The following is a 55315-nucleotide window of genomic DNA, read 5'->3' on the forward strand; positions in this document are numbered from 1 at the left end:
GTGCTCACCGAGGGCGGACTCGTCGCGGTGAACTCCGACTGGGGTCTCGACGACATTCTCCTCCCTGGGACCGGCCCGGCCGAACTCGATGCCCGGCTGCGGTTGCTCGTCGGTCGCAGCGGCGGTGACGCGAGCCAGGAGGCGTCGGGGAAGATCACCCTCGGTGAGCTGACGATCGACGAGGGCACCTACACGGCCCGGCTGCGGGGCAGGCCACTCGACCTGACCTACAAGGAATTCGAACTGCTCAAGTACCTCGCGCAGCACGCGGGCCGGGTGTTCACCCGAGCGCAGCTGCTGCAGGAGGTGTGGGGGTACGACTTCTTCGGCGGCACCCGGACCGTGGACGTGCACGTGCGGCGGCTGCGCGCGAAGCTCGGCCCGGAGTACGAGTCGCTGATCGGCACCGTTCGCAACGTCGGCTACAAGGCGGTCCGGCCGACCAGGAAGGCGGGCGCCGGTGCGGCCCGTCCCGACGACGAGGACGACCTCGGTGACGATCCCGACGACAGCGAGCTCAGCACGACGAACGGGTCGGTTCGATAGATGACAGACGAGGCGCCGCGCGGATTCGACCACCTGGATTCGCTGCAGGAGAAGCAGATACGCGGCCTGATCGACCGGGCGGCCGGGGTGGACGGCACCGAGCCGGTCTCCGAGCAGGCCGTGCACCGGCTGTCCGGGCGATCGGACACCGAGCACCTGCTGTGGACCGCCGACGGCGCGGTCGTCGGGTACGCGGGCGTGGAACCCGCCCACGGTGAGCATCCCGCGATGGTGGAGGCCGTGGTGGATCCCGGTCACCGCGGGCGCGGCATCGGTCGGGCGCTGGTGTCCGCGGCCCTGCGCCGTGGCGGCCCCGGCGCCCGGGTCTGGGCGCACGGGGACCTGCCCGCCGCCCGTGCGGTGGCCAGCCGGCTCGGGTTGACCCCGGCGCGTGAGCTGCTGCAGCTGCGTCGGCGGCTCGACACGCCGCCGCTGCCGGACGTCCCGGTCCCCGACGGGGTCACCCTGCGCACCTATGCCGGACCCGGGGACGATGCGGGGCTGCTGCGCGTCAACGCGGCCGCGTTCGACTGGCACCCGGAGCAGGGCTCCTGGACGCAGCGGGAGATCGACGAGCGGGTCGCCGAACCCTGGTTCGATCCGGCCGGACTGTTCGTCGCCGCGGACTCCGTGACGGGCGAGATGCTCGGCTTCCACTGGACGAAGGTGCACGACGCGTCGGGTGCCGACCCGGCGATCGGGGAGGTCTACGTCGTCGCGATCGCGCCGTCCGCGCAGGGACGCGGGCTCGGCCGCCTGCTGACGGTCGCGGGTCTGCGATACCTGCGGGACCGGGGCCTCGGCTCGGTGCTCCTCTACACCGAGGCGGACAACACGTCGGCGCTGCACACGTACGACCGGCTCGCCTTCGAGCGGTTCCACGTCGACGTCGCATACGCAGGGTACGAAGGGTAAGCATGTTCTATTGGCTGTTGAAGTACGTGTTCGTCGGTCCGTTCATCCGGCTGTACAACCGTCCCAAGGTCGAGGGGCTGGAGAACATCCCGACCTCCGGGCCCGCGATTCTCGCGGGTAACCACCTGTCGATCGCGGACTGGCTGTTCGCCCCGCTGTCCTCCCCGCGGCGGATCACCTACCTGGCGAAGAGCGAATACTTCACCACCCCCGGCTTCCGGGGTGCGCTGCAGAAGGCGTTCTACGCGGGGGCAGGCCAGGTGCCGATCGACCGCAGCGGCGCGAACGCCGCGAACGCCGCGCTGGACACCGCCCGCCGCCTGCTCGACGAGGGCAAGCTGGTCGGCCTGTTCCCGGAGGGCACCCGCTCGCCCGACGGCAGGCTCTACAAGGGCAAGACGGGTGCCGCGCGGCTCGCGTTGGCCACCGGGATCCCGGTGATCCCGGTCGCGGTGGTCGGCACCGACGAGATCTGCCCGCCCGGGCCGTTCCGCTGGCGTCGGAAGCGGGTGCAGGTCACGTACGGCGCGCCGCTGGACTTCTCCCGCTTCGAGGGGATGGCGGGCAATCGGTGGGTTGAGCGGACCGTCACCGACGAGATCATGTACGAGCTGATGCGCATGTCCGGGCAGGAGTATGTCGACGTGTATGCCGCGTCGCTGAAGAATGCCTCCGCGGACGCCGACGTCGTCCGCGACTTCCGTACCCCGGAGTCCAAGGCGGGCTGACCCGAACTGTGCGTGATGTGCACCACCACTGGGGTGCAGATCACGCACCGGCGGCGACGCCATCAGCAGCTGTTCACCTTCCGTTCATCTCCTCGGGACCGGCTGTCCACCCCCCGCCCCTACCTTTCAACGGCAGGGCGGCGCGGTGCTGCCCGACTGACGAGTCTCCCGGAGGGATCCAGCGTGAACTTCAAGCGCAATGCTGCCGTGCTCGGTGTGGCTGCGGTCGGGGCGATGACCCTGGTCGCGTGCGGCAGCGACGACAACTCGTCGTCGTCCGGCACCACGGTCAACAGCGCCGCATCGAATGCGACCTGCGAGGGCAAGGAATCGCTGTCCGCGGCCGGGTCGTCCGCGCAGAAGAACGCGATGGACGAGTTCGTCGCCACCTACATCGCGGTGTGCCGGGACAAGGGCAAGGACGTCAAGGTCGCCTACAACCCGACCGGCTCCGGTGACGGCCGCACCCAGTTCATCGCGGAGCAGATCGACTTCGCCGGCTCCGACTCGGCGATCAAGGGCGATCAGGCCGCCGCAGCGAAGGACCGCTGCGCGGGCGGCGACGCGTGGAACCTGCCGCTGGTGTTCGGGCCGGTCGCGATCGCGTACAACCTGGATGGCGTGACGGACCTGACGCTGAGCGGTGAGGTGCTCGCGAAGATCTTCAGCGGCGCGATCACCAACTGGAACGACCCGGCGATCGCGGCACTCAACGCCGACGCCGCCCTGCCGGACCAGAAGATCACCCCGATCGTGCGGTCGGATTCCTCCGGCACCACCGACAACTTCCAGCAGTACCTGACCGCCGCCTCGAACGGCGTCTGGACCAAGGGCGCCGGGTCCGACTTCGTCGGCGGCGTCGGTGAGGGCGCGAAGGGGTCGGCTGGCGTGTCCCAGGCCGTCGCCGGGTCGTCGGGGTCGATCACCTACGTCGAGAAGTCCTTCGCCGACCAGAACAAGCTGGCCATGGCGAAGATCGACTCCGGCGCCGGTGCGGTCGAGCTGACCGAGGCGTCCGCGGGCAAGGCCATCGAGGGCGCGACCTTCAAGGCCGAGGGTGTCGGCGACCTGACCCTGGACCTGAACTCGATCTACGGGACCACCGAGGCCGGGGCGTACCCGATCGTTCTCGCCACCTACTCGATCGTATGCTCCACCGGGTACGACGCGGACACCTCGGCCGCGGTCAAGTCGTTCCTCACGAGCGCCGCGAACGAGGGGCAGGCGAATCTGGCGGAGCAGGGTTACGTGCCGCTGCCCGGCACGGTGCAGGACAAGCTGAACGCGTCGATCGCCGCGATCGCCTGAGTGCGGTCCACCGCCGCACCGCTCTATATTCGGACCTAGCAGATTGCGAGCGCAGATGAGCGACGCGCCAACCCAGTCGGCGCTGCCCGCACCCGGCCCCGGTGACCCCGGGGCCGGGGCGGGTGGTCCGCTCGGAGCATCGGAGGACCCGATCCGTACCCCGTCCGCGACACCTGGCAAGGCGGTGGTCCGTCCGGGCGACCGGATCTTCACTACCCTGGCGAAGGGGTCGGCGGTCTTCATCTCGGTGCTGATCGGTGCGATCGGCGTCTTCCTGATCTGGCGTGCGGTCCCCGCGCTCTCGCGCAACGAGGTCAACTTCCTGACCAGCCGGTCCTGGGTCACGACCGACATCGACCACCTGGCGTTCGGTGTGCTCGACCTGCTGCAGGTGACGGTCCTGGTGTCGCTGTTCGCGTTGGCACTGGCGATGCCGGTCGCGCTGGGCATCGCGATCTTCCTCACCCAGTACGCGCCGACGCGGCTCGCCCGCCCGCTGGCGTACGTGATCGACCTGCTGGCCGCGGTCCCGTCGATCGTCTACGGCCTGTGGGGTCTGCTGATCTTCGCGCCGGCGATCCGGCCGCTTGCGATGTGGCTGAACGAGAATCTGGCCTGGATCCCGCTGTTCTCCGACGGGTCCGGGTCCATCCAGGGCGGCGGCACGATCTTCACCGCGGGCATCGTGCTCGCGGTGATGATCCTGCCGATGATCACCGCCGTCACCCGCGAGGTCTTCAACCAGACGCCGGTCGCGCATGTGGAGGCGGCGCTGGCGCTCGGCGCAACCAAGTGGGAGGTCGTCAAGACCGCGGTCCTGCCGTTCGGTAAGTCCGGCTACATCAGCGGGTCCATGCTCGGCCTCGGCCGGGCGCTTGGCGAGACGATGGCCCTGTACATGATCCTGCGGACCACCGCGGCCAGCGCCACCTGGTCGCTGTTCGACGGCGGCTCGACGATCGCGTCGAAGATCGCCCTCGGATACGCCGAATTCAACAACGACATCCAGGCCGGCGCCTACATCGCCGCCGGGCTGGTGCTGTTCGTGCTGACCTTCGTGGTCAACGCCGCGGCCCGCGCCGCGGTTGCCGGGAAGAAGGACTGACATGACGACCACGATGGATCGACCGGTCAAGGCGCCGACCTTCCAGGGCGTCAGCGCGCGGCGACGCACCAGCGACCTCGTCGCCAGGGTGCTGGTCACCGGGTCGGTGCTGCTGGCGCTGGTGCCGCTGGTGTGGGTGCTGTTCACGGTGATCCAGAAGGGCTTCGCGGCGATCACCAGCCCCACCTGGTTCACGCATTCGCTCAACGGCCTGTCCGCGTCCTCGTCGGGCGGCGGCATCTACCACGCCCTGATCGGTACCATCCTGCAGGGACTGGTGTGCGCGGCGATCTCGATCCCGCTCGGCCTGTTCGTCGCCATCTACCTTGTCGAGTACGCGGGCCGCTCGAAGCTCGGCAAGCTCACCACGTTCATGGTCGACATCCTGTCCGGCGTCCCGTCGATCGTCGCGGCCCTGTTCATCTTCGCGCTGTGGATCGCGACGTTCGGCTTCCCGAAGTCGGCGTTCGCGGTGTCGCTGTCGCTGGTGCTGCTGATGGTTCCGGTGGTGGTGCGCTCCACCGAGGAGATGCTGCGGATCGTGCCGCAGGACCTGCGGGAGGCGTCGTACGCGCTCGGCGTGCCGAAGTGGAAGACGATCATGCGGATCGTCGTCCCCACCGCGCTGCCCGGCATCATCACCGGCGTGATGCTGGCCCTCGCCCGGGTGCTCGGTGAGACCGCGCCGCTGCTGATCCTGGTCGGCTACGCGTCCTTCATCAACTTCGACATGTGGGGCGGGGAGATGGGATCGCTGCCCGGCGTCATGGTCGCGGAGATGAACAACCCCACCGCGGCCGGATCCAACCGGATCTGGGGCGCGGCGCTGACCCTGATCCTGCTGATCGCGGTCCTCAACATCGTCGCGAAGCTGATCGGGCACCTGTCCCGGGTCCGCAAGTGACACCCCGACTTCCCGCCATTCGAGTCACCACCATGCAAGGGAGCCATCATGGCCAAGCGTCTTGATCTCAAGGACGTCAACATCTACTACGGCAAGTTCCACGCCGTCGCGGACGTCGGCCTGTCGGTGCACCCGCGCAGCGTGACCGCGTTCATCGGCCCGTCCGGTTGCGGCAAGTCCACCGTGCTGCGATCGATCAACCGGATGCACGAGGTCACCCCGGGCGCGCGTGTCGAGGGTGCCATCCTGCTCGACGGCGAGGACATCTACGGCTCGCAGGTCGACCCGGTCGGTGTGCGCAAGACCATCGGCATGGTGTTCCAGCGTCCGAACCCGTTCCCCACCATGTCGATCCGGGACAATGTCGTCGCGGGCCTGAAGCTGCAGGGGGTCCGCAACAAGAAGGAACTCGACGAGGTCGCGGAGAAGTCGCTGCGCGGTGCCAACCTGTGGAACGAGGTCAAGGACCGGCTCGACAAGCCGGGCGGCGGCCTGTCCGGCGGTCAGCAGCAGCGACTGTGCATCGCCCGCGCCATCGCGGTCTCGCCCGACGTGCTGCTGATGGACGAGCCCTGCTCGGCGCTGGACCCGATCTCCACCCTCGCGATCGAGGACCTGATCACCGAGCTGAAGCAAGACTTCACCATCGTGATCGTCACGCACAACATGCAGCAGGCCGCTCGGGTCAGCGACCAGACCGCGTTCTTCAACCTCGAGGCCACCGGCAAGCCCGGCAGGCTGGTCGAGATCGACGACACCGAGCGGATCTTCTCCAACCCGTCGCAGAAGGCGACCGAGGACTACATCTCGGGCCGCTTCGGCTGACGTCGACCGGGTGGTTACCGGAACATCAGCCGCGAGCGGTGTCCGACATCCGCCCGGTCGGCGGTCGCCCGCTAGCGGAGGCGAATGTCGGCGATCAGCCCGTGATGGTCGGAGCCGGTGATCGGGACCCGCTCGAGGTGGGTGACGGCCGCGCCCCGCGTGATGATTCGGTCGATGCCGGTGACCGCGGGATACCAGCGGTGCGCGGGCATCGTGGGCAGCATCCCGGCGCCCGCCTGGTCGGCGGCGTCGACGTAGCCGCCGGTGAGCAGGTCCCGGTACTGGCGTTGCGTCCAGCTCGCGTTGAAGTCGCCCGCCGCGATGACCGTGTCGTGGTCGGCGGCGGCGAACTCCCGGCCGAGGGCTCGCAGTTCGGCGGCCCACATCGGCGCCGGGAACAGGTAGGCGGGCGCCGGATGGACGGCGAACAGGGCCACCGGTTCGGCGCGGCCGACATCGAGATCGGCGGCCAGGTTCGCCGACAGGTATCCGTCGAGCATCCGGGTGTTCGACAGCGGGAAGCGGCTGTAGATCCCGCCGCCGAGCCCGCCGGGACCGAGCGGCACCAGGTAGCGGTGCGGAAGCAGTTCGTCCAGGCCCGCTGCGGCCAGCCCGGTGATCGACTCGTCCGTCACCTCCTGCACGGTGACGACGTCCACGTCGCGGTCCCGGATCGTGTCGACCAACGCGACCGGATCGGCCTGCCCCACCTTGACGTTGGCCTGCAGCACGCGCAGCGTCGGGCCGGTCGCGGTGACGGTCGGGCCGGCGAGGTAGAGCGGCGCGAGCAGCCACACCCCGAGCGCGCAGACCAGCAGGCACCCGACCTGAACGAGCCAGCGTCGCGCGAGGGTGGCGGCCACCGCACCGATCATCGTGACGACGAGCAGCATCGGGGTCCATCCGGCGAGCAGGACCGGAATCCGAACCTCGACCGTCAGCACCGACGCGAGCAGGCCCGCGCCGCCGAGCAGTCCGCAACCGGCGGCGAACACGCCCGCCGCGTACCGGTAGGTGTCGTCGCGGGGCACGGCACCGATCTTGGCACCGTCACGCGAACGGGCGGTTGCCGGGGCATCGCGCGGGTGCGCGGCCCGGCAACCGCCCGTTCGGTGGTTGCGTCGTGCGGTCAGGCCAGTTCGCCGCCGTCCTCGGGCTCGGCGGGCATCTTGCCGGTGACGAGGAAGATGACGCGGCGCGCCACCTCGACGGCATGGTCCGCGAAACGCTCGTAGAAGCGGCCGAGCAGGGTGACGTCGACCGCGGCGGCGACGCCGTGCTTCCACTCCCGATCCATCAGCACGCTGAACAGGTGCCGGTGCAGGTCGTCCATCGCGTCGTCCTCCTCCTGGAGTCGCGCGGCGCGTTCCGGGTCGTGCGTCTCAAGCACCTCCCGTGCCGCGGCACCCAGCGCGACGGCGAGCCTGCCCATCTCCGCGAAGTAGCCGTTGACCTCCTCCGGGAGGACGTGGTTCGGATGTCGCCGACGGGCGATCTTCGCGACGTGCAGGGCGAGCGCGCCCATCCGGTCGATGTCCGCGACGATCTGGATTCCGCTGACCACCTGCCGCAGGTCACCGGCGACCGGCGCCTGCAACGCGAGCAGGGCGAACGCCCGCTCCTCGCAGACGACGCTGAGCTCGGTGATCTGGTCGTGGTCGCTGATGACCTGCTCGGCGAGGGAGAGGTCGGCCTGCAGCAGCGACTGCGTCGCCTTCTCCATCGCCGCACCCGCGAGACCCGCCATCTCGCCGAGCGTGTCGGCGAGTTCGGTCATCTGTTCGTTGTATGCCACGCGCATGAGGTCACAGCCTAGTTCGCGCAGGGGACCAAGTCACGAGCTCCCGGTGAACGGGGGGTGAACGACGACGCACGTCAGGGTGTGAAACGGCCTGCGGTCGGGCCTCACGCGCAGGCGTCGTCGCCCGCGTTGGTGAAGGCCAGGTCGGCGGGCAGCTCCTCGATCGTGGTCCCCGAGATGACCGTCGACTTCGGCGCGATCTTCGGGTGCAGCGCCGCCCCCGCCTGCTGCGGCGCGACGATGGTGCCGTCGAAGTCGGATCCGAGCACGACGTCGACGATGCCGTCCAGGTCGTACGCCTCGAGGAGCTGGGCGCCGGGAATCGTCGCGGCCACCGTCGCGGCCTGCGCCTCCGCGCCGGGGCCGAACCGCACCAGCGTCGACGAACTGGTGCCGCTGTAGTTGCCGACACTGTAGATGGAGAAGCCGTTGGCGCCGAGGGCCTCCGCCGCCTGCGCGGCGATGCCGGTCACCCCGGACGCGTTGGAGACCTGCACCGACACCATCGACGGATCGAGGGCCTGCACCGCTGCGGCCGGGGTGGGCGTGACCGCGGTGGACGGCGCGGCGGCCGCCTCCGTCTCCGCCGGTTCCGGGGTCCGCTCCTCGCCGGGTAGCGGCTCGTCGTCGATGATCGCCCGGAAGATCGACTTGATGTCGTCGAGGCGGGGGATCTCGTTGCCGAGCTCGTTGGTCCCCGCGGTCGGCACGGTCAGGAAGGTGACCGCACCGGCGTCCACCTTCTGCAGCGACCGGCCAAGCGTCACCAGGGACTTCGTGTCCACGTTCTGCACGAACGTCTCGCGGGTGAACGCGTTGATGAACCCGTTGAGCTTGCCCGGATCGAACAGCACCTTGTTCGACATCGCCCCCCGCAGCAGCGACGACAGGAACATCTGCTGACGCTTGATGCGGCCGTAGTCGCCGTTGCCCTCCGCCTCGACCTTCCTGGCGCGCACGTAGTTCAGGGCGGTCGCGCCGTCGACGGTCTGCTTGCCCGCGCGCGGGAGGACGGTCCCGAGCTCGCCGTCGATCAGCGGGGCCGTGGTGCAGACCTCGACGCCGCCGATCTCGTTGACCATCGACTCGAACCCGGCGAAATCCATGCCGATGAAGTGCCCGATCTTCAGTCCGGACAGTTTCTGAATGACCTTCACCAGGCATTTCGGTCCGCCGTAGGCGTAGGCGGAGTTGAGTTTGTCGTTGTCGGCGCCGTAGTTGGTCTCGCTGGTGTACTTGCCCGCGCTGTTGTCCCAGGCCTGGCAGTCCGGGCGGACGATGTCGAGATCCCTGGGGAAGGACACCGCGACCACCCTGCTGCGGTCGGCGGGGACGTTGACGAGGATGACGGTGTCGGCGCGGGCGCCCTCGGCGTCCGCGACCGATCCGGCGCCCAACCCGCCGTTCGCGCCGGCCCGGGTATCGGTGCCGACGATCAGGTACGTCTCGTCGCCGTACTGCCCGCCGGGGTCGACGACGTCGCTGCTCTCCAGGTCGAGGGCGGCAACCTGACTGAATCCGTTGTCCGTCGCCCGCAGGTAGCCCCAGACGACGCCGGTCAGGGCGAGCACCACCACGGCGAGCAGCGCGGTCCCGGTCCGGCCGGCCACCCGAAGTCGACGCTGCTTGCGGCGCTTGCTCGCGACGAGCCGGCTGGTCGCGTCGGACTCGGCCGGATCATCGGGGGCAACCGCCGTCGGGGCTGCCCGATACAACCAACTGGTGCCCGCGGGCTTCGGTTCGGCCTCCGACACGCTGTCCGCGACGGGGGTGACCTCAGTGGGCCCGTCGTCCTGGCCGACCCTCTGCATCAGCTCGGCGACAGTGAGTCGGTCGCTCGGGTCGCCGTCGGTGCGGATCCGGCCGCTGTCACCCGGCGGCGTCGGCCCGGGCTGCGGCGGGGTCGGCGGCTTCGGCGGCGGTGTCCGCGGCCGTTCCGGCGGCGCAGAGGGGTCCGGGCGGTTGCTGAGCTGCTGTTCGGGCGGGCTCGGCTCGGGGCGGGGGCGGGGCACCGGCCTGCCGACACGGGAGATCGGTCTCTCCCAGGGAGCGCGACCTTCGGGCGCGGTGCCCGGTTCGTGATCGTCGCCCAACGGGGTGCCCCTACCTCTCCTGCGCTACACGCACGCGTCGTCGCCGTCGGCTCGCGGCGGTGCACACATGATACTGATCGAACCTGTGGGTTCCAGCCGCGCCGAGTCGATGCAGGTCAGCCGCCCGAGTGCATGAGGTCGGCGCCGGCGGGAACGAGGCAGTCGTCGGGGTCGTCGAGCCACCCGTCGGGGAGCGCGACCGTGCCCGGCGACCCCTGCCGTCCGCGGGGGCCCTCGGCGTCCTTTGGGAACGGGACGTCGGCGGGCAGCTCGGCGAGCAGGCCGTCCAGCTCCTCGAGGGTCGACACCAGCGCCATCGCCACCCGCATGTCGGATCCGGCAGGGAACCCGCGCAGGTACCAGGCGACGTGCTTGCGTAGCTCGCGCATGCCCTTGTCCTCGCCGTGGTGCGCGGCGAGCAGCTCGGCGTGCCTGCGGATGATCGCGGCCACCTCACCGAGGGTCGGCGGCGTTGGCATCGCGGTCCCGTTCAGCGCGGCGCTGAGCTCGGCGAACAGCCACGGGCGGCCCAGGCAGCCACGGCCGACGACGACGCCGTCGCAGCCGGTCTCGGCCATCATCCGCTGCGCGTCCTCGGCGGCGAAGATGTCGCCGTTGCCGAGTACCGGGACGTCGGTGACGTGCTCCTTCAGGCGGGCGATCTCGCTCCAGTCGGCGGTACCCGAGTACCGCTGCGCGGCCGTCCGTGCGTGCAGCGCCACGGCGGCAGCACCCTCACCGGCGGCGATGCGCCCGGCATCCAGGTGGGTGTGGTGGTCGGCGTCGATCCCGACCCGCATCTTTACCGTCACCGGGATGTCGGTGCCCTCGGTGGCCCGCACCGCGGCCGCGACGATCTGCCCGAACAGGCGCCGCTTGTACGGCAGCGCCGAGCCGCCGCCCTTACGGGTCACCTTCGGGACCGGGCAGCCGAAGTTCATGTCGATGTGGTCGGCCATGTTCTCGTCGACGATCATCTTCGCTGCCGCGTAGGTGGTGTCCGGGTCGACCGTGTACAGCTGCAGCGACCGCGGCGTCTCCGTCGGGCCGAAGGTTGTCATGTGCAGGGTCCCCGGCTGGCGTTCGACCAGCGCGCGGGCGGTCACCATCTCGCACACGTACAGACCGGAGGTGCTGCCCGCCCGCTCGAGCTCGAGTTCCCGGCAGAGGGTGCGGAACGCCACATTCGTGATACCCGCCATCGGCGCAAGTACGACGGGACTGCGCAGCTCCAGCGAGCCGATACGCAGATGCTGATCAGCGGAAGACATCGATTACCTCGGAAAAGTCTGTGCCCGGCACCGGGGTTCGGTGCCGGGCACAGGATAGCCGCTCCGCCGGGGATGCCCCGGGGTCGCCGACCTCAGGAGGCCGGTTCCTCCAGTTCACGCCTGCGCGCCTCACGGGCCAGCATGCGGTCCCGCTGCTCCTCGAACTTGGCGGCCTGCAGGCCGAGGTCGTCGACGAACGAGGACAGCTGCTCGCGGGCGGCCTCGCCTGCGCCGGAGAAGTCGGTGCGGTCGAAGATCCGCCACTTCCGCAGGACCGGCATCACCACCTCCTCGAGGTGCTGCCGCAGGTCGTAGATGCCGTGCTTGGCCATCAGCACACCGTTGCGCCGGAAGTTCGGCATGCCCGCGCCGGGCATCTGGAACTTCGTGATGACATCCGTGATCGCGGCGATGGCCTGATCCGGAGCCAGATCGAGCGCGGCCTCGCAGATGTTCCGGTAGAAGATCATGTGCAGGTTCTCGTCCGCAGCGATGCGGGTGAGCATCCGGTCGGCGATGTCGTCGTTGCACGCCTTGCCGGTGTTGCGGTGCGACACCCGGGTCGCCAGTTCCTGGAAGGTTACGTAGGCGACCGACGAGAGCAGGCCGCCGGTGTCGGCGGGGGAGGCGTACCCGTTGGTCATGTGGATCATCCGCGCCTCTTCCAGCGCGACCGGGTCGACGCCCCGGGTCACGACCAGATAGTCGCGCAGCACGATGCCGTGCCGATTCTCCTCGGCGGTCCACCGTCCAACCCAGGTGCCCCATGCGCCGTCCCTGGAGAAGTTCTCGGCGATCTCGCGGTGGTAGGAGGGGAGGTTGTCCTCGGTGAGCAGGTTCGTGATCATCGCCGCCTTGGCGACCGGATCGAGCCGGGACTGCTCCTCGTCCCAGTCGTCACCGCCCATCGCGGCGAAGTTGCGGCCCTCGTCCCACGGGACATAGTCGTGCGGATGCCAGTCCTTGGCCATCGACAGGTGGCGGTTGAGATTCGCTTCGGCCACGGGCTCCAGTTCCTGCAGCAACTCGAGCTGGGTCAAAACTCTGGCCATCACTTGCCTCCATGCGTCGCGGAATCGGCTCAACCTAGCCTACGGGACCGTAACCATGTTTGAGATCCGATCGATCCGCTCATGGCGCTACGAGGTCACGTCGACCACCCTGCGAACCATCGCGGTGGAGCGGCGTGTCGTTACGTGGCCGACGGCAGCGCAGCACGGGTGCCGCCGGCCACGCGCGACTATCGGCGACCGCCGCCGAGCAGGCCGCCGAGCAGGTCACCGAGGCCGCCGCCGCTCTTGCCGCCGCCGCCGAGCAGGCCGCCGAGGACGTCGCCGAGCCCGCCGCCGCTCTTGCCTCCGCCGCCGAGCAGGCCGCCGAGCAGGTCGCCGAGCCCGCCGCCCGGTGCGGCGGACGCCGCCTGCGTCCCGCCCGCACCGCCGCCACCGAACTGCTTGGCGACGAACGTGAGGACCAGCGGCGCGAGGAGGGGCAGCAGCTTGGTCATCAGGGAACTGCCGCCCGCCCCGTCGAGGCCGCCGAGCGTGCTGGCGACCTGGTTCGCGTTGTCGCCGAAGACGTGGCCGACGATCTTCTCGCCGTCGGCCTCGTCGACCTGAGCGAGATCGACCCCGCCGTCGAGCAGCGAGCTGGACTGGTGCTGGGCGAGGGCTGCCTCGAGGGAGGCGGCGCCGCTCGCGTCCTGTGCGTTGGCTTCGAGGCCGCCGAGGAGCGTCGGGACCGCGGATTTCACGGCCGCCGTCGCGGTCGCCTCGTCGACGCCGAGTTTGGCGGCGATGTCCGCGATCGGGATCTGGGCGAGAAGTTCGTCGAGGGAGGCCATGGTGCTCGCTTTCGTGCTGGGGTTCGCGATGGACAAACCTTCTCGACGCACCGTATTGGACGAATCCGGCGCAGAGGTGGATCGTCGTGTCGCGTGGCGCGTGTCGGTTCCGCGGGCGAGGATGGACGGATGAGCACGAATGAGGTGCCGACCGCCCCGCGCTCCGGTATGCCGCCGTGGTTGCGGAAGACGATCTGGGGCCTAGTGCTCGTCGTCGTCCTTGTCGTCACCTACTTCGTTCTTGCCGCGTTCCTGCCCCGGTGGTGGGCGCAGCAGGCCGGGTCGCTCGCCGCGGCAAGCATGACCCGAGGGATTCTGTGGGGCCTGACCTTCGGGTTCGTGTGCACGCTGGTGCCGCTGGCTCTGTTCGCTGCGGCGTGGCGATCCCGACGGTGGCGGTACGCGAAGGTGACGGTGGTCGCGGCCCTCGTCGCCGCCCTGCTGATTGCCGCGCCGAACCTGCTGACGTTGTCGGTCGTGGTCGGCACCAACTCCGCCGCGCATGCGGGTGAACGGATCCTCGACGTCGACGCCCCTGGCTTCCGCGGGGCAACGCTGGTCGGGGTTGTGGTCGGCGCGCTCGTCTTCGGTGTCCTGGTCTGGTTGACGCTGCGGTACCGCAGGCGCGGTGACCAGCTGTCCCGGCTGCGCGAGGACGCCCGGCAACGGGAGGAGCGCGAGCGGGCGGACCGCGAGGAGACGCCGCCGTCGGCCTGACGGCCGGATCGACTCACCGCCCGCGAGGCACCCACGGGTCGGCGATCGGGGACCGACGACGGTGTCGCGCCGGGGCGGGCTCGTCCCGGCGCGCGAGCAGTCCCAGCACGCCGACCGCGAGGACGACGGCGCCCGCGACGACGGCAACGGCCGTCGCCGCCGTGGTGCCGTCGGGGAATGCCATCGCGAGCGGGGTCACGAGCAGCGCCAGCCCGAGGACCACGAGAGCCCAGTGGCTGGTGCGTGATTCGGTCGTCATCGCCCACAGCCCCGCCGAATAGGCGATCAGCCCGAGGATCAGGATGGTCCCGGTGACCGCCTGATCGCCCTGGGTCGGTAGCCACAGGCTGAGCAGGACGAGGGCTACACCCGTCGTCACCACAAAGACGTCCCTACGCACCTCGCTGGCGTGTGCGGTGTCCCGGGTGCGCGTGTACATGTTGTTCGCGTCAGCGACATCCACGGTCATGGCGGCCTCCCTGAATCCGGACCTCTGGAGACCATTCTGATCCCGCAGCGTGTGGGATGTCGACCCACTTCGCCGGGGTCGCCCGGATTGCCGGATCCGGGCCCGAAAGATCAGGAGGCCGGGGCGCGCAGTCGATCGAGGGTGCGCTGCGCGGCAGCTCGGGTCTGCTCGGCCGTCGGAGCGCAGGCGCGCGCCTGCAGGTGGCCGCGGCACAGGTCCTCGACGGTGTCGAAGCCCCCGGGCAGCCCGGCGGTCCGGCGGACCACCAGTCGGACCAGGCGCCCGAGTGATGCTGCCTGGTCGTCGGTGAGCGGGGACTCCGCCGCGTCTTCCAGGGTCCGGAAGGTGGCGTGCCCCAGGTCGGTGTCGCTGGAGCGGGTGGCGGCGGAATCGGCGATACGCGCACCGGTGCACGGTCGGTGCAGCGTCGCCGAACGCGGACGGGTCGCGGATGCGGGCCGGGTGTGGTCGATGCCGATGTGCCCGTGAGGAGACGTCATCTCCGCTCACCGCCTTTTTCTGCCCTCGTCGAACCCTGACCGTGCCATGCAATCGCGTCGGTCTCGGCCGCGAATTTCGTTGATTCATGGCCAAGTTGGCCATTTCGCACCGATCGCCGCCCACCAAGTGGTATCAGACCCCGCCGGATACGGACATCCCCGCCCGCGGAACTTGAGGAAAGCGTTACCAAGTCGAGTCCGCCTGGTGGGGTGCCGCGCAGGTTCATCGAAAACGAAAAATCCCACCAGGCGTGGTTCCTGGTGGGCGGTGGTGCCCCCTCTCGGGCTCGAACCGAGGACCTGCGGATTAAAAGTCCGTAGCTCTACCAACTGAGCTAAAGGGGCAGTGCTGCAGCAGTCTAGTTGGCGCGCGGGGGCGGTCGGCCTCCGGGGCTTCGGGGCGGGCCGGGGTCAAGATGGTCGGGTCGAGGAGGTGGCGATGGCGTCAGCGAGCGTGCAGGTGTCCTGTCGGGTCCGCAATCGGCTCTACGTCGACGGGGCGCTGGCCGGGGTTGACCTGCCGCTCGCGGATCTCGCCTCGCACCGGTCCGAGCAGAACGCCCTGATCTGGGTGGACCTGCTCGCCCCGTCGGTCGCCGACATTGTGGCGTTGTCGCCGTTGATCGGCGGGGAGGTCGGGTTGCATCCGCTCGCGGTCGAGGGCGCGGTGTCGGGTCGGCAGCGCCCCCGACTGGTGCGGTTCCGCGATCACAATCTGCTGCACGCCCGCGCGGTCCGCATGCAGGCCGGGTCCGACGACCTTGCCGGGACCGACGTCTCGATCTTCATCCTGCCGCGGGCCCTCATCACGATCCGCGGCGACGACGGATTCGCGATCGACCCGATCCTGGATGACTGGGACGACAACCCGGACCTGACGTCATACGGGGTCGGGTTCCTGCTGCACAGCGTGCTCGACAACCTGGTCGACGGGTACTTCGCCGCGATCGACCTGCTCGACGACCAGATCCAGAATCTCGAGGACGCGCTGCTGCTCGGGGAGGGCCCGAAGAATGCGGTCCAGTTGCGCAGTTTCGTGTTGCGAAAGGCGGTCGCCCACCTCGGGCGGGCGGTGTTGCCGATGAACGAGGCGTTGAGCGCACTGCTCCGGCAGGGGGCGCATGTACTCGACGGGGACCTGGTGCCGTACTACCAGGACGTGTACGACCACACGCTCCGCGCGACCGAACGGATCGACGGGATGCGCGACACGATCGAGTCGATTCTCGCGACACATCTTGCGATGCAGGGAAATTCGCTGAACGAGATCATGAAGAAGCTGACCGCCTGGGCGGCGATCATCGCGATCCCGACGGGGGTCACCGGCTACTTCGGACAGAACATCCCGTTCCCGGGATACGGCGACACCACTGGATTCTGGTTCAGTGCGGCATTGCTGCTCGTGCTGGGGTTGGGGCTGTGGTGGAACTTTCGCCGGCGGGACTGGCTGTGACGGGCCGCGGGGCGGAGAACTCGGGTGCGCACCCCCCTCCGGCGCACCCGAGCCAACCAAAGCGTACCACCTGGTGTGTTACGGCAGGTCGCTTACCTTACTTGCCGGTAGCATCTTGCGTCCCGTTCGGCGGTGTGGTGGTGCGCCCAAATCGCGGTTGCCGGGGTTAGGGTTGATCGAGGTCTTCTGTGGCCTGTCGGGGCGCACCAATTCGACTTGCAGGTTTCGGAGGCGGGACAAGCTCACATGGCACGTCAACAGGAACGCGCGCGGCGGACCCGCGCGGCGATCGTCGAGGCCGCGGCGGTCGAGTTCGCCCGACGCGGATACGCGGCGGCATCGGTGAACACCATCCTTGAGGGCTCCCATGCGACCAAGGGGGCGATGTACTTCCACTTCGATTCGAAAGAGGACCTCGCGCGCGCGGTCATGGCTGCCGCGCTCGAGCGGTACACCGAATCGACCGACCGGTGGAAGCGCGTCGATGCCGACCCCCTTCAAGTGCTGCACGCGATCATCGCCGAACTGGCGGACCGATTCGCCGACGAGGTGATCGTCCAGGCGGAGTTCCGGCTCATCATCGAGCCGGAGTTCTACTCCGACGTGCGCGCCGGGGGCAGTCAGGTGTGGGGACACACCGCGCACGAGCTGGTGCTGCGGGCCCAGCGGGAGGGTCTGCTGCGGCCGGATGCGGATCCGGTGGTGTTCTCCCGGGTGTTGGGGGCCTGCCTTGCCGGTCAGCGCTACATGCTCGACCTGACCACGGACAGCACCGGCCTGCGGGAGCGGTTCGACGAGGCATTCGAGGTGCTGCTGCAGGCGATGGCGGCCGAGGACTGGCTTGAGGCATGGCGCAGGGAGGGCTGGCAGGACCTCGCATCGCTCGCCACCGCCGCCGCAACGGCCGAAAACGCCTCGGAAACCGGCGATGACCAGCCGATTTGAGTTCTCCGAAAGATGTGTCCTAAGCTATGCGAGCTCCCAACGGAACAGCCGTTGAGGGTACTTGCCGGAGAGATCCGGCGGGCCCCCTTCGTCTAGCGGCCTAGGACGCCGCCCTTTCAAGGCGGTAGCGCGGGTTCGAATCCCGTAGGGGGTACGGATTTGGGAAGTAGCGGGTTCGCCTGCTAGGTTTCAAACCGAGCAAGACCGAGGGCCACAGCCAGTGGGTCTCACAATAAAGAGGTACAGCAAGGCCCTGTGGCGCAGTTGGTTAGCGCGCCGCCCTGTCACGGCGGAGGTCGCGGGTTCGAGTCCCGTCAGGGTCGCTTAGTAAGCGAAGGCATTCGGTTCGGGTGCCGCCCGGCCAGGTAGCTCAGTTGGTACGAGCGTCCGCCTGAAAAGCGGAAGGTCGCCGGTTCGATCCCGGCCCTGGCCACCAGGCCATGAAACTCCCAACTCATCCGAGTTGGGAGTTTCTGCGTTGTCGGGGACAGTGCTGGTCCGCGCTCAGTGAAGGTCGAATCGGTCCAGGTTCATCACCTTCACCCACGCGTCGATGAAGTCGTGCACGAATCGCGGACCCGCATCGTCGCAGGCGTAGACCTCCGCGAGGGCGCGCAGCTGAGAGTGCGAGCCGAAGACGAGGTCGACCGTGGTGGCCGTCCACCGGGCCACGCCGGTCCCGCGATCCCGGCCCTCGTAGACGTTCGCGTCGGACTCGGACGGGGTCCAGACCGTGCCCATGTCGAGAAGGTTGACGAAGAAGTCGGTGGTCAGCACGCCGGGCCGGTCGGTGAGGACGCCGTGCGGGCCGCCGCCGTGATTGGCGCCGAGGGCCCGGAGGCCACCGACGAGCACCGTCATCTCCGGCGCGGTCAGATCGAGCAGGTAGGCACGCTCTCGCAGCAACTGCTCCAGCGGAGCCTTTTCGTCGTCGCGGGCGTAGTTGCGGAATCCGTCGGCACGGGGTTCGAGGACCGCGAACGACGCCACGTCGGTGTCCGCCTGCGAGGCATCGGTACGCCCCGGCGCAAACGGCACCGTCACCTCGACGCCGGCGTCCTTCGCCGCCTGCTCGACGGCCGCGGACCCGGCGAGGACGATCAGGTCGGCCAGCGACACAGCCCGTCCTCCGCCTGCCGAGTCGTTGAAGTCCCGTCGAATCCGGTCAAGCACCGGCAGCACCTCGGCCAACTCGGTCGGCTGGTTCACCTCCCAGTCCTTCTGCGGTGCCAGCCGAATCCGTGCCCCGTTGGCGCCGCCGCGCTTGTCAGTGCTGCGGAAGCCTGCGGCCGCCGCCCACGCCGTCCGGACCAGCCGGTCCACCGACAGCCCCGACTGCAGCACGGCGGCCTTGAGCGTGGCGACGTCCCCGGCCTCGACCAGCGGGTGATCGACGGCGGGCACCGGGTCCTGCCAGAGTTGCGGTTCGGGCACCCACGGCCCGAGGTAGCGCGAGACCGGCCCCATGTCGCGGTGCAGCAGCTTGTACCAGGCCTTCGCGAAGGCGACGGCCAGTTCCTCGGGATGATCGAGCCACCGCCGGGTGATGTCGGCGTAGATCGGAGATTCGCGCAACGAGATGTCGGTGACCAGCATGGTGGGGGCCCGTCCCGGGCCGCCGAAGGGGTCCGGGATCGTGCCCGCTCCCGCACCGTCGCGCGCCACGTACTGCCACGCGCCCGCGGGGCTCTTCGTCAACTCCCACTCGTACCGATAGAGGATCTCGAGGAACGTGTTGTCCCACGTCGTCGGGGTTGGTGTCCACACCACCTCGAGCCCGCTGGTGATCGCGTCCGCGCCTGCGCCGGTGCCGTAGGCGCTCTTCCAGCCGAGGCCCTGCTCCTCGAGTGGGGCGGCCTCCGGCTCGGGCCCGATCAGGTCCGGGTCGCCGGCGCCGTGTGTCTTGCCGAAGGTGTGGCCGCCGACGATGAGTGCCGCGGTCTCCTCATCGTCCATCGCCATCCGCCCGAACGTTTCGCGGATATCGTGGGCTGCGGCAATCGGATCCGGTTGTCCCTCAGGGCCTTCGGGATTCACATAGATCAGGCCCATGGTCGTGGCGCCGAGCGGCTTCGCCAGTTCGCGCTCACCGCTGTAGCGCTTGTCGGTGCCAAGCCACTCGTCCTCGAGTCCCCAGAAGACCTCCTCGGGTTCCCAGATGTCCGGTCGACCGAACCCGAAGCCGAACGTCTCGAACCCCATCGACTCGAGCGCGCAGTTGCCTGCGAAGACGAGCAGGTCGGCCCAGGAGATCGACTGCCCATACTTCTGCTTGACCGGCCACAGCAGGCGCCGGGCCTTGTCCAGGCTGGCGTTGTCGGGCCAGCTGTTGAGCGGGGCGAAGCGTTGGGCGCCCTGTCCGGCGCCGCCGCGGCCGTCGGCGATGCGGTAGGTGCCCGCGCCGTGCCAGCTCATCCGGATGAACAGGCCACCGTAGTGGCCGTAGTCGGCGGGCCACCATTCCTGCGATGTCGTCATGAGATCGAACAGGTCGCGCTTGAGGGCCTCGACGTCGAGCTTCGCGAACTCGCTCGCGTAGTCGAAGTCCTCGCCCAGCGGGGTCGACCGGGACGAATGCGCGTGCAGGACCGACAGATCCAGCTGATTCGGCCACCAGTCCTGGTTGGTGTACGGGCGGTGTGCTCGGGGGGTTGGTGCGGCGATCACCGGATTCTCGCTGTCGCTACCCTCGGACCGGCGTTCCTTGGCGTTCGGCGTGCGTTCTTCGGACACGGCGTTCCTTCCCGGAGCGGATGAATCGACCCGTGCTCACGAAGGCGAGCGGGGCCTTCGAGACGTTGTGGATACCTAGTCAGAATGGCACTTTTCCGGAATCAGTCAACAGTCGTCTCGGCCCGGAGCGGAACGGTTCTGCCGTGGGAGGTCACGGAAACGGCGCGGCCCCGACTCGAGATCGAGTCGGGGCCGCACCGGGGGTCGGGATTTAGTTGGCCGGGGTCCAGCTGTCGGGGCCGAAGACCTCGTAGTGGATCGCCGAGTCGGGGACCTGCCGCTCAAGCAGGCTCGCGCGCACGGACTGCATGAACGGCATCGGGCCGCACAGGTAGACCTGGGTGCCGTCGATGATCTCGATACCGGACAGGTCGGCGCGGCCGGCGAACGTGCGCTCGTCCTGCGCCCGCTGACCGAGATCCTCGTACCACCGGTGCATGGTGGCGGACGGGATCTGCCCGACCAGCTCGGCCAGCTCCGCGCGGTGCGCGTGCCGGGCGGGGGAGCGGTCGGCATGCAGCACCGCGACCGGGCGGGCGGCGGCGGTGTCGGCGAGGTGGTTCAGCATGCCGATCATCGGGGTGCAGCCGATCCCGGCGGACACCAGCAGCAGCGGCGCGTCACCCTCGTCGAGGACGAGATCGCCGAAGGGAGTGGTGACGGACAGGGTGTCGCCCTCGAAGACATTCTGGTACAGGAAGTTCGAGACCTCGCCTGCCGGTGAGTCGGTGCCGTCGCCGGGGATCGCCTTGACGCTGATCTGCCAGTCCGCCGCGGTCGGGGAGCCGACCAGGCTGTACTGGCGGATCTGCCGGGCGCCGTCGGGGAGGGTGACGCCGACCGAGATGTACTGCCCCGGGCGGTACGACGGCAGCGGCGTCCCGTCCGCGGAGCCGAGGACGAAGGAGACGGTTTCGGGGGATTCGAGCACCCGGCGGGTCACCTTCACCTCGCGCCACACCTGGCCGGGCTCGACGCCCGCATCGGCGTAGAGGTCGCGCTCCATCGCGATGAGGGTGTTGGCCATCAGCCAGTACAGCTCGTCCCACGCCGCAGCGACCTCGGGGGTGACGGCCGCGCCGAGCACCTCGACGATCGCCTCGAAGAGGTACGTGTGGACGATCTGGTACTGATCCTCGGTGATCCCGAGCGACGCATGCTTGTTCGCGATCCGGGACATGATCAGATCGGTGCTCGGGGCGTCGTCGCTGACCTGGAGCGTCGCGAAGGCGGCGATCGAACCCGCCAGCGCCCGCTGCTGGTCGCCCTGCTTCTGGTTGCCTCGGTTGAACAGGTCGCGCTCCAGTTCGGGGTGCGCGGCGAACATCTTCTTGTAGAACAGGGGGGTGATGTCGCCGATGGCGGCACCGACGGCGGGGAGGGTCGCGCGGATGACTTCGGTGGACGCTGCTGAGAGGCTCATGATCCGAAGCTATTTAATTTGCATTTGAGATGCAAGATAGTGTGACGCAGGCCACGACGGCCTGTAGTAGGAATCAGGTCCAGGCGGTGAGGCGGCGTCGACTGGCGAACTCGCGGGGCAGCCCGGTCCGCGGGTCGGTGAACGCAACCGAGCGAGCCAGCAGCTGCAGTGGGTTCGAATAGTCATCGGGCGCAATGTCATACAGTGTTGGATAGAAGTTGTCCCCGATGATCGGGATGCCGAGTCCGTTGAGGTGCACCCGCAGCTGATGCATTTTGCCGGTGCGGGGAAGCAGGCGATACCGTCCGATCCCGCCGCGCGACTCGATCAGCTCGATCCGGGTCTCCGCGTTCGGGTCGCCGGGGACCTCGACACAGCGCAGATCGCCGTCCGGTTTGACGATGCGACTGCGCACCGTTTGCGGCAGGGCCAGATCCGGGTCGAACCGGGCGATCGCCTCGTACTCCTTGGCGACCCGCCGCTGCGCGAACAACTCCTGATAGTCCCGTCGCGCCGACGGCCGCACGGTGAAGACGAGGACGCCGGCGGTGACCCGGTCGAGGCGGTGTGCCGGGGTCAGGTCCGGCAGATCCAGGTCGCGGCGCAGCCGGACCAGCGCCGACTCCGTCACATGCCGCCCGCGCGGAGTGCTGGCCAGGAAGTGTGGCTTGTCGACGACGAGCAGGTCCTCGTCACGGTGCAGGATCTCGACCTCGAACGGCACGGGAGGCTCGACCGGTGGATCGCGGTACAGGAAGACGAACGTGTGGGCCCGGTACGGGGTTTCGGGTGTGACCGGGACGCCGTCCCCGGCAACCACCTCGGCCGCATCGACCTTCTCGCGCAGCCGTGCCGCGTCATCCGGGAATCGCGCGAGCAGGTACTCGAGCACCGTCGGCCAGGCACCGTCGCCGGGCAGCCGCAACCGCGTCGGGTTGAGGCCGTCACGCACGGGAAGCGGAGCGGCGGGCACCGGCCCACCGTATGCGGCTGCGCCGCCCGTGCGCGAGTTTTACCCCGATGGGGGTGAAATTCACGCACAGTTCGGTCGTTGACGCTGGTCGTGGCGGCGGCTACTCTCCGGTAGGTTTTGTGGCGCCCGTCACGGGGCCCATCGCGCGAGGGGGAGTCGGTGCGGATGCGTTCGAAGGTTCTCGGTTCGGTGTTGACGGTGCTGGCGCTCGGCGTCGGGTTCGCGGCCGTTCCCGCGGCGGCCGACCCGTCCGGGGGTGCGGCCGCCCGGCAGTGGCAGCTCACCGCGGATCAGGCACCGCGGTATCCGGGCGTTGCGATCGAGTGGGACGTGCCGATCACGATGAGCGACGGCACGGTGTTGCGGGCGAACGTCTACCGCCCCGCCGACGCCGTGGGGCGCGCGATTGAGGACAAGCTGCCCACCGTCCTCAACATCACCCCGTACACGAAACTGATCAGCGCCGTCGCCGACGCCGGCCTCGCGCTGCCCGGGGTCGAGGCAACCCTGGTGTCGTTCCTCAATCAGCTGAACCTCACCGGAACCCCGCTCGACGGGGTGACCGAATTGACCGGACTCGTCACCAGCGGCGGCATGAAGGCCTTCGGCGTCAACCGCGCACTGGTGCAGAGCGGCTACACCCAGGTCGTCGTCGACGCCCGCGGCACGGGCTTCTCGCAGGGGGTGTGGGACGTGCTCGGGCCGCGCGAACAGCAGGACAGCGTCGAGATCATCGACTGGGCGAGCAGGCAACCGTGGTCGGACGGCGCGGTGGGGATGGGCGGCGTCTCCTACTCCGGCATCAACTCGGTGCAGGCCGCCGGTCACCGCCCGCCCGCGTTGAAGGCGATCTTCCCGGTCGAGCCGGGCAACGACCTGCTGCGCGACATCGTCGGCACCGGAGGCGGCCTCGGCGTCGGCTTCATGCCGATGTGGCTCGCGCTGGTCGACGGGCTCAAGCTGGTGCCGAACGCGCAGGACGTGCTGCGCGGCACCGTCGACCAGCGCTGGCTCGCGGACCGTCTCGCCGACCCGTTCACGATGATTCCCGAACTCGTGCAGGCGGTGTCGGAGCCGGACATCGCCGACATGACCCCCTCGACGATGGCGGTCGCGCAGGACGGGCCCTTCTACCAGGACCGCCGGGCCGACCTCGACCGCATCGAGGTGCCGACCATGGTGTTCGGTGGCTGGCACGACATCTTCGCCAACAGCGAGCCGCGGATCTACAACGGCATCGACCTGCCGCCCGGCCGCAAGCAGCTGGTCATGGGTGACACCTACCACCTGAATCCGGGGCAGGGCTTCGGGACCGCCGGTTCCCCGCCCCGCATCGACGTCCTCGAGCGGGCCTGGTTCGACCGGTGGCTCAAGGGAATCGACAACGGGATCGAGAAGTACGGACCGGTCACGCTGTGGCAGCAGGGCGGCGGCTGGACCACCACCGACCGCTTCCCCAGGGCCGGTGCGCAGTACCAGCGTCTGTACCTGTCGGCGGCACCGAGCGGGACCGCCGGGCACAGCGGGCACGACGGCAGCCTCACCACACAGGCACCCGGTGAGGCCGCCCGCCTGACCGTCGCGCCCGGGGCGCGCGGATTGTGTTCGCGGGACGCCGCGCAGGGCACCGCCGGGATGCTGGTCGTGCTGGGATCGGTGTGCACCAAGGACTCCCGGATCCAGGAGGCGGAGGGCCTGACCTTCACCGGCGCACCCGTTACCGAACCCACCGTGATCTCCGGGCCGATCAACGTGCACCTCAACACCGTTCACGACACCACCGACGGGTTCTGGGCGGTCACCGTCAACGACGTCGCCCCCGACGGGCGGTCCACGGTGCTGACGAGCGGTGCGCTGACCTCGTCATTGCGGGCGGTCGACGACGCGCGGTCGGAGAAGGCGCCGAACGGGGACTACACCGACGCCCACCACCGCCTGACCCTCGCGACGCGGCAGCCGACCGTGCCGGGACAGCCGACGGTGCTCGACGTGAACATGGTCCCCACCGATGCCGTGCTGGCGCCCGGGCACCGACTCCGGGTGGACGTGTACGCGCTGAGCGTGCCGCGATACCTGCCCCTCGGCCCGATGCTTGCCGCAAGCGGGCTGCGTCCGCAGCACCTCCAGCTCGACCCGACACAACCGAGCTACGTGACCTTCCCGACCGTCGGCTGACGGTCAGGGCAGGTCGGCGATCCGGACCGACCTGCCCTCCGCAGCGGACCGTCGGATTGCATCCAGCACCGCCTGCCCGGCCACGCCGTCCGCGAAGGTCGCCGGGCGCGGCTCGTTCGGTCCGAGTGCCTCACCGAGGATGCGGCGGCGGAAGGCGTCCGCGAGCCGGGTGTAGGGGGCGCGGTCGATGCCGGTCGCGTGCAGCCAGTCGTAGGTGGTGGAGAACAGGTCGAACGGGGGCGGCACGGGGCCCGGTGTCGCCAGGTCGTCCGGAACGGGAACGTCGTGCTCGCCATCGGCGCCCGCCCGCCGGACGGTGGCTCCGTCGATCCACAGGCTTCCTGTCGTGCCCGCGATGCGGGTGGTCATGATGAGCGGCCCCCACGACCCGACGGTGCTCTGCAGGACACCGTCCACGCCGGTGACGGTACGGAAGTGCACGGTGAACGAGTCCTCGGCGGTCTGGCCGCGGTCGGCCACCACCGGCAGTCCGGCGCTGACGGTGTCGAATTCGCCGAGCGTGCTGCGGATCTGGTCGATCATGTGGGTGCCCTGCGCGCCCAGCCAGCCGCCGCCGGACGCCCCGTCGGTCCACCAGTCGGGTGCCTCGGCGTCGTCCGCAGCGAACATCGGGAGGTGCATCAGCATCGTCGCCAGCTTCGGGGTGCCGATCGTCCCCGCCGCCACCTCCCTGGCCAGCAGCGCCTGCGCAGGGGCGTAACGGAACTCGGTCCCGACCTGATGCACCACCCCGGCCCGCTCGACGGCGTCGAGCATCCGCCTCGCCTGCGCCAGATCCGCGGCGAACGGCTTCTCGCACACCACGTGCAGTCCGCGTTCGGCGGCCTCGATCGCCAGGTCGGCATGGGTGTGCGGCGGCGTGACGATGGTGACGGCGTCGATCTCGGTCAGCGCACACGCCTCCGCCAACGAGGTGGCTGCGTGGGGGATGCCGAACCGTTCGGCGCGCGCGGCGGTGCGGTCGTGGTCGCGGCCGATCAGGACACGGACCTCGAATCCGGCGTCGCGGAAGGCGGGAACGTGGGTGATGCAGCCGAATCCGGTGCCGATCACGGCGAGTCCGATGGGCTGGCGAGGGGGCTGGGCGTCGGTCATGGGACGCGACGATAGCCGCTCCGCCGACCCCCGGCTCTTCCCCGGGTTCCGGAAATCCGGCGTCGACGTACCCTGGGCCACATGGGGAACTGGACCGCGCGTGACATCACCGATCAGACCGGACGCACCGTCGTGGTGACCGGAGCCAACAGCGGGCTCGGGGCGGAGGCGGCGAAGGCCCTCGGGGCCGCGGGTGCGACCGTGATCCTGGCCTGCCGGAACGTGGCCAAGGCCGCGCCGGTCGCGGCGGCGATCGGCGCGAACGCGCAGGTGCGCCCGCTGGACCTCGCGGACCTGGCATCGGTGCGAAAGTTCGCGGACGGCATCGAGGCGGTGGACGTGCTGATCAACAACGCCGGCGTGATGGCGGTGCCGAAGTCCAGCACTGTCGACGGGTTCGAGACACAGTTCGGCACCAATCACCTCGGGCACTTCGCGCTCACCGGACTGCTCCTCGACCGGATCACCGACCGGGTGGTGACGATGTCGAGCCTGATGCACCGCATCGGGGCGATCGCGCTCGACGATCCGAACTGGCAACGGCGGCGGTACGGCCGCTGGTTCGCCTACGGGCAGTCGAAGCTGGCGAACCTGATGTTCGCGTACGAGCTGGATCGTCGGCTGACCGCCGCCGGTTCGGCCGTGAAATCGCTTGCCGCGCACCCGGGGTACGCGTCGACCGGGCTGCAGGGCCACACCGGGTCGCCGTGGGATCGGGTGATGGGGATCGGAAATCTGTTCGCGCAGAGTGCCGAGATGGGTGCGCTGCCCGCGCTGTACGCGGCGACATCCGATTCGGTGTCCTCCGGCACCTTCGTTGGTCCGGACGGACCGTTCGAGCAGCGCGGACATCCCCGGGTGGTGGGTTCCAGCGCCCGATCCCACGATCGGGCGGTGGCCGCCTCGCTGTGGGACGAGTCGGAGCGGCTGACCGGCGTCACCTACCGGTTCGGGAAGTAGGCCACGATGATTCGCCGTCTCAATCATGCCGTCCTGTTCGTCTCCGACCTCGATCGCAGTCTCGCGTTCTATCGGGACGTGCTCGGGTTTCGGCAGTTGCCGGGGGGATTCTCGGGTGCCGCGTTCCTGCAGGCCGCCGGGTCGGCGAACGATCATGACCTCGGGCTCTTCCAGAGTCCGCACGCGCCGGGCGTGCGCAGGCCCGGCGAGGTGGGGCTCTACCACCTGGCGTGGGAGGTGGGGACGCTCACCGACCTGGCGGGGATGGCGGACCGACTCACGGCCGCGGGTGCCCTGACCGGGGCGAGTAACCACGGCTCGACGAAGGCGCTCTATGCCCGCGATCCCGACGGCATCGAGTTCGAGGTGTGTTGGCTGGTGCCCGACGACCGGGTGGAGGAGGAGTTGGTTCCGGGGACGCCCCCGACGCGGCCCCTGGACCTCGGCGCGGAGATCGAACGGTACGGCGCCGACACACTGAGCGGGCCGCGCACCGATCCGACGGTGTGGGAACGGATCTTCGCGCGACGCTGAGGTGAGTCGGACGGTCTCGACGGGATCCGGGTGGGGTCCGCCGTCACCTGCGCCAGAACAGGTGGTGGGTAATCCCGCTGGGACTGGGCACAACGTCCAGCTGGAACCGGTCGCGGAGATCGTCCGGGGACTCCCACAGCCGCAGCCCGGATCCGAACTCGATCGGCGCGACCGCCACGTGCAGGGTGTCGACGAGATCCGCGTCGAGGAATTCCCGGATGGTGGTGACGCCACCGCCGAGCCGAACGTCCCTGCCCCGTGCCGCCTCCCGCGCCCGGTCGAGCACCGTCGCCGGATCACCATCGACAAAGTGAAATGTGGTGTCGGACAGGGAGAACGAGGGACGCGGATGGTGTGTCATGACGAACACCGGGGTGTGGAAGGGTGGTTCGTCCCCCCACCATCCGAACCACTCCGGATCCGTCCATGGGCCGCGCTGCGGTCCGAACTTGTTGCGGCCCATGATCTCGGCCCCGATGTTGTGCGAGAAGTCCCGGGTGAAGTAGTCGTCGAGGCCGCGGCTGCCGCCGGAATCGGTGCGGTTCGGCCAACTGGCCGTCGCCCCTGCCCACGCCATCAGGTTGCCGTGGTCGAGCCCGAACGGACTCTCGAAACTCTGGTCGGGTCCGGCGGCAATGCCGTCGCTGGACACGGTGAAGTTCTGGACACGCAGTAGTTGGCTCACGTTCGTCTCCCCGCGGTCGAGGGTGGTGATCGGAAACTGTCCGCAACTCTACGTCGCGGCGGCAACCCCGGACGCCGCCGCAGGCAGCCGCGGCGGGAGGATGGAATCATGCCCTTCACGCTGCCCGCAGGCCCGGACGTCGAGGTGGAAACCGAGGTCAAGCATTCCCGGTTCCTCGCGGTGCTCCGCCGCGTCGACGGTCCGCAGGCCGCACAGGAGTTCCTCGACGAGCAACGTCGCCGGTATCACGATGCGCGACACCACTGTTGGGCCTACATCGCCGGGGACGAGCCGGCGCAGCGGGCCGAACGGTCCGGCGACGACGGAGAGCCCGGCGGCACCGCGGGGGTGCCGATGCTGCAGGTGCTGCGGGCCCGAGACCTCGTCGGTGTCGCGGCGGTCGTCACCCGCTACTTCGGCGGCGTCAAGCTCGGTGCAGGCGGACTCGTCCGGGCCTACTCGGGCGCGGTGGCCGCGGCCGTCGACGCCGCGAGCCTGGTCGGTCGCGAACGGCGCCACCTGCTGGCGGTGGACGTCGGGCACGACATCGCCGGGCGGGTGGAGGCGGACCTGCGGGGGCGTGGAGTCCCGGTCGTGGGCACCGCCTACGGCGCGGTCGTCACCCTCACGCTCGCCGCGGGTGATCCCGCGGAGCTGGCGACGGTAGTCGCTGAGGTCACCTCCGGCGCAGGGGAACTCGTGCCCGTGGGGGTGCGGTGGGTGGACGTGTGATCGACCGCTGCACGCGCAATCGCCGGTCCCGGCACGGCGGGGATGCGGCGGGCCCGCCAGCGTAGGCTGAGGGAACCGGTGAGGACAGGGAGGCGTGCGTGCCCGAGGTGACCGTGCCCGAGGTGATGGCCGAGCTGGCTGCGCTGGCGACGCCCGTACCCCCAAGGTGCAGGACTGGCTGGTCACCAACGTGGTGAAGCGGAGCCCCGCTGACCACCGACCGGGTGGTGAAGCGGCCGGACGGGCTCGACCTCGCGGCGCTCCTCGACACGATCGACGCCGAGATGAAGGACGCCCCGGACCGCCTGCAGTGGGCGATGAACAACTGCCTCGCCCAGATCGGGATCGAGCACCCCGACCAGCGCGACCGGGCTGTCGACATCGGTGAGCGCCTCGAGGTGCTCAAGGACTACCCGACACCACCGAAGTGCACGTCACCGTTCGCGCCCACCTGGATCGCGGAGATGGTCCGGCGCAGGGAGGCGCGGTAGCGCGGTCGACGACACCCGCCCCGAGGCGTCGGCCTCGGGGCGGGTGGGGAGTGCGGTGCTTGCCTAGCGCAATGCGGCGACTGCGGACTCGATCTCCGACGGCAGGACGGTCGGCTCGAAGCGCCGTACGACGGTCCCGTCGGGGTCGACGAGGAACTTGGTGAAGTTCCACTTGACCGCGTCGGTGCCGATCGACTCCGGCATCGTCTTGCTGACGTGGTCGTACAGGAAACCGTGGTCCGGACCGAAGTCGCCGGGTGCCTCGGCGCGCAGGTGCCGGTACAGCGGGTGCGCATCGTCGCCGTTGACGTCGATCTTGCCGTAGACCGGGAAGGTGACGTCGTAGTTGACCTTGCAGAACTCCTGAATCTCGGCGTCCGTGCCCGGCTCCTGACCCGCGAACTGGTTGCACGGGAAGCCGATCACCTGCAGGCCGAGCTCGTCGGACTTGCGGTTCAGTTCCTCGAGGCCCTCGTACTGCGGGGTCAGACCGCACTTGCTGGCGACGTTGACGATGAGCAGATACTTGCCTGCGTAGCCGCTCAAATCCTCGGTGGTGCCGTCAGCGGTCGCGACGGTGAAGCTGTGGACGCTCATGAACTCTTCCTCTGGGTCGTGCGGACGGGACGGAAACGATTCTCGTACATCGGGGACTCCGCGCGGAACCCGCGTCGCGGCAGCGTCGAACTGTGCGTGATGTTCACCCGGTCGGGTGGGGTCCCCCTGTGGGGAGAACATCACGCACGGGCCGTTAGGGGGTCAGGCGATCAGGCCTGCGGTGGCGGTGCGGGCCTTGTCGAAGCGGGCGGCGACGTCCGCCCAGTTGACGATGTTCCAGAAGGCGTTGACGTAGTCGCCCTTGACGTTCTGGTAGTCGAGGTAGAAGGCGTGCTCCCACATGTCGAGCATGAGCAGCGGGGTCAGGCCGATGGAGATGTTGCCCTGCTGGTCGTAGAGCTGGACGATGATCAGCCGCTGGCCGATGGAGTCCCAGGCGAGGATGGACCAGCCGGAGCCCTGGATGGCGTTGGCGTTGGCGTTGAAGTGGCTGCGGAACTTGTCGAAGCCGCCGAACTGGTCGTCGATCGCGGCGGCCAGTTCGCCTTCGGGCTTGTCGCCGCCGTTCGGGGAGAGGTTGTTCCAGAAGACGGTGTGGTTGGTGTGGCCGCCGAGGTGGAAGGCGAGGTTCTTCTCGTGCAGGTTCACCACGGGGGCGAGGGCGTCGGCGTCGCGGAGTTCCGCGAGCTTCTCGAGGGCGGTGTTGGCGCCTGCGACGTACGCGGCGTGGTGCTTGTCGTGGTGCAGCTCCATGATCTTGCCGGAGATGTGCGGCTCGAGGGCGGCGTAGTCGTAGGGCAGTTCAGGCAGCGTGTAGACGGACATGGGTGTTCCTCTCGATGGCCCCGGCCGGGTCGCCGGCGGGTGGGTGGCGAATCAGATGTCGAGCGTGTGGAATCGGCGATCGAGGTAGATCAACGGTCGTGCGGGGTCGGTGACCGCGATGCTCAGGACCCGGGCGAGCACGAGCGACGACGTGCCTGCGGGCACGATCCGCTCGATGCTGCAGCGCAGGGCGGCCCGCGCGTCGGGCAGGTAGGGCTCACCGGTGTCGAGCACGGCCCACCGCTGTTCGTCGGAGAAGCGGGCGGTGCCCGGTCGCGCGAAGGTGTCGGCGATCTCCCGGTGGGTGTCCGCGAGCAGATGCACGACGACGGTCGGGGAGTCGAGAACCGCTGTGGCACTACGGGAGGCGTGCATGACCGAGAAGGCGACCGTCGGTGGGTCGATGCTCACCGACGTGACGCTCGACGCGGTCAACCCGACCGGTCCCGCAGGGGACGCCGCGGAGATCAGCGACACCCCCGCGGGGTGGTGACGGAACGCCGTCGCGAAGGCCTCCGCCGTCGCCGCGGAGAAGCCGCGGGTGTCGGTCCGGTCGGCGTCGCGGTGCCCGGTCGGCACTGCCGTGCGGTGCGGTGCGGTCATGGGTTCCTCCGTCGTGTCGATCACGAGGCCGACGCTAAAAGCTCAAGTGGACTTGAGGTCAAGGAGATGTGGTGGGACACACACGTCCGTCCGGGATCGTGGCCAAGATTGTTGGCAATTGTTCCCGGATCCGCCGCATGACTTCCGGCGGTCTCCAACTCGGCCGAAGTGGACCGGCGCCACTGACTGCCCGCAGCAGTGCAGGGTTCGGGTGTGCCCGGGGACGGGCTCACCCTGGCCAGAATCCCATCTCCATCGACCACGTCACCGGGTTGACGGCCATTCGTTCTACTGCCACATCAGCTCCATTTCATCGAGAGTTCGTGTGTGCCCGATCCTGGGGTCACCTTGGCGTGCAGCTCGATTCGCATCCCGCGTGCGCGGTGCGCCAGCGGGGTTCGCTTGACCGCGGACATGCCCGCTCGCGAGGTGGAGGTAATCCACTGCACTCTTGTGATCGGTGGCCGCTCGCCTGGACGGTGTGTTGAGGCCGGTCATAAATCGTTGGCGGGTACTGCTGCCTGGTGTTAGGGTCGAGCTTCCGAGTTTGAGTGGTGCGAGAGATGGGAGGTGAGTTGATGATCGCGGTGAAGACCGCTGCCCTGTGCAGCGCCCGGACCATCCTCACGTCCCGGGCTCCGGTCTGATCGATTCCCACCGCCGGTAGCGGCGCGAACCGCACGTCGGCTCGTGGCCGCGGTGGCTTCGGTGTCCGAACGGGGCCCCTTTCCCAAGGGTCTGACTATGCATTCATCTCAACCCCTCTCGTCCACGTTCGATCTGTCCTCGCTCGGTTGGGACGACTCGTTCGCAGCGCTGTTTGTCGAGCATGCGGCCGTCGGTCTCCTTCCGGCCCGCGTCGTGCGGGTCGACCGCGGCTGCTGTGACACGTTTACCGCATCGGGTCCCGTCCGCGCGGATAGCGGGGCGGTCACCTCCCTCGACCCGGCCCATACTGTCTGCACAGGTGACTGGGCGGCGCTGCGCCCGGGTTCGGAACCGGAACTGGTGGCACTGCTGCCACGGCGCAGCGCAATCACCAGGGCCTCCTCGGATCGCACCTCCCACCAGCAAGTGTTGGCGGCGAACGTCGACTCTGTCATTATCGCGGTATCGCTTGCGGCACCGCTGAACGCGGGCCGGGTGGAGCGGCTGCTCGCGCTGGCCTGGGACAGCGGCGCGAAGCCGGTCGTGGTGCTCACCAAAGCCGACGTCGTCGACGACCCAGGTGAGGCTCTGGCCGCCATCACCGACCTGGCTCCCGGTGTGGACATTGTCACCACCAGTTCCACGACAGGTGCAGGTCTGGACGTTCTGTCGGAGGTGGCGACCGGGACCGCGGTCCTGCTCGGCCCGTCAGGGGCAGGAAAATCCACCCTAGCCAACGCTCTCATCGGCCGAGAATATATGGGCACCAAAGAAGTTCGGTTCAGCGACGGCAAGGGACGGCACACCACCGTGCACCGCGAGTTGCTGCCGCTACCCGGCGGCGGAGTGCTCATCGACACCCCGGGTTTGCGAGGTATCGGCTTGCAGGATGCCGCCGACGGAATCGAGCGGGTGTTCTCCGAGATCGAGAGCTACGCCCGGGACTGCGCCTTCGGTGACTGCGAACATCGCAGCGAACCCGGCTGCGCCGTACAGGAAGCCATCGTCGTCGGCATGCTGGATGTGGGCCGACTCGATCGGTACCGCAAGCTGCTGCGTGAAAGTGAGCGGGCGGCGGCCCGGGGGAGCGCCCGTCAGTCGAGCAAGGGCAGCAAGACCCAGAAGCAGATCACGCGGGACCTCCGCGCGACCTATCGATTCCGCGACCGCCAGCGCTGACGCCGCGGAAAGTGCACGCATCCGGGGGCCTCCCGGCGGCGTGTCCGTCGGCTTGCCGCAGGCACCTCCGCCAGCCAGCCTGCCGACGCCCGCACCGTGCAACTCGCCATCGCAAAGGAGAAGAACCGCTTTGAGCACTCACACCAACTGGATCACTCGCGCCGAAACCGATGCCGACATTCCAGCAATCCGCGAGATCAACCTCGGCGCATTCGAAACCGCTGAGGAGGCCGACCTCGTCGATGCCCTGCGCGTCGATCCGGCGTGGATAGCCGACCTGTCCATCCTTAGCGCAGGCCCGGACGGCAAGCCCGTCGGGTACGCACTACTGACTCGCTGTCACGTCGACGACACCCCGGCACTGTGCCTTGGGCCGTGCGCGGTCCGGCCCGAGTACCAGAAGACCGGGGCGGGTTCCGCCGCGATCCGCGCCGCTCTCGAGGCCGCCGCGCAGGCGGGCGAGCGCTTCGTGATCGTTCTCGGGCATCCTGCCTACTACCCGCGGTTCGGCTTCACCCGCGCCTCGGAGCACCGCATACGGCTGAGTATCGATGTCCCCGACGAGGCATTGATGGCACTGAGCCTCGACTCCGAACGGCTGCCCAGCGGCACCGTCCGCTACGCAGCACCCTTCGGCATCTAACGAGCCGAATTCTGCACCCTGGGCTCGCCCGCAGTCACGCAGGCGAGCCCAGGGCCCGTCGATATTCCCTGCCTCCGCGGGGTTCCCGCGTGGCACAAGCCAGATCCGACCCCGTAGCGCTTTCGCTCTGCACCACAACCTGCGCTGGCAAGTTCGCGCTCGTCGGTGCCGTGCCGCTGAGCAACATGACTGGTCGATCGAGAGCCGACGCAACCTCAGCCTTGAGGCCACAGGTTCTGATCACTTCTCCACCGAAGGCCGTTCCACCGTAAGCGATTTGCGGATAGACGAGTGCCAGGTACGCAAGGATGTCGTCGCTGACGCGCGCTTCGGGAATCCGCCGCTGGGACTGGAACGCGATGTGCCAGCTCAGTGAGCGCGTTTGGTCAGCGCCCGGTGGTGGCGTCGATGAGTTCGCGGAGAATGTCGGCGTGGCCGGCGTGGCGGCTGGTCTCCTCGATCATGTGGGTCAGCGCCCAGCGGACACTGGGTGCGGGCCTGCTCGACTGCGGCCGAGGGACGGGTGCGCCGAGGTCGGTGCACCCGTCGAGAACTCTGTTCGAGGCCGCAACCGCTTCCTGGTAGCGGGCGATGACGTCGGCCACACTGTCTGTTGGTGAGGCCCGGAAGGTGGCCTGCCAATCGGTGACGTTGTCCCCGAGGAACATTGAGCGCTCGACGAACGTCAGGTGATTGAGCAGTCCGAGCAGGTTCGTGCCCGACGGCACTGCCGCTGTTCGAATCTGTGGTTCTGGGGCACCGTCGACCTTCGCGGCGACCGCCGATCTGAGGTAGTCGAGGAATCCTCGCAGGGTCTCGGATTCACTGTTCCCGGTGCGGGGCGGCGGGGTGTCACGGCGGCGCATGCGATGGGAGGTGGGCACGTGGTCTCCTTCGTCAGGTCTGGTCAGATGGCGCGGCGGATGAGCAGGACGTGGTCGGTCACCTCGGCGGTGCGCCCATCGGGTGCGGTGGCGATCCGTCGGCGTGCTTCGGCACGCTCGATCGTCCACCCAGCCGGTTCCAGATCGATCCCCGCGGCAACCTCCTGTGGGCTCGGGAATCGGTGGTCGGGATCCTGGCCCCATGACCACGGCGCGGTGGAGCCGTGGTCGACGACCAGCAGTCGCCCACTCGGACGCAGTGCGTGCGCGGCCGTGCGCAGGATGGAGCTCCTGTCCAGATCGAAGGGGGTGTGCAGGTAGTGGGCGCAGACCAGGTCGAATCGACCCTGTGGGAAGGATTCGTGCAGGTCGTAGCGCCCGGCGAGGACGCGGTCACCCAGACCGTGCGCGACGGCCGCATCTGCCAATCGGGCGACTGCCACGGCCGATATATCGACGGCGGTGACCCGCCATTTCTGCCGGGCGAGCCACAGCGCGTCGCCGCCGTCACCACATCCGAGATCCAACGCGAGGCCGGGGGACAGACCCTCGACCGTTTCGGAGAGGACTTGATTCGGTTGCGGATCAAGGGCTTTCGGACGGTGTCCATAGACCCCGTCCCAGAAGGTGACCGCATCGGTGGTACTCATCAAGGCTCCGTTTCGTTCGGTGCGCACAGTCTCGCCGCGCTCCCCACGACCTGGCACCAAAACTTGCGGTTCTGGCACGATGGTCTCGTGGATCGCGAAACGGAAGATGTGCTCGACGTGGTGGGCCCGCGGCTGCGTGCACTGCGCCGCGAGCGGGGCCACACCCTCGCTGACCTCGCGGTGAGGACCGGGGTGTCGGAGAGCACGCTGTCGCGCCTCGAGAGCGGACAGCGAAGGGCGACACTGGAGTTGCTGCTGCCACTCGCCCGTACCTACGACGTCCCGCTGGACGATCTCGTCGGTGCGCCACGCACCGGCGACCCGCGGATCCATCTGAAGCCGATCCGACGGTCCGGGATGACCTTCGTGCCGCTGTCGCGGCGGCCGGGTGGGGTGCAGGCATTCAAGATGATCATCCCCGCTCAGCCGACGCTGCTCGAACCGACGCCGCAAACCCACGACGGCTTCGAATGGCTGTACGTGCTCAACGGTCACCTTCGCCTCGTGCTGGGCGAGCGTGACCTGACGCTACCGCCCGGTGAGGCCGCCGAGTTCGACACGTCCTTGCCCCACTGGCTCGGCAGCGCAGACGGCGGTGTGGTCGAGCTGCTTATCCTGTTCGGTTCACACGGAATGCGTGCGCACGTGCGTGCCGACGCTGAATACTCGTCTCATCGCAAGGGACGGCGTTGAGCCAGGCCGCAGAAGGTGTGGACCGCGTTACTGTTGAACGATGAATGCGTTACTTGCTTGGGCGCCAAGGGATGTCGTCGACGGTCGTCGGAGTGGCTCGCCGCGTACAAACGAACAAGCTATGCGCCGTCGTTGCTATCGCGCAGGGAACGGATCCTGCCCCGCACGATCCAGAACGCGTCTGACTGCTCGGTCTCGGTCATGCCGACCAGCATTCTGACCTCGACGGACCGGACCGCTACGGTCGCCGTCTCGAGGCTCCGCCGACCGCGAGGCGTGATCCGCGTGGGAAGTACCTTCCCGACGGGCGCCTCCGCAGGCCCTGTCGCAACCAGGTCACTCTCCGCGACCGCGCCTGACGGATTGACGCAGTGACTCGCTGTCCTCCTCGAGGCAGCGGAGATGTTCCAACGCGAAGGCGAGCAGCAGTCGACGCAACCGCTTGTGGGCACTGCTACAGTGGCGGCCATGCAGCGCGCATATTTCTGGTTTAGCAGGCCGGCCCCGGGTGGGTCGGTCGGCGTAACCACGCGCTGACCTCTCCACCCCGAGCCGGAATCGACCGGCTCGCGGATGCGTCACACGTCCTGGGTCGGCCGCAAGTCCGTCACCGACGAACAGGACACGCAATGACCCTCACGATCGACACCACCCGCGATCTCGACGACCAGCGGACCATCTCGATCTCCCCGCTGGCCGCGCCGAGTGTGATCCGCGGTGAGCACCCCGCCGATGACGCGGTCGCGGCCACGGTCCGGGCAGGTCGCGGCGCTACCGTCGACATCCTCACCGGCCGCGACGACCGGCTGATGGTCGTGGTCGGGCCGTGCTCCGTGCACGACACCGAGGCCGCCCTCGACTACGCCCGCAGGCTCGCGGCCAAGGCCGACGAGCATCGCGACACCCTGCACGTCGTGATGCGGGTGTACTTCGAGAAGCCGCGCACCACCCTCGGGTGGAAGGGATTGATCAACGACCCGCACCTGGACGGCACCTTCGACATCAACACAGGGCTGCGGATGGGCCGCAAGTTGCTCGTCGACATCACCGAGATCGGCCTCCCCGTCGGGTGCGAGTTCCTCGACCCGATCACCCCGCAGTACATCGCGGACCTGGTCAGCTACGGCTCGATCGGTGCCCGCACCGCCGCCAGCCAGGTGCACCGGCAGCTGTGCAGTGCGCTCTCGATGCCGGTCGGCATCAAGAACTCCACCGAGGGTGACGTGCAGGTCGCCGTCGACGGCACCCGCGCCGCCGGCGCCAGCCACGTGTTCCCGGGCACCGACCTGGGCGGTCAGTCCGCGCTGATCCGCACGGTCGGCAACCCGGACTGCCATGTCATCCTGCGGGGCAGCAGCGCCGGACCGAACTATGACCGCGAGTCGGTCGCGGACACCCTTGCGCGGCTTGCCAAGGCGGGTCTGCCCGAGCGAGTCGTCGTCGACGCCAGTCATGGCAACAGCCAGAAGAACCACGAGCGTCAGGTCGATGTCGTTACCGACATCGCCAACCGGATCGCCGGCGGCGAGAAGGGTGTCGTCGGGATCATGCTGGAGAGCTTCCTCGAGGCGGGTAGGCAGGACCTGACCCTCGGCCGCGCGGACGAGCTCACCTACGGGCAGTCCATCACCGATGCCTGCCTCGACTGGGGCACCACGGCCGCGCAGCTGGACCGGCTCGCCGCGGCCGTGGTCAGCGCACGCCGCGCGTCCGGAACTGCACGCTGATTCGCGGACCGGTGGGGCGCGTCGTCTTCGGGACGGCGTGCTCCCAGGTGCGTTGACAGGATCCGCCCATCACGAGCAGGTCGCCGTGGCCGAGGGAGAACCTGGGAGCCTCGCCACCACCACTGCGGGGTCGCAGTGCCAGTGGACGCGCCGCACCGAGGGACAGGATCGCGACCATCGTGTCCTCGGTGGCGCCGCGCCCGATGGTGTCACCGTGCCAGGCGACGCTGTCGTGACCGTCCCGGTACCAGCACAGTCCGGCGGTGGTGAATGCTTCGCGCAGCTCCGGGCGGTAGTGCTCGCTGAGGAGGTCCCGCGCCCGAGCCAGCAACGGGTGGGGGAGCGCGACCTCCCTGTCGTAGAACGCGACCAGGCGCGGGACGCTGATCACGCGGTTGTACATTCGGCGTTGCTCCGCGCGCCACGCCGCCGAGGTCGTGAGGTGGGTGAACAGGCTGTCCGACCCGCTGAGCCAGCCGGGGAGCACGTCCACCCAGGCGCCGCCCGCGAGTTCGCGGCGGCGCACACCGGTCAGTGACGCGAACCGTGGACCGGCGGTGGGATCGTCGAACAGCGACGCCTGCAGGGCCTGTTCCATGCGACCGATGCTACCCCGATGCTCGAACAGATGTTCCCATTCTTGGGGCAGGCTCGGTGTCGTCGAAACGCGTGCGGGCCGATTCGATCGCGGGCAGGTGCTCGTCGGCCCATGCGAGCAGGACATCGACCGGGTGGCGCAGGGTCTTTCCGAGCGGCGTCATTCGGTACTCGACCGCCACCGGGCGGGACCCGATCACCGTGCGCTCGATGATGCCGTTGCGTTCGAGTCGCCGCAGGGTTGCCGTCAGTGACTTCTGGGTCACCGCCGGGATCGCGCGTCGCAGTTCGTTGAACCGGTGGGGGCTCTCGCACAGCTCGTTGCACACCGCCAACGACCACTTGTCGAGGACCTGGTCGAGCAGTTCACGGTGCGGCGCGGTGACTCGCAGTTCGTCCGCGGGCGGTGGGGTGGTTTCGTGCATGCAACCTAGTCTCGTTGAAGTGCCCTTCGGGAACCAAGTATCACTGAGATACCAACCGGAGAATTCGAGGAGACAGCCATGACCGTTCGGTACCTCAGCCCCGAGGGCATGACCCGGCCCGCCCCCTATCACCACGTCGCGGTCGGCGTCGGCAGTCGCCACGTCCACGTCGCGGGACAGATCGCGCGACGTGCCGACGGCACGCCGGTGTCGCCGGGCAGCCTGGATGGGCAGGTCGCGCAGGCCTTGCGCAACACGGCCACCGGTCTGGCCGGCGCGGGAGCATCTTTCGCTGACGTTCTGCGACTGACCTTCTACGTCACCGGATGGGCGCCCGAGAGGATCGGTGACTTCATGGCCGGCGTGGAGCAGGTTGCCGCCGAAATCGGACTGCCGTCGCCGATGCCGCCTGCCTCGCTCATCGGCGTCGACTACCTCTTCGAGCCCGACGTTCTCGTCGAGGTGGAGGCGACAGCCGTCCTCGACTGAACCTCGGTCCTGTAACGGCCCGGGTTTCGCGAACGGTCCGGGTGAATCACGGCCGACCGGGGAGGAACGACACACGGACCCCGCCCCGGAGGGGCGCCGGGTGTCGTGGGCTCACACGGGACCGGCCTGCTCCCGTAGATGCACGATCGCCGCCGCCGTCGCCGCGACGGTCCGGTCGGCATCTCCGGTGAGTCGGAGCAGGGCCTGGTGTGCCGTGGTGCCGGGAATCTCGGCCAACGCCTGCGTGATTCGGAGTCGGGTGGGTCCGTCGGCGGAGGAGTCGACGTCGCCCTGCAGGGCCCCGACGATCTCGTCGCCGACCCCCGCGACCTCCGCGAGCCGGCCCAGCACCTCCGCGGCCTCGACGTCACGACCACCGGCGACGACCATCCCGAGGAGGACGGGAATCGCGTCGACGCCACCGCGGGCGCCGAGTTCGAGGGCGGCGCGGCCGCGGACGGCACCGTCCGCGTCGCCGATCGCCCGCCGCAGCAGGGCGGTGGCCTCCGCGGCGGGTACCGACGCGATCGCCTCGACGGCGCGGCGCCGCACCTCGGCGGCGTCGGCGTCCAGACCGACTGCCAGCTCCGCCAACCCTCGACCGTCCGCCCGCGCCAACGACCACCTCAGCGCCCCCGCGACGTTGGCGTCCTCCTCGGTGAGCGCCGCCTCGGCCAGGGCCCGGGCGGGCACCGGCGCCTCGTGCGATAGCACCGCCTGCTGGCGGCGTCCCCCGGACTCCGATTCCAGCGCACGCAGCAGTGCGACCAGATGCAGGACATCACCCCACTGTGCAGGCGCGGCGGCGTCCACGCGTTCGAGCCTGGTGAGCAGTTCCTGCTCGGCAGCGATCCGCTGCCGGGTGTGCCGGATCAGCTCACCGACCAGGTCAGCGGGGGCGAATCCGGGCTCGTCGAGGGCCCGCCGTGTGTTGGTGAGGGATAGGCCGAGCGTCCGCAGGCTCTCGACGTGGAAGAGCCGGCGGATGTCGTCGGCGGAGTACTCGCGGTAGCCGCCCGCGGTGCGGCCGGTCGGCGTCACCAGCCCCAGCGCGTCGTAGTGCCGCAGCACGCGTGCGCTGAGGCCAGTGAGCCGCGAGACCTCTCCGATCAACATCGCGCCGCCCTATGCCTCGCGGCCGACCGCGACGCGTTTCGCCGCCGCGACCGAGACGGTGAAGCCGCTGTCCGGGTCGCGATGCAGCCGATCGGTGGCCTCCGCGTGCGCCCGGACCAGCGGATTGGTGCTCGTGGCCGCCTCACCCAGGACCGGGAGGATGGCGTCCCCGAGCGCCACCAGCGCGCGGCTCAGGCTCAGCTGCACGTCCCGGTCGCCGCGCCCCAGCGCCCGCGCCAGCGCGCCGGCGAGCCCGGCCTCGTCGCCGGGCGGGACGAGCGCGACCGCCGCCCGCCACGCGGCCCGCGCCACCTCGTCGTCATCGTCGTGCAGCAGACCCGACACCGCGGGCCAGGCCCGACGGTCCCCGACCTTGGACAGCGTGTGCAGCGCCTGGCTCCTGGCCTGCCCGAGGTCGGAGCCGAGTTCGCGGATCAGCAGGGGCACCGTGACGTCGGCGGGCAACCGGCACAACGCCCAGGTCAGCATGTCGCGGACGAAGAAGTCCGGTTCGACGGCACACCGCGCGATCAGGGCATCTGCCGTGCCGGGGTCGGGCTGGGTCCCGGCGGCGAGCGCGGCCCGCAGCCGCCGCGACGGGTGCGGGTCGGCGAGTACGCCGATCCCGGTGACGGCCTGCCCACCCCCGTCGGTGCTGGTCGTGTCGGTGCTGGTCGTGTCGGTGGTGTTCGGGTTGGTCGGGTTCACGTGCAACCACCTCCTTCGTCCGCCACTCCAGTCTCTGACACTGTGTCAGGGTCAAGGGCGCTGTGTCGCGGATCACCGAGAGTGTCGGTGCGGCGTCGTACCGTCCTCGCATGAGCTACGAAATTCAGGTGACGGTGGATTCGAGGCGGCCGCACGATCAGGCGAAGTGGTGGGCGCAGACCCTCGGCTGGCGGGTGGAGCCCAGCGACGAGGACTTCATCCGCGGGCTCGTGGCGGCCGGGCAGGCCCGTGAGGAGGACACCGAGGTCTACGACGGGGTGCTGGTGTGGCGGGTGGGGGCCGGGATCTCCGACCCCGCGCACCCGGACCGGCCGCGGGTGCTGTTCCAGTTGGTTCCCGAGGGCAAGACGGTCAAGAACCGGATGCACTTCGACGTCCGCGCCGGGGACGACCGGGAGGCCGTCGCGCAGGCGCTCGTCGCACGCGGGGCGGCGATCGCGCACCGTGGGGAGCAGGGGCCGTTCCGGTGGATCACGATGACCGACCCGGAGGGCAACGAATTCTGCCTCACCTAGCGAAATGCGCCCGGGGTGCTGCCGGTCCACCGCTTGAACGCGCGGCGGAACGCACTTGGCTCGGAGAACCCGAGCCGAGTCGAGATGTCGTCGACGGAGTCGCCGCGGGCGAGCCCGGAGATGGCGGCGTCCCGCAGCACCTCCTCGCGCAGCTGGTTCAGTGACGTCCCCTCGTGCCGGAGCAGCCGCCGCAGGTGGGCGGCGCTGATGGAGAGCATCTCGGCGATGTCCTCCGCCGTCGCCGCCCGCCCGGCCGCGCCGCGTTCGAGCGCCTTCCGGACCTGAGTTGCCGCGCTGCTGTCGTAATCGCGTTCGGAGAACAACAGATTCGGTGATTCGCGCAGGTACTCCTCGAGGGTTTCCTCGGTCTGGATGATCGGTGCCCGCAGCACCGCGTTGTCCAACTCGATCGCCGCATGGTCGGCACCGAAACTGACCCGCACCCCGAAGATCGCGTCGTAGCTGCGGGCCAGGGTCCGGTCCGGCTCCGGATACGGCAGCCGGACCGCCACCAGCTTCACGCGCCTGCCGACCAGCCATGCCGCGAACCGGTGCAGCAACATCAGAACGAAGTCGGTGAGCAGTTGATCGGCGGCGTCGGCGATCTCCGGCCGCAGCGCCGCGTCCCGTTGCGGGATCTCCACGTGCAGCACCGTGGTCGTCGGCGTGGCCTCCAGCCGCAGCGGCGATAGTCCCGGCAGCACCCGGATCACGTCGGCGAGCCGGTCCAGCGCGGCACCGAGGTCGGGACGGTGGATCAGGGTCAGGCACACCACACGGAACGTGCCGCGCGGCACCGGGGCGGTGCCGAGCCCGAACAATTCGTCGTCGGTCAGCCGCCACGCGGCCTGCGTGAACCGGGTCAGCTGCGCGGGCGTGATCCGGCCAGCGCCCTCACCGAGCACCGCAGGGGGGATGCCCGCCGCGGTCAGCGGCGCGCCCATGTCGAAACCGGCGCCAGCGGCGAGGGTGGCGGCGCGGCGGACGAAGTCCGCGGGGACGGTCCGCCCGCTCATCGGCCGGTCACCACCGTCCCGCCAGCTGGTGGAGACGGGCGATCGCCTCGGTCAGCACGTCGTCCCGCTTGCAGAAGGCGAAGCGCACCAGTCGGTTCCACGGCTCCCTGTGATCGGTGAACACGCTGACCGGCACCGCGGCCACCCCGACCCGCTCCGGAAGTGCGCGACAGAACTGCACGCCGTCGTCGATCCCCAACGGGGAAATGTCCGCGCACACGAAGTAGGTTCCCGCGCTGGCACGGACACCAAACCCGGCCTCGGCGAGTGCGGCCGACAACCGGTCACGCTTGTGCTGCAACACCGCTCGCTGCTCGGTCACCCAGGGCATTTCGAACCGAAGCGCGTGCGCGACCGCGGGCTGGAACGGGCCGCCGGCGACAAACGACATGAACTGCTTTGCTGTGCGCACCGCGTCGACGAGTTCCGCTGGGCCGCAGACCCATCCGGTCTTCCAACCGGTGACCGCGAACGTCTTCGCGGCACTCGACACCGTCACCGTCCGCTCCGCCATCCCCGGCAGCATCCCGATCGGGCTGTGGGCTGCGCCGTCGAACACCAGATGCTCGTACACCTCGTCGCTGAGCACCAGCACCTCGTGCCGGACCGCGAGCTCGGCGATCGCGGCCAGCTCGGCGTCGGACAGGACGGTGCCCGTCGGGTTGTGCGGGGTGTTCACCACGATCATCCGGGTCCGCGGCCCGACCGCCGCCCGCAACGCGTCCAGATCCAGCGCGAACCCGTCCCCGTCGGCAACCAGAGGCACCGTCCGCCGCACCCCGCCGGCGAGCGCGACGGCCGCGGCGTAGGAGTCGTAGTACGGCTCGATCAGCACCACCTCCTGACCCGGTTCCACCAGCCCGAGCAGCGTCGCGCTGATCGCCTCGGTCGCACCGACCGTGACCAGCACCTCGGTGTCCGGGTCGAAGACCTGCCCGTACCGGGCGGCGCGGTCCGCGGCGATCGCCTCCCGCAGCACCGGCATCCCCGGCCCCGGCGGGTACTGGTTCAGTCCGTCCGCGATCGCGGTGCGGGCGACCTCCAGCATCGCCGCAGGCCCGTCGGTGTCGGGGAAGCCCTGCCCCAGGTTGATCGCGCCGGTCCGCACCGCAAGAGCCGTCATCTCCGCGAAGATCGTCGAGGCGAACGGTTGCAGGCGGGTCACCGTCTGACTGTGGCGTGCGGCGGGCATTGCCCCAGCCTAGCGACGCGCACCCGAAACACTCGCCCCCGGTTGGGCTCGGCCGTACGGTGGTCGAATGACCCCGGCAATCGAAATTTCGAAGCTGGTCAAGACGTTCGGCCGGACCGCGGCGCTCGACGGGCTAGACCTGACCGTCGAGGCGGGGGAGGTGCACGGCTTCCTCGGGCCAAACGGGGCGGGCAAGTCGACAACGATCCGGGTGCTGCTCGGTCTGCTCCGCGCCGACAGCGGCACCGCCCGACTGCTCGGCGGCGACCCGTGGCGCGACGTCGCGGACCTGCACCGTCGGCTCGCCTATGTGCCCGGCGATGTGAACCTGTGGCCCAACCTGTCCGGCGGCGAGGTCATCGACCTGCTCGGGCGGCTGCGCGGCGGCCTCAACGAGGCCCGGCGGGCCGACCTGGTGGACCGATTCGACCTGGATCCGACGAAGAAGGGCCGCACCTACTCGAAGGGCAACCGGCAGAAGGTTGCGCTGGTCGCCGCGCTCGCCTCCGACGCGGAACTGCTGATGCTCGACGAACCGACGTCCGGGCTGGATCCGTTGATGGAGGCCGTCTTCCAGGAATGCATCGAGGAGGTCACCCGGCAGGGCCGCACCGTGCTGCTGTCGAGTCACATCCTCGCCCAGGTGGAGGCGCTCTGCGGTCGGCTCACCATCATCCGGTTGGGTCGGACGGTCGAGACCGGCTCCCTCGCCGAGCTGCGGCACCTGACCCGCACCTCGATCGCGTGCCAGACGGCCACCCCCGCCACCGGACTTGAGGCGCTCACCGGGGTGCACGACCTCGTCGTCGACGGCACCAGGGCGCGTTTCCAGGTGGACACCGCCGAGCTCGACGCCGCGGTCCGGCACCTGTCCGGGTTCGGCATCCGCACCCTCACCAGCCAGCCGCCGACACTGGAGGAACTGTTTCTGCGCCACTACGGGGACGAACTCGCCGCGGCGGGGGTCGACGAATCGTGAGCGCACTGGCCGGGACCGGCACCCTCACCCGGTTCGTGCTGCGCAGGGAACGCGTCGCGCTGGTCGGGTGGCTGCTCGGCGGCGTCCTCGTGTACTACTCACAGGCCGTCGGCGTGGACATCGCCTACCCGACCCAGGCCGACCTGGACGCCGTCGCCGCCAGCATGGAGAACAATGCCGCGATGATCGCGATGGCGGGCCCGCCGCGCGTACTGGACACCATCGGCGGCCAGGTCGCGTTCCAGGCCAGTGCCTTCGGGATGATCGTCGCCGCGTTGATGGCCATGTTCCTGATCGGCAGGCACACCCGCGCAGACGAGGAGAACGGCCGCGACGAGCTGATTCGCTCGGGCGTGGTCGGCCGGTACGCGCCGGTCGCGGCGGCGGTGATCGTGACCGCCGCGGCGTGTGTCCTGTACGGCGTCGTCGTCGCGGCAAGCCTGATCTCCTACGGGTTGCCGGTTGCCGGGTCGGCGGCGCTCGGGGTCGGTGCCACCTGCGCGGGACTGGTGTTCGCCGCGGTCGCGCTGCTGGCGGCGCAGGTCACCGGCAGTACTCGGACGGTATACGGGGCGACCGGTGCCGCGATTGCCGTCGCCTACGTGCTGCGTGCGGTCGGTGATGTCGGGGGAGGCACCCTGTCCTGGCTCTCACCCCTGGGGTGGGGTCAGGCGATGCGCCCCTACGACGGCGAGATCTGGTGGCCCGCAGCACTGTCGGTGGCGGTCGCCGCGCTCGTCGCCGGGCTCGCCCTCGCCGTGCTCGACCGCCGCGACATCGGCGCCGGGGTGCTGCCGCCGCGGCCGGGCCCCGCCCGCGGCGGCGCGAGCACCGCTGGCGCGGCCGGGCTGGCCTGGCGGCTCCAACGCGGCTCGCTGATCGGCTGGTCGATCGGGATGCTCGCCGCCGGGCTGGCATTCGGCACCATCGGCAACGACGTTGGCGACCTGCTCGGTGACGTGGACCTCGGGGAACTGCTCGGGCAGGCCACCGCGAGCCTGGTGGACGCGTTCTACGCGATGGCCGCGTCGATGCTCGCGATGATCGCGTCCGCATTCACCATCTCCTCGGCGCTGCGGCTGCGCTCCGAGGAGACCGCGGGCCACGCCGAACCGCTGCTGGCGACCACGCTGACCCGGGTCCGCTGGCTGGGGTCGCACGCCGGCGTGATGCTCGTCGGGTCGGCGCTGGTCGTCGCGCTCGGCGGGCTCGGCACCGGCCTGATGTACGGGGCGATCACCGGGGACCTCGCCGAGGTGCCGCGGCTGCTCGGCGCCGCGCTGGTGTACCTGCCCGCCGTGTGGGTGCTCGGCGGTCTCGCCCTGCTGCTGTTCGGCGCGGCCCCGCGGGCCACGGTCGTGGCGTGGCTCGCGTTGGCGTTCTGTTTCGTGGTGCTGATGTTCGGCTCCACCCTCAAGTTCCCGGAGTGGCTGATGGCACTGTCCCCGTTTCATCACCTGCCGCTGGTGCCCGCGGTCCCGGTCGACTGGGTGCCGGTGCTGGTCGTGACCCTGGTTGCGGCCCTGCTCTGCGCGGCGGGGGCGGTCGCGTTCCGCCGCCGCGACGTGGCCGCCTGACCGGCCCGCACCGCCGCCGGAACCTGCGTGTCACATTCCCCGCCCCCGTCTCGTCCAAGTCGACGAGAGGATGTTCGCCCACCGACAGCAAGGAGACGTCATGCCCCGCATCGCCCCGCTCGCGCCCTCCGACGCCGGACCCCTGGTCCGGCTCGCGTACCGCGTCATGGGCCGCCGCTTCGGATCCGTCCCGGAACCCTTCGCCGTCGTCGCCCATCACCGGAAGCTGTTCGTCGCGTCGTCCGTGCAGGAGCTCGCCGCCGAGAAGGCATCGACGGTGCTGCCCGCCGCCGTCCGCGAGATCGCGGTGTACCGGGTGGCGTGGACCGTCGGATGCTCCTGGTGCGTCGACTTCGGGTCGATGCTGATGCGTCTCGACGGCCTGGACATCGACCGGCTGCAGCACATCGAGGACTACCGCACCTCCGCGCTGTACAGCGACGACGAGCGCGCGGCCATCGACTACGCGGACGCGATGACCGCCACCCCCACCGAGGTGACCGACGAGCAGGTCGCCGACCTCGAACGCCGGTTCGGGAAGGCCGGTGTCGTCGAGTTGACCTACCAGATCGCGCTGGAGAATCAGCGGGCCAGGACGTACTCGGCCCTCGGCATCGTCGACCAGGGATTCAGCACGGATTCGTGTCGTGTCCCGTGGGCGGATCCGCAAGCCGACCCGGCTCCGTCGGGTCCGGCATCCTGACCCCGGACAACTTGGTGGGGTTCGCGAAGTCGTAGGCGGCCCACACCTTTCCGTCCCGAACGGTGAACCCGGCGACCCGGGCGGCGAAGCCGGGGTGGGTCTCGTCGCCCGGCGATCCGGGGGAGAGGATGCCGAGTCGGCCGTTGACCAGCGCGGGCCGGTACGTCAACAGCGCGTCCGGGCCGTACTTGGCGGCGAGGCCGAGGAAGAAGCGGGCGAACCGGTCGGCGCCGTGCAGGACGTTGACGGCGGTGCGGGTGGTCCCACCCGCATCGCCGATCACCAGCGCGTCCGGGTGCAGCGCGTCGAGGACCGCCTGCAGGTCGCCGCTCGCCAGCGCGACCAGCAGGTGCTCCACCGCGGCGTCGTGCCCGGGGTCCGGCGGGGGCACGTCCGCCGCGGCGACCGCCCGCCGCGCCCGGGACGCCAGCTGCCTGCTGCCCGCGACCGAGGTGCCGAGCACCTGGGCGATCGCGTCGAACGGCACGCCGAACCCGTCGTGCAGCACGAACGCCGTTCGCTGGTCGGGGCCGAGGGTGTCGAGGACGACGAGCGCCGCGATCCGGGCGTCCTCCCCCCGGACCACCGCGTCGAGCGGGTCCACCGGTGTGGCCCCGGCAAGCGGCGTCACCACCGGCTCCGGAAGCCATTGCCCCACATACGTTTCTCTGCGTACCGCGGCGCTGCGCAGGTGGTCGAGGCAGATCCGGCCGACCACGGTCGTCAACCACGCCCGCAGGTTCACGATGCGGTCGCGGTCCGTGTCCCGCAGCCGCAACCACGCCTCCTGGACGGCGTCCTCCGCGTCCGCGACCGAGCCGGTCAGCCGGTAGCCGACCGACAGCAGATGGCCGCGGTGCGCCTCGAACTCGTCCACCAGGATGTCCTGCACCGGGTCGAGTGTACGGGCGGCAGACTCCGAACGGCACCGTCGTCGATCCTGTCTCGGTACCGTTCCGTCCCATGCGATTCGGCATGTTCGTGCGTACGCGATGAGCTACCGGAACCCCGCCTACCTGGCGACGGTCGCCGCGACCGCCGACCTGATCTCCGGTGGCCGGATCGAGATGGGGATCGGTGCCGGATGGCTCGAACACCAGCGGCGCGCATCGCCCGGCGCACGGCGCCGGAGCCGACTCAGCGCACGGCGCGGGAGCCGACTCAGCGCACGGCGCGGGAGCCGACTCAGCGCACGGCGCCGGAGCTGACTCAGCGGATGTCGTCGGGGTCGACGGGCAGCTGCTGGTTCTTCGCGCGCGGCACATCGTCGGTCAGCGGGATCGACTTCGTCAGCAGCTTCCACTCCGCGTTCGGGATCTGCTCGATCGCGCGGCGGATCACCTTCGGGTCCCTGGTGCCCCACGCGACGGGCATCGGGCTGACCATCTGCCAGGTGTCCGCCGCCGAGTTGGTGGAGCGGTCGGAGAGCACCGAGATCGACGGCACCCGCTCCCCGACATTCGACATCGAGTGGCCGGGCAGGGTGCGGATGGTGCGGGTCACCAGCGCGTAGTGCGGCTGGCTCGCGCCCGGCTTCGCGGTGTTCACCAACGCAAGCAGCGTCGCACCCCTGGGGCGGGTGACCGCGACGATCGCGGGCACCAGCTCACCGTTGGCGTACAGGTCCTCCACCGACCCGACCTTGCGGGGCGCCCAGAACGCCATCCACACCGACGCCGCCGCGACCACCAGCGCGACCACGCCGAGAATGTACGACCACGGATGCGCAAGGACGATCAGCCAGACCCCGATCGCCACGAACAGCAGTCCGGTGATGATCGCGGCCCAGCGCAGGCGACGGACATCGCCGACCGTCTCGTTGACCGACGTGGCGTGGGCGGTGTCTACGTGGAACTCGAAGCGGCGCACACACCTATTCCTACCCGATCGCCGGTCCGAGCAGGTCGTCCGCGTCGGTGATCCGGTACGCGTACCCCTGCTCGGCCAGGAACCGCTGCCGGTGCGCCGCGTACTCGGCGTCGAGGGTGTCGCGGGCGACGACCGAGTAAAAGTGCGCCTGCCCGCCGTCGTGCTTGGGGCGCAGCAACCTGCCGAGCCGCTGCGCCTCCTCCTGCCGGGACCCGAACGTGCCCGACACCTGCACGGCGACCGACGCCTCCGGCAGGTCGATTGAAAAGTTCGCAACCTTGCTCACCACCAGCGTCGAGATCTCCCCGGCCCGGAACGCGTCGAACAGCTGCTCGCGTTCCTTCGTCTTCGTGGACCCCTTGATCACCGGCGCGCCGAGCGCCTCGCCGAGCTCGTCGAGCTGGTCGAGGTAGGCGCCGATCACCAGGGTCGGGGAGTCGGGGTGCCGGCCCAGGATCGACTTCACCACCGCGTTCTTGGTGTGCGCGGTGGAGCACAGCTTGTAGCGTTCCTCCGGTTCGGCGGTCGCGTACGCCATCCGCTCGGCGTCGGTCAGCGTCACCCGGACCTCGACGCAGTCGGCGGGCGCGATCCAGCCCTGCGCCTCGATGTCCTTCCACGGTGCGTCGTACCGCTTCGGCCCGATCAGCGAGAACACGTCGCCCTCCCGGCCGTCCTCCCGGACCAGCGTGGCGGTCAGTCCCAGCCTGCGCCGGGACTGCAGGTCCGCGGTCATCCGGAACACCGGCGCGGGCAGCAGATGCACCTCGTCGTAGATGACCAGGCCCCAGTCCCGGGAGTCGAACAGTTCCAGGTGCTTGTACTCGCCCTTCGACTTGCGGGTGATCACCTGGTAGGTGGCGATGGTGACGGGGCGGATCTCCTTCTTCTCGCCGGAGTACTCGCCGATCTCGTCCTCGGTCAGGGACGTCCGCGCGATCAGTTCCCGCTTCCACTGCCTGCCCGCGACGGTGTTGGTGACCAGGATCAGCGTCGTCGCCTTCGCCTTCGCCATCGCGGCGGCGCCGACCATCGTCTTACCGGCGCCGCACGGCAGCACCACGACGCCGGAGCCGCCCGCCCAGAACGAGTCCGCCGCCATCTCCTGGTAGTCCCGCAGGTGCCAGCCGCCGTCCGCGGACCCGGGGAACCGGCCGTCGTAGTCGAGTTCGATCGGGTGCGCCTCGCCGTCCACGTAGCCGGCGAGGTCCTCCGCCGGCCAGCCGATCTTGAGCAGCAGCTGCTTGAGGTGGCCGCGTTCGGACGGGTGCACGACGACGGTGTCCTCGTCGACCTGGGCGCCGAGCATCGGGGCGATCTTCTTGTGCCTGCGCACCTCGGTGAGCACCGCCCGGTCCAGGCTGACCAGCACCAGCCCGTGCGCCGGGTTCTTCACCAGCTGCAGCCGCCCGTACCGCGCCATCGTGTCGACGACATCGACCAGCAGCGGCTGCGGCACCGCAAACCGGGAGTAGGTGACGAGGGCGTCGACGACCTGCTCGGCGTCGTGCCCGGCGGCCCGCGCGTTCCACAGGGCGAGGGGGGTGACGCGGTAGGTGTGCACGTGCTCGGGTGCGCGTTCGAGTTCGGCGAACGGCGCGATCGCCTGCCGGGCCCGATCGGCCAGCGGATGGTCGACCTCGAGCAGCAGGGTCTTGTCGGACTGGACGATGAGCGGTCCGTCGGTCACGTGCGCCTCCTAGCGTGGACAACCACTCCATTGTCCACGCTGCGCGGAGGAGGCGGCGTGATCCGTCGTCGCGGGTGCCCGACCGCGCAGGAGCGAGCGGGCCACGGAGGACACGAGATCGCGCATGAACGGGGATCATTCCTCGGCCCACCGAATTCGCGATGTTTTCGGCGAAGGGTCGAGAATATTCACCGCCCGACCGTGAAATCCTGGCGAATTTCCCGCACCCGAATCAGGGCCTCGGAAATTCCGGCCCGGTATCCGGCCTCGCGTTCGGTGTGCCCCGACGTGGCGCCGAGTTCGTTATCGAGGCGGTCCCTGATGCGATCAAGTGCCCGAAGTGTCTTCGTTCCGACGGTGCCCCCGGTTTGGGTCGGGTCGGGGACGGTCGCGAGGAGCGAGTCCCTGATGCACTCGTCGAGGACGAAGATTCGCGCCGACACCAGCGCGGCACGGTGGCCGCTGGAGTGGGGATTTGGCTGTGTCTCGTCGTCGGTGCGCGGGGACAGTTGGTGTACGAGGGTGTCGAGGATTCGGGTCGCCGCCGGCGCGGCCGCGTCGTGCTGCACGGTGCTCGTCCGTCAGTGTCGCTTACGTTTCCGGATGAATTCGCCGGAGTCTGCCGCTCGGTCCCGCTTTTCGGCGCGCCGTTCCTTCAAGGATTGGGTGGGTTTTCTTAGGCTCTTGCCCGGTTTCTTGTCGGCCATTGTCGCTCCTGAATTTCGAAGTGGCAATCACTGGGCCCGACCATACGTCATTCCTCGGGAAAAGCCAGTCGTGCAGGCAGGCGGCTTTCTCGTTCTCGTGCGGCGTCCCGGTGCTGGTCCGGTCGCCTGGGTCCGGCCGCCTGGGTCCGGCCGCCGAGTGGCCCGGCGGTCGGGCGGCGTGAGTGAACGGATCATTCAGTCGATGTGATCGACTGAACGCTTCCGTTCAGTCGGCGGGTGCGCGGGTGGGCGGGTGGGCGGGGGCGCGGGGTGGGTTAGTCGACGAGTGACACCGACGTCACCCGGTGCAGGGTGAACCGTCGGATCGCGCCGTCGGCGGGGTCGAACGCGTCGAGCTGGCCGCCGCCGACGCTGACTGGGTCGACGATCCGTTCAGTCGCGATGCCCTGTGCGTCGACGTAGCCGATCCGGACGCTGCGCCCGACCTTTACCGCGAGCTGCAGCAGCGCCACCGTCGCGGCACTGCTCGCCCGGCTGCCGTCGGCGCGGACCGCGTCTCCGCGCGGGGTCGACGCGGCGCGCTGTCCGGCCCGCAACTGCCGGACCAGCAGGTCGAGTTGCTCGTCGCTGGGCGGGGCGGGCATCCGGCGCACCGGCCGGGCCCGCCGCTTCGGCACCCGCGCGCCCGCACTCCGCAGATCCACGATGGCGCCCGACGAGTCCTCGCCCGCCGGGGCGAACCCCGCCGCCCGCAGCCGGTCGAGCACCTCGCCCAGCGGAGCCTGCGACACCGCAACAGTCGGGGCGAGGGCCCGCAACGCCAGCGTCTCGGCGACCGTGGAGGACAGCACCTCCGCCAGCGTCGCCGGGTCGTCGCAGCGGACGAACGCCTGCGCGATGCCGACCCGCAGCCTGCCGTGCCTGCGGGCGACATCGTCGATCAGGTACGTCAACGCCTGCGGGACCGGCGTCCGCGAATGCGTGGCGAACAGGGCGTGCAGCTCGGCGGCGGTGCGCCCGGCGTCGAGGGCGCGTCGCACCCCGGCCTCCCCGACCCGGTAGACGGTGGCGGCGCCAGCGGATTCGACGTCGGCGACCAGTGTGATCTCGGCGAGGAGGCCGGGCACCAGCGGCCCGGGCGCGATCACCGTCAGGTCCGCCTGCACCAGCACGTGGTCGATCGGGGTCGGCAGCGCCGCGACCATCTCGGCGAGCACCGACTCCGGTGGGCCGTCGTGCAGCAGGCTGCGCCCCGGCGACGACAGCGCATCCCTGCCGATCAAGCCGACGGCGGCCGCCTCGGTGAGGGTCCGGTCGATCGCGGCGGCGCCGAGCCTGGCCGACCACCGCGGCCGACGCCAGGCCACCACGTCGGCGACCTGGGCGGCGCTCGCCCCGACCCCGGTACCGAGTTCGGCGACGATGTCGAGCAGGAATCGGCGTTCGCGGGGCGCCGCCGACGCGCGCGCCTCGTCGGACAGCGCCGCGATCGGCTTGTCATTCGGGTCCCGCAACCCCACCAGCCACGGCAGGCGCTGCAGGTTCAGCCACACCTGCGCGAGCAGTTGCCACCGATGCGCCGCGGCCGCGTCGAGCCAGCCGTCCGCGGCCGCGGTCGGCGCCCAGTAGTCCTCGCCGGTGTCGGCGGCGGGCGGCGGGTCGGGGAGACCGCTGGAGATCAGGCCCGCCCCGGCCTGCAACTCAAGCAGCAGCGCGAGCCGCGACTCGTCGACGCCGACGATCTTGGCCAGCCTGCGGATCTCCCGGACGCCGAGTCCGCCGGCCCGGAGGCTGGGCGCGGGGTGGTCGCCGAGCGCAACGAGGAGGCCCTCGCAGTGCCGGAGCAGTTCCAGCGCCTCGCCCGCGGCCGCGGCGTTTACCTCGGCGATCCGGTGTTTGCTGCCGCGGATCGTCGGCGGGGTCAGCGTGGTCGGGTCGGTGATCGTCTCGCCGCGCAACGCCTGCCCCACCTGGACGGGCAGTTCGACGGTCTGCTCGTCCCGCCAGGACAGTAGGCCCGCCGCGAGCAGCCGCTGCACGGGCCGATCCGGTGGGGTGCCCGGCGCGGCGTCACGGGTCCGGCCGACCGGGGAACTGTGCGCGAGGGTGTCCAGCAGTCGTCGCTCGTCCGCGGTCAGCGCGTCGAGCGCGGCGGTGATCTGGTCGGGTGTCAGGGCCGTCGTTGCCGGGTCCAGCCGCCACGAGAGGGCCTCGACGGCCGCCGGGGTCACCCGCAACACCGTCGTCCCCCACACCAGGGCCCGCTGCCGCAGCGCGGCAAGGGCACGGTCAACGGCCCGGGCGGGTGCCCGCCCGGCCACCGCGTCCGCGAGCTGGTCCCGCCGCACCCCGGCCGCCGTCGCGCCGTCGCGGCCGAGCAACCCGAGCAGGGTGAGTTCGAGCACGTCGAGGTCGTCGGCGACGCGAAGCACCGAGACGCGCTGCTCCGCCCGGGACGCCAGCACCGTCAGGGTCGACGGGGGCGGGACGGCCAGGTCGGGGCGCAGCCGCAGCAGGTCTGCCAGCTCGGCGTCGGTGCGGGTGGCGAGCCAGGACGCGAGGCTGTCGGGGGCGGCGTCGGTGTCGGTCATCGCATCCAACATTAGTGACCTGGGCTGTACGGGATACGAGGTCGATGTCAAAATGGCCTCGTGGCTAACAATGCGAGCAAGCGATACGTCGACAACGGCTGGCCGGAGCACGTCAAGGAGGGCGACCACGCGGTCACCGAGCTCTCGTCGACGCGGTCCGGTGGGCTCTCCCCGTTCGGTGAGGAGACCGAGTTCCCGCGGCCGGTGTCCGAGCTGCCCTACGTCCATCCCGTCACCGTCATCAACCGCTGACGCCAAGGCGAGCAGCAGAAAGGCCCCGCACCGGTTTGGTGCGGGGCCTTTCTCGTGCACTGGCTAGCGCTGTGCGACCAGCGGCGCGTAGGTCTTGAGGAAGTCGATGACCTGCGGGTTGAGCTTCGCCTGCTCGTACAGGGACTCGACCTGCGGGTCGACGGCGATGCCCCGGGCCTTCACGGCCTGCAGGGTGCTGTCGAGCCGGTCGAACACATCGGCGGTGCCGTCGGTGGTGGGGATGCTGGTGACGTCGGGGGCCTCCGCGGCGGGCGCCGGCGCGGGGGTCTCGGCCGCGGCGGCCGGAGCGCTGCGCTGCGTCGGCGCGCTGGCCAGCCCGAGGCTGGACGAGCAGGACGGCCAGGCGCCCCACCCCTGCGAGGCGAGGACCTTCTCGGCGACGGCGATCTGCTGCTCGCGGCTGGCCTGGTTGGCGGTGGCCGCGTACTCGCCGCCGCCGTGGGAGGTCCACGTGCTGGGGGAGAACTGCAGCCCGCCGTGGTAGCCGTTGCCGGTGTTGATCGACCAGTTGCCGCCTGCCTCGCACTGCGCGAGACGGTCCCAGTCGGAGTCGGGGGCAGCGCTTGCGGGGGCCGCGAAGGCCGCGCCGGCAGCGCCGAAGACTGCGGTGGTGACGACGACCTTGGCTGCCGTCTTGCGGGTGTTCGTGGGCTTGCGATGGCGTCCAGCACTCATGGGGTTTTCCTCTCCGCACGCGCCTGCGAGGTCAGCTGTCGGGTTCGGGCTGAGAGGTCGCCCGGCCGTGTTCGCTCCGTGACCGGCGCAAACAGCGGCTTCACCCCAAGGGAGGCCTGGTGCATGCCTCCCGGTGTCCACTGGGGACGTGGGTCCCCCGTCCTTGTCCCTGGGTTGATCTGTGGGAATCCGTTCCGCGGGACAAGGTTTGGCGCGGCGGTTCGGACTGGCCGGAACACCGACCGGTGACGACCGTACGTGGCCGATCGCGGTGAGTCATCTCCTACGGGAACGGCGTGTTTCCCGCGGTTTCGGCCGACCGCACCGGCGTCTGTGCAGGTCAGCTGGTTGCGGCTCGGTCGAGACCCGGCTGTGACCCAACCGTTATGTGAGGCAGATCACATGGCTCCGCTGGTGTTTTCGGACCCGCCGCGGGGCCGGTCCGCGCCAACGCGACCAGGGTGGTCGCAGCGATCACCACGAACAGCAACGGGTACACCGCGGCGAAGATCGGTGCCAGCGCCGCGGGCGCAGGCACCATGAACAGCCCGATCCC

55 protein-coding genes, 4 tRNA genes, 3 pseudogenes and 1 riboswitch (2 of these 63 running past the window's edge) are annotated in these 55315 nt (G+C 69.8%); of the genes and pseudogenes, 29 read left to right on the forward strand and 33 right to left on the reverse strand.

Going from position 1 to position 55315, the window contains the following annotated elements; all coding sequences use genetic code 11:
* The 7 genes from ACFWPA_RS10890 to pstB all read left to right on the forward strand — a co-directional run.
* Positions 1-546, forward strand: partial view of a winged-helix domain-containing protein gene (locus ACFWPA_RS10890; protein ID WP_378570146.1) — the 3' portion only. The gene continues 222 nt to the left of window position 1, outside the view; the window shows 546 of its 768 coding nt (coding positions 223-768); its start codon lies off the left edge, out of view; it ends in the stop codon at positions 544-546.
* Positions 547-1461: a mycothiol synthase gene (gene mshD, locus ACFWPA_RS10895; protein WP_378570147.1), complete on the forward strand. Its 915-nt coding sequence runs from the start codon at positions 547-549 to the stop codon at positions 1459-1461.
* Positions 1462-1463: 2 nt separating this feature from the next.
* Positions 1464-2189, forward strand: a complete 726-nt coding sequence (locus tag ACFWPA_RS10900) for a lysophospholipid acyltransferase family protein (protein WP_378509069.1) — start codon at positions 1464-1466, stop codon at positions 2187-2189.
* Between the two features lie 183 nt (positions 2190-2372).
* A complete protein-coding gene (gene pstS / locus ACFWPA_RS10905) occupies positions 2373-3497 on the forward strand; it encodes a phosphate ABC transporter substrate-binding protein PstS (RefSeq protein ID WP_378570148.1) in 1125 nt (374 codons plus the stop codon).
* A gap of 55 nt (positions 3498-3552) precedes the next feature.
* Positions 3553-4602, forward strand: coding sequence for a phosphate ABC transporter permease subunit PstC (pstC, locus tag ACFWPA_RS10910; protein ID WP_378509067.1), 1050 nt, complete (start codon positions 3553-3555; stop codon positions 4600-4602).
* Position 4603: 1 nt separating this feature from the next.
* A complete protein-coding gene (gene pstA / locus ACFWPA_RS10915) occupies positions 4604-5506 on the forward strand; it encodes a phosphate ABC transporter permease PstA (protein WP_378570149.1) in 903 nt (300 codons plus the stop codon).
* A 48-nt stretch (positions 5507-5554) separates the two neighbouring features.
* Positions 5555-6331: a phosphate ABC transporter ATP-binding protein PstB gene (pstB, locus tag ACFWPA_RS10920; protein WP_378509065.1), complete on the forward strand. Its 777-nt coding sequence runs from the start codon at positions 5555-5557 to the stop codon at positions 6329-6331.
* Positions 6332-6402: 71 nt separating this feature from the next.
* On the opposite strand, the gene ACFWPA_RS10925 is transcribed toward pstB, so the two are convergent.
* From ACFWPA_RS10925 to ACFWPA_RS10950, 6 genes are all read right to left on the reverse strand, one after another.
* Positions 6403-7362, reverse strand: coding sequence for an endonuclease/exonuclease/phosphatase family protein (locus ACFWPA_RS10925; protein WP_378570150.1), 960 nt, complete (start codon positions 7360-7362; stop codon positions 6403-6405).
* Positions 7363-7460: 98 nt separating this feature from the next.
* Entirely contained in the window at positions 7461-8132 is a 672-nt protein-coding gene (gene phoU, locus ACFWPA_RS10930) for a phosphate signaling complex protein PhoU (RefSeq protein WP_378509063.1), read from the reverse strand.
* Positions 8133-8236: 104 nt separating this feature from the next.
* Positions 8237-10225 (reverse strand): LCP family protein, encoded by a 1989-nt coding sequence (locus ACFWPA_RS10935; RefSeq protein WP_378570151.1) that lies wholly within the window; start codon positions 10223-10225, stop codon positions 8237-8239.
* 116 nt (positions 10226-10341) lie between these two features.
* Positions 10342-11496, reverse strand: coding sequence for a tRNA dihydrouridine synthase DusB (gene dusB, locus ACFWPA_RS10940; protein ID WP_378509061.1), 1155 nt, complete (start codon positions 11494-11496; stop codon positions 10342-10344).
* 92 nt (positions 11497-11588) lie between these two features.
* Entirely contained in the window at positions 11589-12548 is a 960-nt protein-coding gene (locus ACFWPA_RS10945) for an acyl-ACP desaturase (RefSeq protein ID WP_378570152.1), read from the reverse strand.
* 188 nt (positions 12549-12736) lie between these two features.
* Complete coding sequence (locus ACFWPA_RS10950; RefSeq protein WP_378570153.1) at positions 12737-13339, reverse strand: DUF937 domain-containing protein; 603 nt, start codon at positions 13337-13339, stop codon at positions 12737-12739.
* A 129-nt stretch (positions 13340-13468) separates the two neighbouring features.
* Here ACFWPA_RS10950 and ACFWPA_RS10955 point away from each other — a divergent pair, with 129 nt between their 5' ends.
* A complete protein-coding gene (locus tag ACFWPA_RS10955) occupies positions 13469-14056 on the forward strand; it encodes a hypothetical protein (RefSeq protein WP_378509058.1) in 588 nt (195 codons plus the stop codon).
* A 13-nt stretch (positions 14057-14069) separates the two neighbouring features.
* Here the strand turns inward: ACFWPA_RS10955 and ACFWPA_RS10960 are convergent, their stop codons facing one another.
* From ACFWPA_RS10960 to ACFWPA_RS10970, 3 genes are all read right to left on the reverse strand, one after another.
* Positions 14070-14525: a hypothetical protein gene (locus ACFWPA_RS10960; RefSeq protein WP_378509057.1), complete on the reverse strand. Its 456-nt coding sequence runs from the start codon at positions 14523-14525 to the stop codon at positions 14070-14072.
* 110 nt (positions 14526-14635) lie between these two features.
* Complete coding sequence (locus tag ACFWPA_RS10965) at positions 14636-15025, reverse strand: hypothetical protein (protein ID WP_378509056.1); 390 nt, start codon at positions 15023-15025, stop codon at positions 14636-14638.
* A 269-nt stretch (positions 15026-15294) separates the two neighbouring features.
* A tRNA-Lys gene (locus ACFWPA_RS10970) sits at positions 15295-15370 on the reverse strand.
* Positions 15371-15464: 94 nt separating this feature from the next.
* On the opposite strand from ACFWPA_RS10970, the gene ACFWPA_RS10975 reads away from it, so the two are divergent.
* The 5 genes from ACFWPA_RS10975 to ACFWPA_RS10995 all read left to right on the forward strand — a co-directional run bounded on the left by ACFWPA_RS10975 (position 15465) and on the right by ACFWPA_RS10995 (position 17859).
* A complete protein-coding gene (locus ACFWPA_RS10975) occupies positions 15465-16478 on the forward strand; it encodes a magnesium transporter CorA family protein (RefSeq protein ID WP_378570154.1) in 1014 nt (337 codons plus the stop codon).
* Between the two features lie 246 nt (positions 16479-16724).
* Positions 16725-17423, forward strand: coding sequence for a ScbR family autoregulator-binding transcription factor (locus tag ACFWPA_RS10980; protein ID WP_378570155.1), 699 nt, complete (start codon positions 16725-16727; stop codon positions 17421-17423).
* 81 nt (positions 17424-17504) lie between these two features.
* Positions 17505-17577: transfer RNA gene (locus tag ACFWPA_RS10985), tRNA-Glu, on the forward strand.
* Positions 17578-17672: 95 nt separating this feature from the next.
* Positions 17673-17746 (forward strand) — tRNA-Asp (locus ACFWPA_RS10990).
* A 36-nt stretch (positions 17747-17782) separates the two neighbouring features.
* Positions 17783-17859, forward strand: a tRNA-Phe gene (locus tag ACFWPA_RS10995).
* A 68-nt stretch (positions 17860-17927) separates the two neighbouring features.
* Here ACFWPA_RS10995 and katG read toward each other — a convergent pair.
* The 3 genes from katG to ACFWPA_RS11010 form a co-directional block, all read right to left on the reverse strand.
* On the reverse strand, positions 17928-20156 hold the full coding sequence (gene katG, locus ACFWPA_RS11000) for a catalase/peroxidase HPI (RefSeq protein ID WP_378570156.1): 2229 nt from the start codon (positions 20154-20156) through the stop codon (positions 17928-17930).
* Positions 20157-20367: 211 nt separating this feature from the next.
* Positions 20368-21579 (reverse strand): globin domain-containing protein, encoded by a 1212-nt coding sequence (locus ACFWPA_RS11005; protein WP_378570157.1) that lies wholly within the window; start codon positions 21577-21579, stop codon positions 20368-20370.
* A gap of 73 nt (positions 21580-21652) precedes the next feature.
* Positions 21653-22552, reverse strand: a complete 900-nt coding sequence (locus ACFWPA_RS11010; RefSeq protein ID WP_378570158.1) for a pseudouridine synthase — start codon at positions 22550-22552, stop codon at positions 21653-21655.
* A gap of 165 nt (positions 22553-22717) precedes the next feature.
* Here ACFWPA_RS11010 and ACFWPA_RS11015 point away from each other — a divergent pair, with 165 nt between their 5' ends.
* The gene (locus ACFWPA_RS11015; protein ID WP_378570159.1) at positions 22718-24727 is read left to right on the forward strand and encodes a CocE/NonD family hydrolase; all 2010 of its coding nucleotides are present in this window, start codon (positions 22718-22720) and stop codon (positions 24725-24727) included.
* A gap of 3 nt (positions 24728-24730) precedes the next feature.
* On the opposite strand, the gene ACFWPA_RS11020 is transcribed toward ACFWPA_RS11015, so the two are convergent.
* Positions 24731-25843, reverse strand: coding sequence for a Gfo/Idh/MocA family protein (locus tag ACFWPA_RS11020; protein ID WP_378570160.1), 1113 nt, complete (start codon positions 25841-25843; stop codon positions 24731-24733).
* Between the two features lie 81 nt (positions 25844-25924).
* Between ACFWPA_RS11020 and ACFWPA_RS11025 the strand changes: the two genes are divergently transcribed.
* Both ACFWPA_RS11025 and ACFWPA_RS11030 read left to right on the forward strand, forming a co-directional pair.
* Complete coding sequence (locus ACFWPA_RS11025) at positions 25925-26803, forward strand: oxidoreductase (RefSeq protein ID WP_378570161.1); 879 nt, start codon at positions 25925-25927, stop codon at positions 26801-26803.
* 6 nt (positions 26804-26809) lie between these two features.
* Positions 26810-27337 (forward strand): VOC family protein, encoded by a 528-nt coding sequence (locus ACFWPA_RS11030; protein ID WP_378570162.1) that lies wholly within the window; start codon positions 26810-26812, stop codon positions 27335-27337.
* A 43-nt stretch (positions 27338-27380) separates the two neighbouring features.
* Here the strand turns inward: ACFWPA_RS11030 and ACFWPA_RS11035 are convergent, their stop codons facing one another.
* Positions 27381-28022: a dihydrofolate reductase family protein gene (locus tag ACFWPA_RS11035; RefSeq protein WP_378570163.1), complete on the reverse strand. Its 642-nt coding sequence runs from the start codon at positions 28020-28022 to the stop codon at positions 27381-27383.
* 108 nt (positions 28023-28130) lie between these two features.
* Here ACFWPA_RS11035 and ACFWPA_RS11040 point away from each other — a divergent pair, with 108 nt between their 5' ends.
* Together ACFWPA_RS11040 and ACFWPA_RS11045 are read left to right on the forward strand one after the other, a co-directional pair.
* A complete protein-coding gene (locus ACFWPA_RS11040; protein ID WP_378570164.1) occupies positions 28131-28754 on the forward strand; it encodes an IMPACT family protein in 624 nt (207 codons plus the stop codon).
* Between the two features lie 148 nt (positions 28755-28902).
* Positions 28903-29245 (forward strand): annotated as a pseudogene (locus tag ACFWPA_RS11045) (DNA alkylation repair protein); the annotation flags it as partial.
* A gap of 63 nt (positions 29246-29308) precedes the next feature.
* On the opposite strand, the gene ACFWPA_RS11050 reads toward ACFWPA_RS11045, so the two are convergent.
* From ACFWPA_RS11050 to ACFWPA_RS11060, 3 genes are all read right to left on the reverse strand, one after another.
* Positions 29309-29842, reverse strand: a complete 534-nt coding sequence (locus ACFWPA_RS11050) for a glutathione peroxidase (protein WP_378570165.1) — start codon at positions 29840-29842, stop codon at positions 29309-29311.
* A gap of 162 nt (positions 29843-30004) precedes the next feature.
* Positions 30005-30628 carry a superoxide dismutase gene (locus ACFWPA_RS11055; protein WP_378509043.1) on the reverse strand — a complete coding sequence of 208 codons (624 nt, stop codon included), beginning with the start codon at positions 30626-30628 and terminating at the stop codon, positions 30005-30007.
* Between the two features lie 51 nt (positions 30629-30679).
* Positions 30680-31231, reverse strand: a complete 552-nt coding sequence (locus ACFWPA_RS11060; RefSeq protein WP_378570166.1) for a flavin reductase family protein — start codon at positions 31229-31231, stop codon at positions 30680-30682.
* A gap of 744 nt (positions 31232-31975) precedes the next feature.
* Here ACFWPA_RS11060 and rsgA point away from each other — a divergent pair.
* On the forward strand, positions 31976-33058 hold the full coding sequence (gene rsgA, locus ACFWPA_RS11065; protein WP_378570167.1) for a ribosome small subunit-dependent GTPase A: 1083 nt from the start codon (positions 31976-31978) through the stop codon (positions 33056-33058).
* A gap of 130 nt (positions 33059-33188) precedes the next feature.
* Complete coding sequence (locus ACFWPA_RS11070) at positions 33189-33701, forward strand: GNAT family N-acetyltransferase (RefSeq protein ID WP_378570168.1); 513 nt, start codon at positions 33189-33191, stop codon at positions 33699-33701.
* Positions 33702-34087: 386 nt separating this feature from the next.
* Here the strand turns inward: ACFWPA_RS11070 and ACFWPA_RS11075 are convergent, their stop codons facing one another.
* Both ACFWPA_RS11075 and ACFWPA_RS11080 read right to left on the reverse strand, forming a co-directional pair.
* Positions 34088-34585 (reverse strand): DinB family protein, encoded by a 498-nt coding sequence (locus ACFWPA_RS11075; protein WP_378570169.1) that lies wholly within the window; start codon positions 34583-34585, stop codon positions 34088-34090.
* Between the two features lie 23 nt (positions 34586-34608).
* Positions 34609-35262, reverse strand: a complete 654-nt coding sequence (locus ACFWPA_RS11080) for a class I SAM-dependent methyltransferase (protein WP_378570170.1) — start codon at positions 35260-35262, stop codon at positions 34609-34611.
* A gap of 60 nt (positions 35263-35322) precedes the next feature.
* Between ACFWPA_RS11080 and ACFWPA_RS11085 the strand changes: the two genes are divergently transcribed.
* Positions 35323-35928, forward strand: a complete 606-nt coding sequence (locus tag ACFWPA_RS11085) for a helix-turn-helix domain-containing protein (RefSeq protein ID WP_378570171.1) — start codon at positions 35323-35325, stop codon at positions 35926-35928.
* A 119-nt stretch (positions 35929-36047) separates the two neighbouring features.
* Here the strand turns inward: ACFWPA_RS11085 and ACFWPA_RS11090 are convergent.
* Positions 36048-36272 (reverse strand): annotated as a pseudogene (locus ACFWPA_RS11090) (MarR family transcriptional regulator); the annotation flags it as partial.
* A 285-nt stretch (positions 36273-36557) separates the two neighbouring features.
* On the opposite strand from ACFWPA_RS11090, the gene ACFWPA_RS11095 reads away from it, so the two are divergent.
* On the forward strand, positions 36558-37655 hold the full coding sequence (locus tag ACFWPA_RS11095; protein ID WP_378570172.1) for a 3-deoxy-7-phosphoheptulonate synthase: 1098 nt from the start codon (positions 36558-36560) through the stop codon (positions 37653-37655).
* Here the strand turns inward: ACFWPA_RS11095 and ACFWPA_RS11100 are convergent.
* Together ACFWPA_RS11100 and ACFWPA_RS11105 are read right to left on the reverse strand one after the other, a co-directional pair.
* Positions 37621-38253 (reverse strand): alpha-ketoglutarate-dependent dioxygenase AlkB, encoded by a 633-nt coding sequence (locus tag ACFWPA_RS11100; protein ID WP_378570173.1) that lies wholly within the window; start codon positions 38251-38253, stop codon positions 37621-37623. The genes ACFWPA_RS11095 and ACFWPA_RS11100 overlap by 35 nt on opposite strands.
* A 10-nt stretch (positions 38254-38263) precedes the next feature.
* Positions 38264-38677 (reverse strand): winged helix-turn-helix transcriptional regulator, encoded by a 414-nt coding sequence (locus ACFWPA_RS11105; RefSeq protein ID WP_378570174.1) that lies wholly within the window; start codon positions 38675-38677, stop codon positions 38264-38266.
* A gap of 78 nt (positions 38678-38755) precedes the next feature.
* Here ACFWPA_RS11105 and ACFWPA_RS11110 point away from each other — a divergent pair, with 78 nt between their 5' ends.
* Positions 38756-39166 (forward strand): RidA family protein, encoded by a 411-nt coding sequence (locus tag ACFWPA_RS11110; protein ID WP_378570175.1) that lies wholly within the window; start codon positions 38756-38758, stop codon positions 39164-39166.
* 111 nt (positions 39167-39277) lie between these two features.
* Here ACFWPA_RS11110 and ACFWPA_RS11115 read toward each other — a convergent pair whose 3' ends face one another.
* Entirely contained in the window at positions 39278-40282 is a 1005-nt protein-coding gene (locus ACFWPA_RS11115) for a MerR family transcriptional regulator (protein WP_378570176.1), read from the reverse strand.
* Between the two features lie 9 nt (positions 40283-40291).
* Entirely contained in the window at positions 40292-40906 is a 615-nt protein-coding gene (locus ACFWPA_RS11120) for a HEAT repeat domain-containing protein (RefSeq protein ID WP_378570198.1), read from the reverse strand.
* A 194-nt stretch (positions 40907-41100) separates the two neighbouring features.
* Between ACFWPA_RS11120 and ACFWPA_RS11125 the strand changes: the two genes are divergently transcribed.
* Positions 41101-41526, forward strand: coding sequence for a VOC family protein (locus ACFWPA_RS11125; protein ID WP_378570177.1), 426 nt, complete (start codon positions 41101-41103; stop codon positions 41524-41526).
* On the opposite strand, the gene ACFWPA_RS11130 is transcribed toward ACFWPA_RS11125, so the two are convergent.
* Positions 41523-42542, reverse strand: coding sequence for an AraC family transcriptional regulator (locus tag ACFWPA_RS11130; protein WP_378509035.1), 1020 nt, complete (start codon positions 42540-42542; stop codon positions 41523-41525). The genes ACFWPA_RS11125 and ACFWPA_RS11130 overlap by 4 nt on opposite strands.
* Before the next feature lie 7 nt (positions 42543-42549).
* Positions 42550-43734 carry a pyridoxal phosphate-dependent aminotransferase gene (locus ACFWPA_RS11135; RefSeq protein ID WP_378570178.1) on the reverse strand — a complete coding sequence of 395 codons (1185 nt, stop codon included), beginning with the start codon at positions 43732-43734 and terminating at the stop codon, positions 42550-42552.
* A gap of 67 nt (positions 43735-43801) precedes the next feature.
* Here ACFWPA_RS11135 and ACFWPA_RS11140 point away from each other — a divergent pair, with 67 nt between their 5' ends.
* From ACFWPA_RS11140 to ACFWPA_RS11150, 3 genes are all read left to right on the forward strand, one after another.
* Positions 43802-44713 carry an ATP-binding cassette domain-containing protein gene (locus ACFWPA_RS11140; protein ID WP_378509033.1) on the forward strand — a complete coding sequence of 304 codons (912 nt, stop codon included), beginning with the start codon at positions 43802-43804 and terminating at the stop codon, positions 44711-44713.
* Positions 44710-46290 carry an ABC transporter permease gene (locus ACFWPA_RS11145; RefSeq protein WP_378570179.1) on the forward strand — a complete coding sequence of 527 codons (1581 nt, stop codon included), beginning with the start codon at positions 44710-44712 and terminating at the stop codon, positions 46288-46290. The genes ACFWPA_RS11140 and ACFWPA_RS11145 overlap by 4 nt, the downstream gene beginning before the upstream one ends.
* A 100-nt stretch (positions 46291-46390) precedes the next feature.
* Positions 46391-46993 carry a carboxymuconolactone decarboxylase family protein gene (locus ACFWPA_RS11150; protein WP_378570180.1) on the forward strand — a complete coding sequence of 201 codons (603 nt, stop codon included), beginning with the start codon at positions 46391-46393 and terminating at the stop codon, positions 46991-46993.
* Here the strand turns inward: ACFWPA_RS11150 and ACFWPA_RS11155 are convergent.
* Complete coding sequence (locus ACFWPA_RS11155) at positions 46920-47885, reverse strand: sigma-70 family RNA polymerase sigma factor (protein ID WP_378570181.1); 966 nt, start codon at positions 47883-47885, stop codon at positions 46920-46922. The two genes, ACFWPA_RS11150 and ACFWPA_RS11155, sit on opposite strands and share 74 nt — an antisense overlap.
* Before the next feature lie 97 nt (positions 47886-47982).
* On the opposite strand from ACFWPA_RS11155, the pseudogene ACFWPA_RS11160 reads away from it, so the two are divergent.
* Positions 47983-48102: pseudogene (locus ACFWPA_RS11160) on the forward strand (LLM class flavin-dependent oxidoreductase); the annotation flags it as partial.
* Between the two features lie 100 nt (positions 48103-48202).
* Here ACFWPA_RS11160 and ACFWPA_RS11165 read toward each other — a convergent pair.
* From ACFWPA_RS11165 to ACFWPA_RS11180, 4 genes are all read right to left on the reverse strand, one after another.
* A complete protein-coding gene (locus ACFWPA_RS11165; protein WP_378570182.1) occupies positions 48203-48862 on the reverse strand; it encodes a DUF3239 domain-containing protein in 660 nt (219 codons plus the stop codon).
* Positions 48863-48872: 10 nt separating this feature from the next.
* A complete protein-coding gene (locus tag ACFWPA_RS11170) occupies positions 48873-50552 on the reverse strand; it encodes a DNA repair helicase XPB (RefSeq protein ID WP_378570183.1) in 1680 nt (559 codons plus the stop codon).
* Between the two features lie 188 nt (positions 50553-50740).
* Entirely contained in the window at positions 50741-51121 is a 381-nt protein-coding gene (locus tag ACFWPA_RS11175; RefSeq protein ID WP_378570184.1) for a hypothetical protein, read from the reverse strand.
* Positions 51122-51534: 413 nt separating this feature from the next.
* Positions 51535-53811 (reverse strand): helicase-associated domain-containing protein, encoded by a 2277-nt coding sequence (locus ACFWPA_RS11180; protein WP_378570185.1) that lies wholly within the window; start codon positions 53809-53811, stop codon positions 51535-51537.
* Between the two features lie 60 nt (positions 53812-53871).
* Between ACFWPA_RS11180 and ACFWPA_RS11185 the strand changes: the two genes are divergently transcribed.
* On the forward strand, positions 53872-54063 hold the full coding sequence (locus ACFWPA_RS11185; RefSeq protein ID WP_378509025.1) for a hypothetical protein: 192 nt from the start codon (positions 53872-53874) through the stop codon (positions 54061-54063).
* Between the two features lie 63 nt (positions 54064-54126).
* Here the strand turns inward: ACFWPA_RS11185 and ACFWPA_RS11190 are convergent, their stop codons facing one another.
* Positions 54127-54759: a transglycosylase family protein gene (locus ACFWPA_RS11190; RefSeq protein WP_378509024.1), complete on the reverse strand. Its 633-nt coding sequence runs from the start codon at positions 54757-54759 to the stop codon at positions 54127-54129.
* 4 nt (positions 54760-54763) lie between these two features.
* Positions 54764-54949, reverse strand: a riboswitch (cyclic di-AMP (ydaO/yuaA leader).
* A 150-nt stretch (positions 54950-55099) separates the two neighbouring features.
* Positions 55100-55315, reverse strand: partial view of a glycosyltransferase 87 family protein gene (locus ACFWPA_RS11195; RefSeq protein WP_378570186.1) — the 3' end only. It continues 1197 nt past the right edge of the window; the window shows 216 of its 1413 coding nt (coding positions 1198-1413); its start codon lies off the right edge, out of view; it ends in the stop codon at positions 55100-55102.

The sequence above is a fragment of the Rhodococcus sp. NPDC058505 genome (genome assembly GCF_042720095.1).
Taxonomy (GTDB): Bacteria; Actinomycetota; Actinomycetes; order Mycobacteriales; family Mycobacteriaceae; genus Rhodococcus_G.

Coding starts and splice junctions, on each gene's coding strand:
- mshD (WP_378570147.1), top strand. CDS start 547: ATGACAGACGAGGCGCCGCGCGGATTCGACCACCTGGATTCGCTGCAG.
- ACFWPA_RS10900 (WP_378509069.1), top strand. CDS start 1,464: ATGTTCTATTGGCTGTTGAAGTACGTGTTCGTCGGTCCGTTCATCCGG.
- pstC (WP_378509067.1), top strand. CDS start 3,553: ATGAGCGACGCGCCAACCCAGTCGGCGCTGCCCGCACCCGGCCCCGGT.
- pstA (WP_378570149.1), top strand. CDS start 4,604: ATGACGACCACGATGGATCGACCGGTCAAGGCGCCGACCTTCCAGGGC.
- pstB (WP_378509065.1), top strand. CDS start 5,555: ATGGCCAAGCGTCTTGATCTCAAGGACGTCAACATCTACTACGGCAAG.
- phoU (WP_378509063.1), bottom strand. CDS start 8,132: ATGCGCGTGGCATACAACGAACAGATGACCGAACTCGCCGACACGCTC.
- dusB (WP_378509061.1), bottom strand. CDS start 11,496: ATGTCTTCCGCTGATCAGCATCTGCGTATCGGCTCGCTGGAGCTGCGC.
- ACFWPA_RS10945 (WP_378570152.1), bottom strand. CDS start 12,548: ATGGCCAGAGTTTTGACCCAGCTCGAGTTGCTGCAGGAACTGGAGCCC.
- ACFWPA_RS10950 (WP_378570153.1), bottom strand. CDS start 13,339: ATGGCCTCCCTCGACGAACTTCTCGCCCAGATCCCGATCGCGGACATC.
- ACFWPA_RS10955 (WP_378509058.1), top strand. CDS start 13,469: ATGAGCACGAATGAGGTGCCGACCGCCCCGCGCTCCGGTATGCCGCCG.
- ACFWPA_RS10960 (WP_378509057.1), bottom strand. CDS start 14,525: ATGACCGTGGATGTCGCTGACGCGAACAACATGTACACGCGCACCCGG.
- ACFWPA_RS10965 (WP_378509056.1), bottom strand. CDS start 15,025: ATGACGTCTCCTCACGGGCACATCGGCATCGACCACACCCGGCCCGCA.
- ACFWPA_RS10975 (WP_378570154.1), top strand. CDS start 15,465: ATGGCGTCAGCGAGCGTGCAGGTGTCCTGTCGGGTCCGCAATCGGCTC.
- ACFWPA_RS10980 (WP_378570155.1), top strand. CDS start 16,725: ATGGCACGTCAACAGGAACGCGCGCGGCGGACCCGCGCGGCGATCGTC.
- ACFWPA_RS11005 (WP_378570157.1), bottom strand. CDS start 21,579: ATGAGCCTCTCAGCAGCGTCCACCGAAGTCATCCGCGCGACCCTCCCC.
- ACFWPA_RS11015 (WP_378570159.1), top strand. CDS start 22,718: ATGCGTTCGAAGGTTCTCGGTTCGGTGTTGACGGTGCTGGCGCTCGGC.
- ACFWPA_RS11020 (WP_378570160.1), bottom strand. CDS start 25,843: ATGACCGACGCCCAGCCCCCTCGCCAGCCCATCGGACTCGCCGTGATC.
- ACFWPA_RS11025 (WP_378570161.1), top strand. CDS start 25,925: ATGGGGAACTGGACCGCGCGTGACATCACCGATCAGACCGGACGCACC.
- ACFWPA_RS11030 (WP_378570162.1), top strand. CDS start 26,810: ATGATTCGCCGTCTCAATCATGCCGTCCTGTTCGTCTCCGACCTCGAT.
- ACFWPA_RS11040 (WP_378570164.1), top strand. CDS start 28,131: ATGCCCTTCACGCTGCCCGCAGGCCCGGACGTCGAGGTGGAAACCGAG.
- ACFWPA_RS11050 (WP_378570165.1), bottom strand. CDS start 29,842: ATGAGCGTCCACAGCTTCACCGTCGCGACCGCTGACGGCACCACCGAG.
- ACFWPA_RS11055 (WP_378509043.1), bottom strand. CDS start 30,628: ATGTCCGTCTACACGCTGCCTGAACTGCCCTACGACTACGCCGCCCTC.
- ACFWPA_RS11060 (WP_378570166.1), bottom strand. CDS start 31,231: ATGACCGCACCGCACCGCACGGCAGTGCCGACCGGGCACCGCGACGCC.
- rsgA (WP_378570167.1), top strand. CDS start 31,976: ATGCATTCATCTCAACCCCTCTCGTCCACGTTCGATCTGTCCTCGCTC.
- ACFWPA_RS11095 (WP_378570172.1), top strand. CDS start 36,558: ATGACCCTCACGATCGACACCACCCGCGATCTCGACGACCAGCGGACC.
- ACFWPA_RS11100 (WP_378570173.1), bottom strand. CDS start 38,253: ATGGAACAGGCCCTGCAGGCGTCGCTGTTCGACGATCCCACCGCCGGT.
- ACFWPA_RS11105 (WP_378570174.1), bottom strand. CDS start 38,677: ATGCACGAAACCACCCCACCGCCCGCGGACGAACTGCGAGTCACCGCG.
- ACFWPA_RS11110 (WP_378570175.1), top strand. CDS start 38,756: ATGACCGTTCGGTACCTCAGCCCCGAGGGCATGACCCGGCCCGCCCCC.
- ACFWPA_RS11115 (WP_378570176.1), bottom strand. CDS start 40,282: ATGTTGATCGGAGAGGTCTCGCGGCTCACTGGCCTCAGCGCACGCGTG.
- ACFWPA_RS11125 (WP_378570177.1), top strand. CDS start 41,101: ATGAGCTACGAAATTCAGGTGACGGTGGATTCGAGGCGGCCGCACGAT.
- ACFWPA_RS11130 (WP_378509035.1), bottom strand. CDS start 42,542: ATGAGCGGGCGGACCGTCCCCGCGGACTTCGTCCGCCGCGCCGCCACC.
- ACFWPA_RS11135 (WP_378570178.1), bottom strand. CDS start 43,734: ATGCCCGCCGCACGCCACAGTCAGACGGTGACCCGCCTGCAACCGTTC.
- ACFWPA_RS11140 (WP_378509033.1), top strand. CDS start 43,802: ATGACCCCGGCAATCGAAATTTCGAAGCTGGTCAAGACGTTCGGCCGG.
- ACFWPA_RS11150 (WP_378570180.1), top strand. CDS start 46,391: ATGCCCCGCATCGCCCCGCTCGCGCCCTCCGACGCCGGACCCCTGGTC.
- ACFWPA_RS11180 (WP_378570185.1), bottom strand. CDS start 53,811: ATGACCGACACCGACGCCGCCCCCGACAGCCTCGCGTCCTGGCTCGCC.
- ACFWPA_RS11190 (WP_378509024.1), bottom strand. CDS start 54,759: ATGAGTGCTGGACGCCATCGCAAGCCCACGAACACCCGCAAGACGGCA.